This window comes from Algoriphagus aestuariicola (assembly GCF_017254835.1).
GTDB classification, from domain to species: domain Bacteria; phylum Bacteroidota; class Bacteroidia; order Cytophagales; family Cyclobacteriaceae; genus Algoriphagus; species Algoriphagus aestuariicola.
On the sequence record NZ_JAFKCW010000001.1, the window covers coordinates 288,358 to 346,028 of the forward strand.

49 protein-coding genes (2 of these 49 only partly in view) are annotated in these 57,671 nt (G+C 44.9%); 24 read left to right on the plus strand and 25 right to left on the minus strand.

From position 1 onward, the window contains the following. Positions 1-1,535, minus strand: the 5' portion of a protein-coding gene (locus J0A67_RS01245; RefSeq protein WP_241265032.1) for a translocation/assembly module TamB domain-containing protein. Its footprint begins 3,037 nt before the window's first position; only the first 1,535 of its 4,572 coding nucleotides appear in the window; the start codon lies at positions 1,533-1,535; its stop codon lies off the left edge, out of view. A 29-nt stretch (positions 1,536-1,564) separates the two neighbouring features. Here J0A67_RS01245 and tsaD point away from each other — a divergent pair, with 29 nt between their 5' ends. The 6 genes from tsaD (at position 1,565) to J0A67_RS01275 (ending at position 6,195) form a co-directional block, all read left to right on the plus strand. Continuing rightward, complete coding sequence (tsaD, locus tag J0A67_RS01250; RefSeq protein ID WP_206567454.1) at positions 1,565-2,578, plus strand: tRNA (adenosine(37)-N6)-threonylcarbamoyltransferase complex transferase subunit TsaD; 1,014 nt, start codon at positions 1,565-1,567, stop codon at positions 2,576-2,578. A 1-nt stretch (position 2,579) separates the two neighbouring features. Further along, complete coding sequence (smpB, locus tag J0A67_RS01255; protein ID WP_206567455.1) at positions 2,580-3,047, plus strand: SsrA-binding protein; 468 nt, start codon at positions 2,580-2,582, stop codon at positions 3,045-3,047. Further along, on the plus strand, positions 3,010-3,807 hold the full coding sequence (locus J0A67_RS01260) for a hypothetical protein (protein ID WP_206567456.1): 798 nt from the start codon (positions 3,010-3,012) through the stop codon (positions 3,805-3,807). The genes smpB and J0A67_RS01260 overlap by 38 nt, the downstream gene beginning before the upstream one ends. Before the next feature lie 3 nt (positions 3,808-3,810). Next, positions 3,811-4,326: an HNH endonuclease gene (locus J0A67_RS01265; protein WP_206567457.1), complete on the plus strand. Its 516-nt coding sequence runs from the start codon at positions 3,811-3,813 to the stop codon at positions 4,324-4,326. 484 nt (positions 4,327-4,810) lie between these two features. Beyond that, positions 4,811-5,176: an ion channel gene (locus tag J0A67_RS23265; protein WP_369075093.1), complete on the plus strand. Its 366-nt coding sequence runs from the start codon at positions 4,811-4,813 to the stop codon at positions 5,174-5,176. A 32-nt stretch (positions 5,177-5,208) separates the two neighbouring features. Next, entirely contained in the window at positions 5,209-6,195 is a 987-nt protein-coding gene (locus J0A67_RS01275; protein WP_206567459.1) for a bestrophin family protein, read from the plus strand. Positions 6,196-6,261: 66 nt separating this feature from the next. Here J0A67_RS01275 and J0A67_RS01280 read toward each other — a convergent pair whose 3' ends face one another. Beyond that, positions 6,262-7,233 carry a tetratricopeptide repeat protein gene (locus J0A67_RS01280; RefSeq protein WP_206567460.1) on the minus strand — a complete coding sequence of 324 codons (972 nt, stop codon included), beginning with the start codon at positions 7,231-7,233 and terminating at the stop codon, positions 6,262-6,264. Positions 7,234-7,479: 246 nt separating this feature from the next. On the opposite strand from J0A67_RS01280, the gene J0A67_RS01285 reads away from it, so the two are divergent. Further along, complete coding sequence (locus J0A67_RS01285; protein ID WP_206567461.1) at positions 7,480-8,901, plus strand: carbohydrate porin; 1,422 nt, start codon at positions 7,480-7,482, stop codon at positions 8,899-8,901. A 292-nt stretch (positions 8,902-9,193) separates the two neighbouring features. Here the strand turns inward: J0A67_RS01285 and J0A67_RS01290 are convergent, their stop codons facing one another. Continuing rightward, positions 9,194-10,804: an amidohydrolase family protein gene (locus J0A67_RS01290; protein WP_206567462.1), complete on the minus strand. Its 1,611-nt coding sequence runs from the start codon at positions 10,802-10,804 to the stop codon at positions 9,194-9,196. 378 nt (positions 10,805-11,182) lie between these two features. Between J0A67_RS01290 and J0A67_RS01295 the strand changes: the two genes are divergently transcribed. Beyond that, positions 11,183-12,685 (plus strand): calcineurin-like phosphoesterase C-terminal domain-containing protein, encoded by a 1,503-nt coding sequence (locus tag J0A67_RS01295; protein WP_206567463.1) that lies wholly within the window; start codon positions 11,183-11,185, stop codon positions 12,683-12,685. 223 nt (positions 12,686-12,908) lie between these two features. Continuing rightward, on the plus strand, positions 12,909-14,009 hold the full coding sequence (locus J0A67_RS01300) for a hypothetical protein (protein ID WP_206567464.1): 1,101 nt from the start codon (positions 12,909-12,911) through the stop codon (positions 14,007-14,009). Between the two features lie 18 nt (positions 14,010-14,027). Here J0A67_RS01300 and J0A67_RS01305 read toward each other — a convergent pair whose 3' ends face one another. Beyond that, complete coding sequence (locus J0A67_RS01305; RefSeq protein WP_206567465.1) at positions 14,028-14,972, minus strand: toll/interleukin-1 receptor domain-containing protein; 945 nt, start codon at positions 14,970-14,972, stop codon at positions 14,028-14,030. A 137-nt stretch (positions 14,973-15,109) separates the two neighbouring features. Here J0A67_RS01305 and J0A67_RS01310 point away from each other — a divergent pair, with 137 nt between their 5' ends. Further along, positions 15,110-16,045 (plus strand): SH3 domain-containing protein, encoded by a 936-nt coding sequence (locus J0A67_RS01310; RefSeq protein WP_206567466.1) that lies wholly within the window; start codon positions 15,110-15,112, stop codon positions 16,043-16,045. Positions 16,046-16,184: 139 nt separating this feature from the next. Here J0A67_RS01310 and J0A67_RS01315 read toward each other — a convergent pair whose 3' ends face one another. Beyond that, complete coding sequence (locus J0A67_RS01315; protein WP_206567467.1) at positions 16,185-17,318, minus strand: hypothetical protein; 1,134 nt, start codon at positions 17,316-17,318, stop codon at positions 16,185-16,187. A gap of 3 nt (positions 17,319-17,321) precedes the next feature. Further along, positions 17,322-18,770, minus strand: a complete 1,449-nt coding sequence (locus J0A67_RS01320; protein ID WP_206567468.1) for an MBOAT family O-acyltransferase — start codon at positions 18,768-18,770, stop codon at positions 17,322-17,324. Between the two features lie 458 nt (positions 18,771-19,228). On the opposite strand from J0A67_RS01320, the gene J0A67_RS01325 reads away from it, so the two are divergent. The 3 genes from J0A67_RS01325 to J0A67_RS01335 all read left to right on the plus strand — a co-directional run bounded on the left by J0A67_RS01325 (position 19,229) and on the right by J0A67_RS01335 (position 21,484). Then, positions 19,229-19,453, plus strand: coding sequence for a hypothetical protein (locus tag J0A67_RS01325; RefSeq protein WP_206567469.1), 225 nt, complete (start codon positions 19,229-19,231; stop codon positions 19,451-19,453). Between the two features lie 92 nt (positions 19,454-19,545). Next, complete coding sequence (locus tag J0A67_RS01330) at positions 19,546-20,193, plus strand: hypothetical protein (protein ID WP_206567470.1); 648 nt, start codon at positions 19,546-19,548, stop codon at positions 20,191-20,193. 94 nt (positions 20,194-20,287) lie between these two features. Beyond that, positions 20,288-21,484, plus strand: a complete 1,197-nt coding sequence (locus J0A67_RS01335; protein WP_206567471.1) for a glucuronyl esterase domain-containing protein — start codon at positions 20,288-20,290, stop codon at positions 21,482-21,484. Positions 21,485-21,675: 191 nt separating this feature from the next. Here J0A67_RS01335 and J0A67_RS01340 read toward each other — a convergent pair whose 3' ends face one another. From J0A67_RS01340 to J0A67_RS01350, 3 genes are all read right to left on the minus strand, one after another. After that, positions 21,676-22,287, minus strand: a complete 612-nt coding sequence (locus J0A67_RS01340; protein WP_206567472.1) for a DUF4142 domain-containing protein — start codon at positions 22,285-22,287, stop codon at positions 21,676-21,678. A 73-nt stretch (positions 22,288-22,360) separates the two neighbouring features. Continuing rightward, positions 22,361-22,855 carry a hypothetical protein gene (locus J0A67_RS01345; RefSeq protein WP_241265033.1) on the minus strand — a complete coding sequence of 165 codons (495 nt, stop codon included), beginning with the start codon at positions 22,853-22,855 and terminating at the stop codon, positions 22,361-22,363. 331 nt (positions 22,856-23,186) lie between these two features. Continuing rightward, on the minus strand, positions 23,187-23,762 hold the full coding sequence (locus J0A67_RS01350; RefSeq protein ID WP_206567474.1) for a YciE/YciF ferroxidase family protein: 576 nt from the start codon (positions 23,760-23,762) through the stop codon (positions 23,187-23,189). An 886-nt stretch (positions 23,763-24,648) separates the two neighbouring features. Here J0A67_RS01350 and J0A67_RS01355 point away from each other — a divergent pair. Next, a complete protein-coding gene (locus J0A67_RS01355; RefSeq protein ID WP_206567475.1) occupies positions 24,649-26,784 on the plus strand; it encodes a chemotaxis protein CheB in 2,136 nt (711 codons plus the stop codon). 20 nt (positions 26,785-26,804) lie between these two features. Next, a complete protein-coding gene (locus J0A67_RS01360) occupies positions 26,805-27,848 on the plus strand; it encodes a sensor histidine kinase (RefSeq protein WP_206567476.1) in 1,044 nt (347 codons plus the stop codon). A 155-nt stretch (positions 27,849-28,003) separates the two neighbouring features. On the opposite strand, the gene J0A67_RS01365 is transcribed toward J0A67_RS01360, so the two are convergent. Continuing rightward, entirely contained in the window at positions 28,004-28,936 is a 933-nt protein-coding gene (locus J0A67_RS01365; protein WP_206567477.1) for an alpha/beta hydrolase, read from the minus strand. Positions 28,937-29,158: 222 nt separating this feature from the next. On the opposite strand from J0A67_RS01365, the gene J0A67_RS01370 reads away from it, so the two are divergent. The 4 genes from J0A67_RS01370 (at position 29,159) to J0A67_RS01385 (ending at position 32,173) form a co-directional block, all read left to right on the plus strand. After that, a complete protein-coding gene (locus J0A67_RS01370) occupies positions 29,159-29,725 on the plus strand; it encodes a Crp/Fnr family transcriptional regulator (protein WP_206567478.1) in 567 nt (188 codons plus the stop codon). An 82-nt stretch (positions 29,726-29,807) separates the two neighbouring features. Further along, a complete protein-coding gene (locus tag J0A67_RS01375) occupies positions 29,808-30,386 on the plus strand; it encodes an SRPBCC family protein (protein WP_206567479.1) in 579 nt (192 codons plus the stop codon). Further along, a complete protein-coding gene (locus J0A67_RS01380) occupies positions 30,383-31,189 on the plus strand; it encodes an SDR family NAD(P)-dependent oxidoreductase (protein ID WP_206567480.1) in 807 nt (268 codons plus the stop codon). The genes J0A67_RS01375 and J0A67_RS01380 overlap by 4 nt, the downstream gene beginning before the upstream one ends. Positions 31,190-31,354: 165 nt before the next feature. Further along, on the plus strand, positions 31,355-32,173 hold the full coding sequence (locus J0A67_RS01385; RefSeq protein ID WP_206567481.1) for a helix-turn-helix domain-containing protein: 819 nt from the start codon (positions 31,355-31,357) through the stop codon (positions 32,171-32,173). 200 nt (positions 32,174-32,373) lie between these two features. Here J0A67_RS01385 and J0A67_RS01390 read toward each other — a convergent pair whose 3' ends face one another. Then, positions 32,374-33,477: a serine hydrolase domain-containing protein gene (locus J0A67_RS01390; protein ID WP_206567482.1), complete on the minus strand. Its 1,104-nt coding sequence runs from the start codon at positions 33,475-33,477 to the stop codon at positions 32,374-32,376. A 289-nt stretch (positions 33,478-33,766) separates the two neighbouring features. Between J0A67_RS01390 and J0A67_RS01395 the strand changes: the two genes are divergently transcribed. Beyond that, positions 33,767-33,961, plus strand: coding sequence for a zinc-binding dehydrogenase (locus J0A67_RS01395; RefSeq protein WP_262897483.1), 195 nt, complete (start codon positions 33,767-33,769; stop codon positions 33,959-33,961). Between the two features lie 68 nt (positions 33,962-34,029). On the opposite strand, the gene J0A67_RS01400 is transcribed toward J0A67_RS01395, so the two are convergent. Beyond that, on the minus strand, positions 34,030-34,485 hold the full coding sequence (locus tag J0A67_RS01400) for a hypothetical protein (protein WP_206567483.1): 456 nt from the start codon (positions 34,483-34,485) through the stop codon (positions 34,030-34,032). Positions 34,486-34,829: 344 nt separating this feature from the next. On the opposite strand from J0A67_RS01400, the gene J0A67_RS01405 reads away from it, so the two are divergent. After that, on the plus strand, positions 34,830-35,210 hold the full coding sequence (locus J0A67_RS01405) for a DUF2784 domain-containing protein (RefSeq protein ID WP_206567484.1): 381 nt from the start codon (positions 34,830-34,832) through the stop codon (positions 35,208-35,210). Between the two features lie 207 nt (positions 35,211-35,417). Here the strand turns inward: J0A67_RS01405 and J0A67_RS01410 are convergent, their stop codons facing one another. The 8 genes from J0A67_RS01410 to J0A67_RS01445 all read right to left on the minus strand — a co-directional run bounded on the left by J0A67_RS01410 (position 35,418) and on the right by J0A67_RS01445 (position 45,693). Then, positions 35,418-36,992, minus strand: a complete 1,575-nt coding sequence (locus tag J0A67_RS01410) for an SUMF1/EgtB/PvdO family nonheme iron enzyme (RefSeq protein WP_206567485.1) — start codon at positions 36,990-36,992, stop codon at positions 35,418-35,420. 6 nt (positions 36,993-36,998) lie between these two features. Then, positions 36,999-39,815 carry a PQQ-dependent sugar dehydrogenase gene (locus J0A67_RS01415; RefSeq protein WP_206567486.1) on the minus strand — a complete coding sequence of 939 codons (2,817 nt, stop codon included), beginning with the start codon at positions 39,813-39,815 and terminating at the stop codon, positions 36,999-37,001. 424 nt (positions 39,816-40,239) lie between these two features. Further along, positions 40,240-41,721: a phytoene desaturase family protein gene (locus tag J0A67_RS01420; RefSeq protein WP_206567487.1), complete on the minus strand. Its 1,482-nt coding sequence runs from the start codon at positions 41,719-41,721 to the stop codon at positions 40,240-40,242. Continuing rightward, complete coding sequence (locus J0A67_RS01425) at positions 41,676-42,791, minus strand: HTTM domain-containing protein (protein WP_206567488.1); 1,116 nt, start codon at positions 42,789-42,791, stop codon at positions 41,676-41,678. The genes J0A67_RS01420 and J0A67_RS01425 overlap by 46 nt, the downstream gene beginning before the upstream one ends. A gap of 1,104 nt (positions 42,792-43,895) precedes the next feature. After that, positions 43,896-44,351, minus strand: coding sequence for an SRPBCC domain-containing protein (locus J0A67_RS01430; RefSeq protein ID WP_206567489.1), 456 nt, complete (start codon positions 44,349-44,351; stop codon positions 43,896-43,898). 19 nt (positions 44,352-44,370) lie between these two features. After that, positions 44,371-45,021 (minus strand): DUF6266 family protein, encoded by a 651-nt coding sequence (locus tag J0A67_RS01435; protein WP_206567490.1) that lies wholly within the window; start codon positions 45,019-45,021, stop codon positions 44,371-44,373. 199 nt (positions 45,022-45,220) lie between these two features. Continuing rightward, a complete protein-coding gene (locus J0A67_RS01440; RefSeq protein ID WP_206567491.1) occupies positions 45,221-45,436 on the minus strand; it encodes a hypothetical protein in 216 nt (71 codons plus the stop codon). After that, positions 45,433-45,693 (minus strand): hypothetical protein, encoded by a 261-nt coding sequence (locus J0A67_RS01445; protein ID WP_206567492.1) that lies wholly within the window; start codon positions 45,691-45,693, stop codon positions 45,433-45,435. The genes J0A67_RS01440 and J0A67_RS01445 overlap by 4 nt, the downstream gene beginning before the upstream one ends. Before the next feature lie 896 nt (positions 45,694-46,589). On the opposite strand from J0A67_RS01445, the gene tnpA reads away from it, so the two are divergent. From tnpA to J0A67_RS01460, 3 genes are all read left to right on the plus strand, one after another. Continuing rightward, a complete protein-coding gene (gene tnpA / locus J0A67_RS01450; protein WP_206567493.1) occupies positions 46,590-47,051 on the plus strand; it encodes an IS200/IS605 family transposase in 462 nt (153 codons plus the stop codon). 1,680 nt (positions 47,052-48,731) lie between these two features. Beyond that, positions 48,732-49,136 (plus strand): helix-turn-helix domain-containing protein, encoded by a 405-nt coding sequence (locus tag J0A67_RS01455; protein WP_206567494.1) that lies wholly within the window; start codon positions 48,732-48,734, stop codon positions 49,134-49,136. 167 nt (positions 49,137-49,303) lie between these two features. After that, entirely contained in the window at positions 49,304-50,209 is a 906-nt protein-coding gene (locus J0A67_RS01460) for a restriction endonuclease (RefSeq protein WP_206567495.1), read from the plus strand. 287 nt (positions 50,210-50,496) lie between these two features. Here J0A67_RS01460 and J0A67_RS01465 read toward each other — a convergent pair whose 3' ends face one another. The 5 genes from J0A67_RS01465 to J0A67_RS01485 all read right to left on the minus strand — a co-directional run. Then, positions 50,497-51,450 carry a hypothetical protein gene (locus J0A67_RS01465; RefSeq protein ID WP_206567496.1) on the minus strand — a complete coding sequence of 318 codons (954 nt, stop codon included), beginning with the start codon at positions 51,448-51,450 and terminating at the stop codon, positions 50,497-50,499. A gap of 349 nt (positions 51,451-51,799) precedes the next feature. Further along, positions 51,800-52,516: a nucleotidyl cyclase domain-containing protein gene (locus J0A67_RS01470; protein WP_206567497.1), complete on the minus strand. Its 717-nt coding sequence runs from the start codon at positions 52,514-52,516 to the stop codon at positions 51,800-51,802. A gap of 107 nt (positions 52,517-52,623) precedes the next feature. Next, positions 52,624-55,629, minus strand: coding sequence for a PVC-type heme-binding CxxCH protein (locus J0A67_RS01475; RefSeq protein WP_206567498.1), 3,006 nt, complete (start codon positions 55,627-55,629; stop codon positions 52,624-52,626). Between the two features lie 227 nt (positions 55,630-55,856). Then, positions 55,857-56,543 carry an anti-sigma factor gene (locus J0A67_RS01480; protein WP_206567499.1) on the minus strand — a complete coding sequence of 229 codons (687 nt, stop codon included), beginning with the start codon at positions 56,541-56,543 and terminating at the stop codon, positions 55,857-55,859. A 250-nt stretch (positions 56,544-56,793) separates the two neighbouring features. Beyond that, on the minus strand, positions 56,794-57,671 hold the 3' portion of the coding sequence (locus J0A67_RS01485; protein ID WP_206567500.1) for an ABC transporter ATP-binding protein. 106 nt of this gene lie beyond the right edge of the window; the window shows 878 of its 984 coding nt (coding positions 107-984); its start codon lies off the right edge, out of view; its stop codon occupies positions 56,794-56,796.

Below are 57,671 nucleotides of genomic sequence, written 5' to 3' on the forward strand. Positions count from 1 at the left end.
GAGTCGACTGATTTTTCGAGATTGAGATAGCCGCTGGCCTGCGCTTTGAGATTGGGGTCGTTGATGGCAAGATTGCCGCGGAAGAGATTCAATCCGTACGTGGCGTCGGTTTGGATATCGGTGTAGGTGTAGTTTTTGATTCCAAATTTGGAAATATAGGCATCCAGATCTACGATGGCATTTTCTATGGAATTGCCCTTGAGGTCGACCCTACCATCCAGGCTGATTTTCTGGAGCAATTCCCTGTTTTCCGCCAGGATACCCAAGTCAAGATTGTCCACTTTAAGCCGGGAAACCACGGAAGGTGTTCCATTGACAAGATCAAAATTGACGCGCCCCTCTACGTCGCCGATGCTCGTTTTGAATTTTCCGTTGGTGATGAATCGATGAAGCAAACCCGTGAAATCCGCGTCCATCCGCACGAGGTTAAACTTGTTGACTTGCTTCTCCAGCTCCGGGCTCAGGTAAGGAGCGAGATCCCGCGCGGACACCACGGAGTTTTTCAGGGAAAGGTTGAGGTAGGTATTTTCGATGTCGGGCAGTCCGTCCATTTCAAATGAGCCAAAAAGTGCCGTCTTTTCCCCAATCCGGATCAGAAATTCCTCTGACTTCATGTCCGAGACTGGTCCTTTGACTTCACCGCTCAGGTAGATCTGGTCTTCAAAGACGGGCAGGGATGGGGCAAACAGGCGAAGGTCACGCAGGTCGATTTTGGTCTCATCCATGCGGGCGGTAAGCTGTACCTCATTGACAAAATCCGAATAGCCCTTTGGTCCGGTGAGATCTAGTCGGATGTAGTCTTTGATTTGGCTTCGCGCCGACTTGAGGTTGAGCTTGTCCAGTTCGATGAATTTTGGCGAGTAGGTCAGGCTGGTTTTGAGCTCTTGGATATCCAGTCCCGAGGTAGCCTCCACTCCGGACAGACGCTGGATGTCAATTCCTATTTCCGTGCCTTCCAGTCGAAAACTGGCAGCGCTGCCGGTGAGACCTTCGAATACCATCCTGTTGTAATCAAATCCCTCTATGATGGGCTCCTTGTTGGAGTTAACCAGGGAAAATTGGGTCTGGCGCAGCTCCACTTGGGTGATATAGAACTTCGCCTTGGTCGCAGTGGTACTCTTGGCGGTGAATAGGTCGCTGATCTCATCTACCCACCGGTTGATGTTCAGCACGGAGTCTCCCTTATGGACGAGCAGGTTGACTTGGGCGCGCTCCAGCCTGACCGCGTCGATGGTTGGATCTCCAGGGGGAATGAGGGACAGCAGGGCAAAGTCCGCGTAGAGCGTCTCGGCTCCGAGCATTACACTGTCCTGTGGGTCGCGGATGGTGACGTTTTGGAGCTCCAGCGCATCCCACCAGGTGAGCTTGATACGGCCGATTTCCGTGGTAAAGTTGGAGTTGGCGTTGAGATAACCGGTCAGACGGTCGACCATCCAATTTTGGACCGCTGTGATCTGCAGGGCTAGCGCCATCGTGATGACGAAAAGCATCAGGCTAAACACCACCCAGAGCAGCACTCGGAAAGCTTTATACAAAAAATCCGTAACTTTCGAGTTCTTTTCCAATGGGTACCAACGATATCTCTATACTAGCAATCGAATCCTCGTGTGACGAGACTTCTGCCTCCATTATAGTAAATGGCAAAGTACTCAATAATATTGTGGCCACACAATCAGTCCACGAAAAATATGGGGGTGTGGTTCCCGAGCTTGCCTCGCGCGCGCACCAGGAAAACCTCATTCCCGTCGTCCAGGAGGCCATTTCTTCTTCAGGCATCGCCAAGACACAGCTTTCGGCTGTGGCTTTTACCCGAGGTCCGGGACTCATGGGATCCCTACTGGTGGGCGTAAGTTTTGCCAAGGCATTTGCCCGCTCCTTGGACATCCCGCTCATCGACGTGAACCATATGCAGGCACACGTCTTGGCGCATTTCATCGAGGATCCCAAACCCGCTTTCCCATTTATTTGCCTCACGGTAAGCGGTGGGCATACGCAGTTGGTTTTGGTGAAAAGCCACCTCGAAATGGAGGTAGTCGGCGAAACCCAGGACGACGCAGTGGGGGAGGCTTTTGACAAGACTGCCAAGCTGCTTGGCCTACCCTACCCGGGAGGGCCGCTGGTGGACAAGTATGCCAAAGAAGGCAACCCAAAAGCATTCAAGTTTCCAGTGACCCGCATGCCGGGGCTGAATTATTCTTTCTCGGGAATCAAAACCGCGGTGCTGTACTTTCTTAGGGATCAGCTCCAGGAAAACCCGAAATTCATCGAGGAAAACCTGCCTGACCTGTGCGCCAGCATCCAATACACGCTGATTGAGATGCTGCTGATCAAGCTGAAGGAGGCCGTGAAACAATTTGCGGTCAAAGAGATCGCCATCGCCGGTGGAGTCTCCGCCAACTCGGGCCTGCGCAATACGCTGGCTGAGCTGGCCCGCCGAAAAGGCTGGAACCTCTACGTGCCAAAATTCGAATACTGCACTGACAACGCCGCCATGATCGCCATGGCGGCCCATTATAAGTACCTCAAGGGGGAGTTCGTCGGGCTCGACGTCACACCCTTGGCCAAAATGAAACTCTGATATGTCCAAGCCCAACCGCTTCGAGAAAATAGTCAACATCAAAAACAAGAAGGCTAGCTTTGAATTTGAGTTCATCGATACCTATGTGACTGGGGTGATGCTGACCGGCACCGAGATCAAATCCATCCGGGAAAGCAAAGTGTCGCTGACTGAGGCGTTTTGCATTTTTATGGACGGGGAGCTTTACATCCGGCAGATGCACATCTCGCCCTATAGTATGGCTGCCAGCTATAACCACGTGGCGGTGCGGGATCGTAAGCTCCTTTTGAAGAAAAAAGAATTGGAAAAGCTCGAAACTAAGTCGGCAGAGAAAGGTCTGGCAATCATTCCGGTTCGTATATTTATCAATGACCGTGGCTTGGCAAAAATGGAGATCGCGCTGGCCCGGGGAAAGAAAATCCACGATAAACGTCAGGACCTGAAGGAAAAAGATGCAAAAAGAGAGCTCCAGCGAATGGCCTTTGATTGATGCTTTTGGGATATGTCGTCAGACTGTCCTTCCTGTTTACCGCCAACCCACTTTTGATTCCGCCCTGGTTACCCAGCTGCTTTTCGGGGAATGCTACCAGATTAATGGCCTAACCTCAGACCGGCAATGGTTCCGAATCTACCACGAAGATACCGGTATAGGAGGTTGGGTTTGGGCCACACTCATCAAGGAGATAACGGGAGACGAATACCAAAAATTCCTCAGCAGGGATTTCCAAGTCGTCACCAGTCCCATTGCGGCGATCGAGTATCTTGGAGCCGCCCTCTACCTGCTTCCCGGCAGCCGTCTTCATTTTTCCGAGCTCGAGCTCTTCAACTGGCAGGATCACGTCGGCTTTACGGGCAATTCCCGCCCGGCGGTGGTCAAAGCCGAGAGGGAGACGCTGGTCGAGATTGGCCTCTGTTTTTTGAATGCGCCCTTTCAGGCGGGAGGCCGCAGTATCTTTGGGATCGACGAGGACCACGCCTTTGCCTTGATATTTTCAATCGGCGGCTACACTTGGAGATCGGGCAAAATTCCCGGCAAAAGTGTGGAGCCCGAAGCTGCACTTCCGGGTGATTTGTTTATTTTCAGGGACTTGGAAAAACAAAAGTCCCACTTTGGATTGTTTCTAGGTTCGGAGGAAATCCTCTGGCTCGACAATCGGATGAAGGTCTCCGACGTAGATGAGTGGGAGGATTTTTTGAGAAACAATACCGGGGATCGTGTCAGCATTGATACCCGGGCAATCATCACATAAACTATGGAAAAGCGCGTTTTGGTACTCAACTTGGATCACTCTCCGGTAGCTGTCGTGCCTGTCAACAAGGCCATTGTGCTCTGTCTCTTGGAAAAGGCCAACGTGCTCACGACTTATGAGCTACTCCGGATCCGTACCGTTAACCGCAGCTTCGAATACCCTGCCGTCATCCGCCTTAACCACTACAAAAACATCCCTTTTCGAGGTGTGCTGCTCAACCGCGTGAACCTTTTCCGTCGGGATAACGGCGAGTGCCAGTACTGCGGCAGCAAGCGGCACCTGACCATAGATCATATCGTGCCCAAATCCAAGGGTGGCAAGACCATCTGGACCAACCTGGTCACCGCCTGCAACCGCTGCAATGTGAACAAGGGAGACAAGACCCCAGAGCAGGCAGGGCTGGTATTGCGCTCAGAGCCTTTTAAGCCTTCCCTTTCCTATTTTCTTGCCGAATACGCCGAGCGCCAGGCTGAGGAGTGGCTGCCCTTTCTGCCCAGTCGGGTGAGGACGGATTGTTGAGGATGGGACGGTAGAAAAACCGTTGACATCATTTTCTGATGGCTTGCAAAAATCTCCGAAACGATTAATTTGAGACGGTTGTGGCCGGCATATGATATTCATCCTGAATGAATATACACGAAACTCAGCAAGAGAGAGGCTTATATAGATCTTATCGACGACCTTAAACAAACGTCAAACGTTCAAAAAATGGCAAAATCCAGAAAATATAATGAGCATTAAAAGCTTCTTAAATAAACGAAAGTATGAGCTTTTACTCATTATCCTAATCCAACGCCTATACACTGGAATCGTAGTTAGTGATATGCTTTTTTATCTAGAATTCTTTGGCCTATCAATATGGTAATCCTTGATTAGCCAAGTGTTGGAGTATTTATTGTGTAAGGTAAACTGAAAAATATAGTTAAATAATGTATTGATGGTTACTGTTATTGCTTTTCCTGTATTGCTTCCTTTTTTCAAAGATGTTTCAGAATTTATGCTTATGCTTAATTTACGCTTTTTGGTTTTCTTTTCCTTCATTTTTATAGAAGTTTTCAAATTCTTGATCAAACCCAGTTACATCGATATCTACATCATTTCAGCAGCAGGGTGTGGTCTTTTTCTATTGATTGAAACTTTTGTTTTTCTTTTTCAAATTTGGATTTATGCAGATCAAAGTTCTTTCAAAGGAATTGACTATTCAAGTCCGACGCATACTTTTATTGACTTGGTTTATTATTGCTCCATCATATTAACAACGATAGCCTATGGCGACATTACGCCCAGTGATCACTACAAAAGTGGTAGATTCACTGATTGTAATTACAGGTTGATTTTATTATGTTGTTTTGGTTGGTGTATTAATTAGTAAGTTTTCCAATCACTCAAATTCAAAAAATTATGCACATAGGAAATCATTATAAAATTTCAGAATTTTTACTGTGGACAAGACGAGATATTTATGTGTTATTGATAATAGCCGCTGTCCCAACTGTTTTATTTCAAGTGTTTGATTTAAAATGGATAGCTATTCCGTGGGTACCTGTCGCGTTAGTTGGAACGGCAGCAGCTTTTATTGTCGGTTTCAAAAACACCCAAACATACAATCGTTTATGGGAAGCAAGGCAAATTTGGGGAGCAATCGTAAACACTAGTCGGACTTGGGGCATCATGAGTAGAGATTTTGTAAAAGCAGATAAAGCTGATATAGAACAACTCATATACAGACATTGTGCATGGCTTACTGCCTTAAGACATCAATTACGAAAACCACAGGCTTGGGAAAATTCCAATAAGAAGCACAATATAGAATACCGAAACTATTACAAAGTGCCTGAATGGGAAAGTAAATTGGAAGACGATTTGAAAAAATATCTTTCAGATGAAGAACATAATTATACGGTTGTCAAAAAAAACAGAGCTACTCAATTGATTGCTTTGCAATCCAAACATCTTAGACAATTGAGAGAAGAGAGAAAAATTGAACATTACGAATATGTCGAAATGGAAAGACGTTTGGCAGACTTATACGACCATCAAGGAAAATGCGAACGAATTAAAAACTTTCCATACCCAAGGCAATTTGCAAGTATCAATCTATTTTTCGTTTGGCTTTTAGTTTTAATGCTCCCTTTTGGAATGCTCAATGAATTTCAAAAATTAGGAGAACATTTTGTTTGGCTTACCATTCCGTTTACAGTTGTCGTATCTTGGGTTTTTACATCTATGGAGAAAGTAGGTGAAGCAACCGAAAATCCGTTTGAAGGCGGTGCTAATGACATACCAATGGCTGCATTAAGCAGAACCATAGAAATTGATTTGAGAGAAATGATTGATGAGATAGAGTTGCCTGACCCTATTACAGCCAACAACAATATTTTAATGTAGTTTTGTAAGCCCCCCATAAAATTGCACCAGCCCAACTTGCTGGATGCTCTCAGATAGAATCAAAGCCTACTTTAACCTATCCAATTCCACCTCAGAGGCGATAAAGCCGAAGGCTGAGAAGTTTTTGCCTGCGACTACTTGCTGGAAAATCTCCTTGGCGCGGGTAGTGTCCCCCTGTATCAGATACCAGTTACCCACTCCATAGCCTTGGGTAGCCAATGCCAAGTCGGCATCGGCGCTTTCCGCATCGACGCTTAGCAATTCTTCGGCAGGCAAAAGACCTTTGTACATCTGAAGACGAAGGTAGTATGATTCGTTTTCGATGATTTCCATCCCTTCCGGAGAGATGAGTTCCAGCACTTGTTGGGCGTCCGCTTTCTTTCCGAGCTTTTGGTAGGACATGTAGAGCCAGTCGGCCGTGGCGCAGATCAGGTCGTCATTGTCCGACACGAGCATACACTGTTCGTAGGCCTTTGCGGCGCTTTCGAAGTTTCCCTGCAGGTAGTGGGCAAGGCCCAGATGATACCAGACGTTGAATTGGGTGGTGGAAAGAGGGATGTTAAGCTTGTTGGGAATGCCGTCGGGTTCGATTTCTAAGGGTTGTTGCGGCATCAGCGCCGCGGCTTTTTCGAAGTCAGCCGTAGCCTTTGCAAAATCCCGTGTGGTGAGGTAGCGATGGCCGCGGTGTCGGTATAGTTTGTAGGAATCCGGGAAATGCGTGAGTCCCTCCGTGAAAGTCTTGATTGCTTCGGCATAGTGATAGGCGTAGGCCTGCCGTCGCCCCAGCCAGATGTAATTTTCTTCCGTGGGATTGGATTCGAAGTTTGCCCTTGCGACTTGCAGGTTGCTGTCGAGCCTCGCCTGACTTTTTTCGCTGAGTTGGGGGATGGAAAAAAGCCGTCCGTCCAAGCCTCTAACAGTTGGTTCCGTGGCCACAGCTTCGCTGGTTTTTTCGGAAGTACATCCGGCCAAGATTAGTACAGCTAGCAGGAGAGAAGCTCGCAAGGCCGAGAGTAGAGTTGTATTCAAAAGATTCATCGCAGGAGAGCTTGATTGGACAGATTGTTTTGGAGATTGGTAAGATCGGATTTTTCGGAAAACTTCCGAGCATCTCGGTTCACGACGAGCCTCGGAGTAGACTTTCATCCCCTTTTCGCTCATTTTTTAAGAGGTCTTAGAATGCAAAAACGCTGGTTTCACCTAACGGATTTGGGCTGCATTCTTTTGGCTATCTGTTGAGTCTTATTTGGATATCGGTTATTTTTAATCATACTCCAGCCCAAGATGACTAGATTTTTTGCGTTTTGCCTTCGCATGTTGATTTTTCAAATGCTGGGCACGTTTTGCCAGGCACAAATTGCCTATCAGCGGGCGACCTATAAAAACTTCTACATCGGTACCTATGGGCGGGTGGGCGTTGACTGGTCCTTTGTAAACGAAGGCTCTATCGGTCGCCGTCTTAATCTAAACAACATGGGTAGCATAGGCGGCAGGATGGAGGAGCAGGACTATCTGGAGCTGGCCACGGGTATTGACTTTTCTCCGATGGTAAAGGGCGACAGCATGAACGTAACCGTGAATACCCGCTTTGCAGTCTGGTCCAACAGCCTTTCGCTCTTCGGCAACAGCACCACAAGCAGCCAAGGTGGGCTTACTTTTGCCATTCCGGAGCTCTATGTGGAGGCGAATGGCGTGGGAAAGAGGAACAATTTAAGTCTATGGGTAGGAAGCCGACTCTACCGGGGTGCGGATGTACATATAGCTGATCATTTTTATTTCAATGACCATTCGGGCCAGGGTTTTGGGGTGGAGTGGAAGAGTACCCGCTTTGCGACCCTCTTTGTATCTTCGACGGACACCTCGTCCACTGTACCGCCGTACTTTTACCTGAATATCAAAACGGGTACTCCCGCGCTGGCTTTGCGGCAAAGGACAGTGTTCGTGGCAGAGCAGGATAGAGTGCTCTCCGAAAATTCCAAACTTACCTTCCTAGGCGAATATCACCGAATGGGGAATCCAGATGCTAACGATTCCGTGCCCGACCTGGCTTACCCTGGCGATCATGGCTATGTGCTGGGCGCGAGATTTAACAGGATTTTGCCCAAGTTTCGCGTTGGTTCCTTCAATGATTTCACTCTCCGCTACGGCCGTGGTATCGCCAACGGAGGCGATGGAGGGGTGTCACGAACTTGGCTTACCTTTGGAGCGCCGGATCTGGCAAGCCAAAGCTTCCGCAATGCCTACAGTTGGTCGCTGGTAAACCACATCCTCTTGAATTTATCTGACCGCTTTTCGCTCAATGGATACCTGATCTACAACCGAAGCAAAGGCGCTGCCGACTCCGACGATATGGCGGAGACCTTCTTCGAAAAGGAAGTGTTTAACCGAAAGGAAGATTTCACCATCGGTAGCCGTGGCACTTGGTATATCAGCGATAATTTCCACCTGCTGTCAGAGCTACACTACTCACAAAGACGGGACGGCGAGCAGCCGCTAAATGCAATGGGTAAGCTCTCCATCGCTCCAGCCTTGTCCACTTCCGGCGAGCGCAGCGTCTGGGCACGTCCTCACCTTCGCTTTGTGTTTAGTCTGGCCCGCTACAACGAAAATGCTTCCAAGCAGCTATACAGTCCCTACCTGGAATTTGTTGGTGCCGAGCGCTGGGGATATTACATGGGGGTGAAGGGCGAGTGGTGGATTTTTTAGGGTTGGGTGTTCGAATTCTTCGGAGAAAGACCTTCGGAGCACAAAATATAAATAGGATAGGTGCGGTGGGCCGACGCAGCAGCGGGCCAGCGTTCGGCCTTGCGCGTGGAAGCTTTGCTGCGTCTTGACCTTTTGGTTCTTTTGGGTCAAGCCAAAAGAACGGAGAAAATGGTTGTTATTTAAAACGACACTTCGTCTATCTTATTCAGCCCGATTTAGCCAGCCCGGCGTTCACTTTGACGCGATATCGCATCGTTACTGTGAATATCAAAAATTCAAATTCCGAGCTCCGCTAAACCGGATAGTTTTCGATGACAAAAGCCTCTGCATTGTTGTAGCAGAAGTCGTCTACAAGTTTTTCCGCATCTTCCCTCGATTTGATGTGGGCGAGGTGTTTTGCCCCAGGGTTCTGGCGGGCTTTGTCGATCACTTCTACTAAGTCGTTTCCGAATTTCTCATATTCCAGTGCTGTCGGGTAAGCATTGACAGGATCGATCAATCCTTCAAAATCTGTCCCAAGAGTCAACGACTTCCAAATTTGGGGTTTTTGTATTTCTGTCAGATTTGGATTTTCATAGGCACTAAGCACGATTCCTTCGATGTTTTCCCAAATCAGCTGGATGCCATTGCGGGTGCTTGCCTTGTCTTTCCTGTCTTTTTTTGTGATTCCCAAGATCCGCTGGTCAAAGGAGATCCCAAACATGCCCCGTGTCTTGACGATCATCTCAATGTCCTCATCGCACATGTTGATATTCCAGGCATTGAATTTTCCGCTTTTCTTATCGCTGTAGTCGTCCTTTTCCTCTTTTTCGCAGCGGATGTGCTCTTCGAGAGACTCAATGCCGGAGTAGCCGCAATGGGAGGCAATGACGGGAATCCGGTCTCCTTTTTCCAGACATTCGTTGACCAGTTGGTAGTATTCCACTCTGGATTTGGCAGCCATATGCTTTACATCGATTAGGATACGATAGCCCAGCGCAGGATCTCGTTCATTTCGGGAATCCAATCCGAGAAACTCGCGAATGATGCGCTGTCCGTTTTCACTAAATCCGCCATTTATATTCTTACTCTGTTTCATCAGTATCTTTCCTTTGTCAGGAAGTGAGTGCGCATGGCCACAGAGGAGGTTGTCAAAGTGGTGGGAAAACGTAATGAAGAATATAGGCACTTCCCATTCTTGCTTAATCGATCTAACCCGGTTTGAGATCTCCTCGACCGTTTCGCAGCGGTCTGTCCCTACGGCATGAGCTCCCTCGATGGTGAGGACCATCGTGATTTCACTGTCATCTGCCAAAGAGGAGAGAAGTTCGGACCTGTTTCTTGGCACCCGGTAGCAGGCATTTTCGGCGACGTAGGATTTCGGGTCTGCTTTGGCTCTTTTTTCGGCCGCTTTATCATCCCCAAAAAGCGCCGAGGGCACGTGGATTTCATTTTTTTCGATCCTCTTGCCCGAGTCAAGTAAAACAAAATCTTTTTCACTGGTCAGTGCTTCCCAGTAGTCGTATTCTTCGGATTGGAAAAAGTCTATGATTTTGTCAGGAATCCGCATGAAGGCGGTTTGCAGGAGGTCTCTTCTCAGGCCGGAATGCCCCAACACTCCGCGTGCGGCAAAATGATACCACTTATCCTCCTTCACATTTGGGTCCATGCCGACGACAAACTGGCGTTCGAGCGGGTAGAGGGAATTGAAGGTCAGGCGTAGATTACCGTTCCAGCACTTGACCAGATCGATCTGGCTGTAGCTGGCACCCATCTTTCCCTTTTTCCTGTTCCTGGAGTTAGAGGCGATGACGGTCCAAGGACTGAATTCGCCTTTACGTTCGAATTTCTTCTGTTTTTCCTGCATATGGAAGTGTGCCCTCATGTGATTGTGGCAGTGCAGGTCTGAGAATTTCCGCTTCATGGGTTTTTTGTTGAAAATCAGTGAGACAAAGGTTAAAGACAGCCCGCTAAAAAACACGGCGGGTTTGGTGTTTTTGCCTGATGGTCAGTCGGTAAACACATTATAATTTCTAAATAAATCTCCTTAATATCAAAAAGCCAAAAATGCATTTTGCCGAGCAGTATGGATTAAGAAATTGAGAAGTTTGACGAATGGGCTTTTTGGTGTCGGCAGGCCCAGCGATTTTGGGGTGTAGGAAGCAGGATCTTTTGCTTTGCTTTCAAACCACAGCATATCGAAAGTCCAATGGGCAGCAGGAGAGACTTGCATCTCGTCAAGCCTCCAGCATGTCAAAACAGTATCGCAATTTTTAAACAACCAATAATCAATAACCAACCTATGTTCAAAAGAAGAGATTTTATCAAGAGTTTGGGCTTGAGCTCCGTAGCCTGGCTTGGGATGGGAGACGCTGTTTTAGCAGGAATCCAGAAGGAATTGCCGGTTTTGGATTTGCCATCCATGTTCAATCCGCTTCGGGTGCGGGGAAAGGTAAGTTCCGCTGGAAAGGGGATAGCGGGAGTGGCCGTATCCGACGGACGCATTGTCGCCAAAACGGACGCAAATGGTGACTTTGAGCTGATTTCAGGCAACGATAGGGATTTTGTCTTTGTGTCTATGCCGGCCGGATTCGAGCTTGCGAAGCAGGCCAATGGTTCGGCTTCTTTTTTTCAAAAAATTGACAAATCCAAAGCCGAGCAAACCTTTCAGTTTGATCTGAGAAAGTCCGCCAATCCGGACGAGAACCATCATTTTCTTCTCCTGTCAGACACCCAAATCCAGGATGATTACGATGCTGGCCAACTCCTGAACGTGGCTGCGCCGGACGTCCAAAAGACCATCGCCTCGCTCAATGATCCCAATCTCTTCGGAATAGGCTGCGGGGATTTGGTCTACGACAGACTGGAGTTGTTCAAGGAATACAACGAGTCGGTACAAAGCTACAACACGCCTTTCTTTCAGGTGGTGGGCAATCACGACCTGGACTTTGGCGGTAGATCCGATGCGACCACGACGGGTACTTTCAAGGGGCACTTTGGTCCGACTTATTACTCTTGGAACAGGGGAGAAGTCCACTACGTCGTATTGGACGATGTATTTTACCTCGGCCGGATAGGTGACGGGGCGAAGTACATCGGCCACATTCCAGAGGAGCAATTGGCTTGGCTGGAACAGGATTTGGCTTTGGTAGAAAAAGGCAAGACGGTGGTGATCTCTCTTCACATCCCCACCTATACAGGGGCGGTGACGCGCTATCCGGACCGGGACACGCTCGGCGGGACGGTTAGCAATCGAGAACATCTCTATCGCATGCTGGAAGGATATCAAGCGCATATCCTGTCAGGCCACACGCATTTCAACGACAACATGATCAGCGGCCATGTCTACGAACATTGCCATGGGACTGTCTGTGGAGCTTGGTGGTCAGGGCCGATCTGCTATGACGGCACGCCCAACGGCTATGCGATCTACGAGGCCAAAGGCTCCGAGCTGCGATGGCAATACAAGGGCACCGGCCTAGATATCAATGAGCAGTTTCGCGTTTACAAGACCGGATATCACAAAGACTTTCCAGACCAGATGGCCTTGAATTGTTGGAACTTCGATCCTGCATGGGAGCTCAGCTGGTATGAAGGTGGGATCAAAAAAGGAGCTCCGGAGAAAAGAGTCGCGTTTGATCCCTGGAGTGTGGAGCTGCACTCGGGGCCAAATCTCCCTTCGCGTAGAAGCTGGGTGGAACCGCAGTTGAACGACCACATGTTTTTTTTCAAACCAGAGTCTACGGACAATCTGGTCGTAGAGGCCAAAGACCGCTTTGGCAAGGTCTATTCCAAGCGGGTTTGAGGGACAGATGCCAAAATAGAAAGGGGATTGGGCTAAAGCTTGATCCCTTTTTGGCGAAAAAGCGAAAGGATTCGAGTGATAGCAAGTTGGGTTTTCGATCAGATGGGAGTTGATAGGCTTCGACGTTATTTTTGGTGAAAGCCAGTGTCCAAAATGTTTTCCGGCAACAACAAGCAGAGCTAAACTAAGGCCTCAAATCCTCAATTTTTCCTATATTCCTCGAATGAGGACTCTGTTAGTTTTCTTTTTTTGTATTTCCTTTTTGGCTCAGGAAGTTGCCGCACAAAGGGTGTTGCTACGACTGATTCCAGGGCAGAAAGCCGCTCTGGAGACGGAGTACCGCTACAAAGAGGTCTTTGACCACCGCATCAAAAAGTCTTCAATAGGGGAGGTTTTCGAGCGGGCTGGACACAAGCTGCCGGTGGTGATAGACGGAGATCTGGAGCAATCTGCCGCTCGGTTTTTCGAAGAGAGTATCCAGCCCAAGGACTCTGCCGAAAAAGAAATACAGGTTCGCATCTATAACATAGACTTATCCGAGGTCTTTAATCCGGAGACGAAGCTTTATGAAGGCCAATTGGAATTGGAGATCGGTTTTTTTGTCGTCGGCAGCTTCGATCCTGTCCATTTGCTGGACTACTCCGGCGCCATCCAGTACCAGCGATCCGGCTTCAGGATGAATAGAGTGGAGGAGGTGCTCAACCGTCTATTTTACAATTCTTTGGTTTATTTTGATGCCTGGATCAAGGGCCAGGCCCTCAGCAACCGCGCCTTGGCCAAGTCCTTTCGGTTGGATATAGTAGAGCCAGATCGAGTTTCCAAGGTGGACAAAGTATACTATGATCCCGATCGACCTTTGGTATGGAATGATTTCAAAGCTAGGCCCAACCCGGGCAGTAAAAACAATGCCACCATCTTTACCAGTTTTTCGCTGGGGGGCGTCTCGCTGATGGATTCAGGTTCGGTGGTTCAGACTTTGGAGATCAATGTGTACATGCTTCCCATGCAGTCTTGGGTCAAAGAGCCCAGTGCTTATGGGCTCAACCATGAGCAGCGTCACTTTGATGTCGTGCGCATTGTGGCGGATCGCCTGATCCACCGATTGGAAAATATGGATCTGAGTCTGGATTTCTATCAAGCCCAGATCAACGAAGCGTATTTGGATGCCTATCGCGAGATGAACCGGCTGCAGGAGCTGTACGAGCAGGGAGTCAACCATGGCCTTGACCTTGAAGGCCAAGCGCAATGGAATCAATGGATTGACGAGGCCTTGGCAGGGGATTGGAAGAGAATAGAAGGGCTATTGGCGGGTGTAAAACGGTGAGTTTGGCAAGCTGCAAAATCACCTAGCCCCTAGAAACCTACTTAGGTTTTCATTTAACTCGGACAGCTGGTAGATCTCGGCGTAGCAAGTAAGCAGGCGTGGAAGCTGTGCAGGCCCGGTAAAGTATGCACATTCTCCAAAGCTTTCTTTCGCCTGCGCAAAGTCTTCGATGCGCAGACTGTACAAAAACAGACGGAATTGGTAGTCGGGGAAGTTTTTGAAGTAAATCGCTTGCTCAAAAAGGCTCCTAGCTTCCTCCCAGCGCCTTTGTGCGAGAAGCACGTCGAAGCTATCCAATACATCAGTTAATATGGCCCTGTGCTCCGTGCTCAAATTGAATCGAACCGGATAGAATACATCTTCAAGCTTCTTGAAATCATATCGGTTCTCAATTAGACTGATGGTATTCTCTTTTTTGAAAAAATCCGTTACCCCTCCTTCTTCCACCAATACCGGCACCAGACACATTCTTCCCTTATTCACCAGTGAAATGGCCTGTTGGTATTCGTCAAAAATCCAACTTGTTTTGCCGGTTCGCGCTGTGATGTAGTCGGCAGTCTTTTCGGTGAGAACCAGAAGGTAGTACTGACAGTTGGCAACATTGGAAATGAACTCTGGCACCTCAGTACAGGTGTCCGCATCCTCTGGAAGCTCATTTCTGTCAAAGAAAACAAAGTACCCCAGAGCGCTCAGGTAATCGTGTATCTCCTGAACATAATCCCTCGAGTCGGGGCCGTTCCATTTATAGGAAAGGAACACACCGGGCGGACAGCCTACCCAATAGGGGTTGAATAGCTTTTTGAGACTTGCGTTGGCCAGCAAGGCAATCTTTACCGAAAGACTGCCGTAGAGCTTGATCATCTCCGTAATATAGGATCGATCAGACTCTCTGCCTTCAAGTTTCTTTCTGATTTCCTCATAGCTGAACATATAAAAGGGGAATATCTCAAAAAAGATAGTCAACTTTTTTGGAGCGAAGCCAATGGCTTGTTCGCAAAATGTTGAAATATAGTCTGTTAGTTGAAGTAAAAAGTAAAGTTTGCCATCAGAATAGCGGATAAAAATGGTATTTTCATTTGAATTTTTTAACAACACAAGCAATGTCAAAACACAAGGTTACCGCCGATGCGCTTCGAATGAGGAGCAGTCCAAATTCCGATACCAACCGCAATGTTATTGCGGTACTTTCCAATGGTCAACTAGTCGAAAAAATTGCCGATTCGGAACCGGGTTGGTGGGTAGTGAGGCTTTTGTCGGGAGGGGACTCATCTACAACGGGATTCGTCGCAAGTCGCTTTTTGCAGGCAGTTCAGCCTGATGCGGCTCCAAATGCTCCATCCATTGCGGCTTCAGTCCTAGCCAGTCTGGTGACGGCCGTACATCTCCAGGAAAATCGGACGAGCGTCACTCGGAAAGTGGAAACCGGCAGGGCTTATCCACTCGGGGAGCCCAGTCGTCCTACGCGTGACCGCAGTTCCGAGGCGGCCGCAGCCGCTTCGATCCATCAGATTGTAGATTGGCTCAATGTGGAGCAAAGCGCCCGATATGCCCCCAACTCCACCAGCACCTATTGCAATATCTACGCACACGACTACTGCTACCTTAACGGCGTTTATTTGCCCCGTATTTGGTGGTCGGGCAGAGCACTGATCGAATTGAGCAATAGAGTTTCGGTGCCGGTACAGTACGGTCAAACCGTCAATGAATTGAATGCGAACAACCTGCTTCGCTGGTTTTTTGAATGGGGGGATGATTTTGGCTGGAGGAGGGTTTTCGATCTCAATGAACTTCAGGCAGAAGCGAATCGCGGAAAGGTGTGCATTATATGCGCCCGCAATGTGAACGAAAACAGGTCAGGCCATATCTGTGCGGTGGTGCCTGAGAGCAATTCACAAAAAGCCACCCGCAATCCCGACGGAAGCGTCAAGATTCCACTCCAGTCCCAAGCGGGACGAGTAAACAAGAAATACTCCAGCAACAGCCTTTGGTGGCTGGGCGCTACCTTCGTTGACTTCGGGTATTTTGTACATGAATGAGTATTGATGTCCAGCGGGTTGTAAGTTGGTTCATTTAAAGGGTTTTCAAACGCTGTACTTAAAAAGATTACTATGATAGATTTTTTGGGTATTTGCAACATTGCATAGCACTTTCCTAGCAAGTTGAAATAGTTGAGGTCTAAGGATTTGGATAGACTGAATAGCGGTTTTCTTTGTTGATCAGATCGTTTTCGAGTCGCTGTAAATTTGTATAGTTCTTAAGTTTAGAATCTTTTTTGATCATATGCATCAACATTTTAACGTGTGAGACTTCGCTTCCATGGAAGCCATCTAGAGTTTCATCGTCATTAGAGTTGTATTTGGTCAAATCTGACATATCCCACAATTCAAAATCATAAAACGAAATTACTTCGTTGGCTTTGTGGTAGACGCTGTCCATATAGGTGTATTTTTCTGATTGTCGTAGTCTTGAATTTACACTATTAGCAAAAGGTGGTAAGATTGCAACTACATAAATGTCATTTTCTTTGCAGAATAGGAGCAAGTCATTTAGGGCCTTCAAAGACTTTTCATTTACTTTTTTGCCATATTCAAAAAATCTATCCCCATCTTCTATTCTTGAGTAAGTTCCTCGATAACCGAAGTCGTCAGCTAAGCTGTCCTTTTCAATCAATTTGGTTATTTGATCACCGTAAAACATACTCCCGTCTTTTCTAAATCCCCTATTCTTGACTATAGCATTCAGTCCAAATTTGGATTTGTTGGATTTATAATTTGAAAGAATGGTTTCAATCCCGTATTTCCTTTTGAGTAAGTCAGTCCAAACGTTGGATAATGTTTGCATTGACGCGTTTTTAGTGTATTCGGCGCGCCATTGCCTTTCTGTTTTATCATAATTTTCTAGATTGTCCCAATTTTCATTAAACATCCATTGATCCAAGCCGATAAGTAGTACATCCGGTTTTTTGCTTTTAAAGTTTGTTTCAATAAAAGGAATGAAATCGGAAATGCTTGAAATGGTGAATCCGGCGTTGTAAAAGGAGCTTGTGAACATTTTATCTCTAAACTGCAATACCCTGGAAGATCCCAAGGCTATCACAGTAGGGGTGTTTCGACTAGAAAGTTCTTTCTGTTTTAGGTATCGATAATTTTCTTCGCTGTAGGCGTAGCCGATCAAATAGTTCTGCCTGTTGATGATGTCATCTAAGTTTCTGAAACTTTCTCCGGAAATATACAAGAATAGCCAAGGAATTAAAAAGACGGGCAATAGTGATGCGCAAAATGCAGTTGTCTTTGTTATAAATCTCTTCATGGCTTAAAACTGAAAATAGATAAATTCTTGTTTGTTGCCGCCAAACCAAAATATGGCAATAGCTATTGCATAGTACGCTGCGTATCTCAGAGGCCTCTTCCATCTCAAGACTATATCAGCAATTGCATATTGACTTTCTCTTCCCTTCCACTCAATCAGTATAAACAATACAATAAGGAATATCTTTGCTAAGTTCTTGGTTGTTGTCGGGAAGATTGGTGTTTCAAAAATAGATGTTGAAAAAATTTCTGATATATAGCTGAATGCGTGTTGCATGTTTTCCGCTCTAAAGAAGATCCAAGCAAAAACAGTTAATGCAAATGTAAAGAGTATTTGGAAAAATTCTTTAAGAGACGGCAGTAAACGTCCCTGTGCTACAATATCCAAATTATTTCTGTTGTTGTTGGTTAGTAAAAGGGGTAAGAAATAAATAGCGTTTAATGCTCCCCAAACGATAAATGTCCAGTTTGCCCCGTGCCAGAATCCACTAACAATAAAAATTATAAAAATGTTTCTTATTTTCATTAGAGTTCCGCCGTGACTTCCTCCCAAAGGAACATAAAGATAGTCCCTAAACCAAGTTGAAAGGGAAATATGCCATCGCCTCCAGAATTCTGCAATGTCTCGGGAAAAATATGGAAAAGCAAAGTTTCTCATTAAACTAAAACCAAATAATCTCGCCGTTCCTATTGCAATGTCGGAATAGCCGGAAAAATCACCATAAATCTGGAATGCAAAAAATAATGCGCCCAAGAGTAAAGTGCTTCCATTCATGTCAGCTGAATTATTGAATATTTGGTTGGCAAATTCAGCGCAATTATCTGCAATGACTATCTTCTTAAATAGTCCCCACAGTATTTGACGCATTCCATCTACCGCTTTTGAATAATCAAAAACTCGCTTGTTATAAAATTGCGGGAGAAAATTTGTTGCCCTTTCGATCGGCCCAGCGACTAATTGTGGAAAGAAACTTACAAATGCCGAAAATGCAATAAAGTCATTTGCTGGTTCAAGTTTTCTTCTATAGACATCAATCGAATAGCTCAATGTTTGAAAAGTATAGAAACTAATTCCAACTGGCAGAATGATGTTCAATGTATTTGCTTTGATAGGCAATCCAAAAAAGGAAAATGCGGTAATAAAGTTGTCAATAAAAAAATTATAGTATTTGAAGAAGCCTAAAAACCCAATATTAATTAAAATGCTAGTCCATAAAAGCGCCTTTCTTTTGATTTTGTTTTCCTCGCTTTTTAGTGCCAAGCCAATAGAATAGTCAACTACTGTGCTGAAAATAATAAGGGAAAGAAATCTCCAGTCCCACCAGCCATAAAAGAAATAGCTCGCGGCTACAACTAGTAGATTTTGAAGTTTTAAATTGTTATTTGTGACGAACCAATATAGTATAAAAACTATTGGTAGGAAAATTGCAAAATCAAGTGAGTTAAAAAGCATTAAGTCAATCTGTTACTTTAAGTTTTTTTTACGAACGGTTCTAGTGTGAGGCATAACTGAGGTGTTTTTCAAAATACCCGTGTATTTGGATGCTCTTAGGTAGCTTCAGGTGTTTTTGGAAAGGTTTTCATCTTGATCCTCCTAAGTGTTTCCTTAGATTCGTCAATTTGGGTCTTGTCTTTGACATGTTTCTGGTGCGAGCTTAAAAAAGCGGCTGCTTAATTCTTGATTAAAAAACCTATAGTTGAAATCATTTTATAAGGGAGTCAGGTGTGGATTCGGAAGCGTGAAATTGTTGGCTAGGGACTTAACTTTCTCTTTCATAGTTTGGAGTTACTATTGTTTATTGGGAATACCTAAATAATGTTTCTTTTACGTAGTCAGTTAATTGCCGTTTGCCCCATTAAAATAAGTCTTTATCACGTAATTGTTTTCTTGTATGGCCATAATAATTAAAAATGATAGAAAGAGCTGTGAAATCAACACTTTTAAATCTGGTATTTTTCTATCAGGAGTGCCGTTCCGAGATTGCTTGGGGGATAATAGGTCGCTGGGCGCTACTTTCGCTGACTTTGGCTGTTTTGTGCATGAATGAGGGGGAAAAAGGAGATGCCATGGATTTGCAAGTTTCTCTTCGAACCGAGATAGAGAGCTATTCGACTTTCGCACAGGGCACTGGATGAAAAAAAAGTGGCTTTTCTAAAAAAGCACAATGTCTGGATCTCGCTGGAAATCAGAGAATGTGGTAAATTGATAGCACCCATCTTTTTCTACCATGGCAGATCTCGAAACAGGAAATGGAGCGACCGCTCAGGGAAGTCCGGAGGGCTTTCGCCTAACTGAGGCCGAGAAGGAACAGTTGCGTCAGTCCATTTCCGATCTGCTCCACAGCTTCCAGTCTGATAGTAATTTGATCTATCGATTTCTTGACTCTCCGTATCGCTATTTGCAGGAGTACCACTCGGTCAGCATTCTGACTGATATGGACATGAAAATGCCAGCTTTGGTCATCTCCTTCGATCGCGCGGTCAGACGACTAAAGCTGGAGTTGTTGAGTTTGGGTGGAAACTGCCTGGCTTGTATTCTGAGCGCTCTAGCCTTGATCTATGCGTTTCTGCTGCATGTGGGGCTAGGAGCCGAGCTTCTGAAATCCGTCATCGCGGACGTAGTGGTGGTTTTAGCCGATTTTTTTAAGGTAAATGAGAGGATTGCAGGAATTCTCGAAGTGATTGGTGGCCTTGCTACCACAATTACGCCGCTTGGCTTGGCAAGGAATTTTTGCAGGAGAATGGGCCTTTGCAAAAAGGTGCTCACCAAAATCGATGTCGATACTTTGCAGTCCCTTATTCGCGAGAAAAGCGGTTCAGAAGGCAGCCCTGACTGGATCGAAATCAATAGGAAAGGGCGTTCTTTTGATCTGTAAAGAAGAAAAGACTGACTTTTCGGGGAGACTTTTGCTAATAATCCAGTACTTTAAGAAAGGCCTTTTCATACCCCGGCGCAAAGCCCTGTCCACGATGAATTCATTCAGATACCTAATTGCCATCCTTTTTTTGTCAATTCCGCTGCTCTCGATGGCGCAGCAAGCCATTCATTATGACGAGAGCAAAGTGCCGGATTTGGTCTTGCCGGATGTCCTGGCGGGATATGCCGGAGAGCTGGTCAAAAGTACCAATCGCTGGGAGGGTAAGAGAAGGCCCGAACTGGTTGCGAAGTTTGCCGATCAGGTTTATGGGCAGCTTCCCGGTGACTTTGACGCGATTTCTTTTCGGAGCGAATTGCGGTCCGATCATCCCCACTTGGCCTATTCTAGACTGAAGGAGGTAACCATTGACATCTTAAGAAATGGCAACAAACAGACCATGCACCTAAAGCTCTATCTGCCGAAAGGTGCATCCAAGCCCATGCCGGTGTTTGTGTTGATTAGCCATAGGAATGTCGAGGAGGTGACGGCTGATATTGAAAACCGGTTTTTTCCGGTGAAGCAAATCGTGGAACGTGGCTACGCTGCGGCGATTTTTGACGTGGAATATGTCGCTCCCGATGACGCACACCGCTATACCGATGGCATCCTCGACCAGCTTTATCCAGAACAAAAATCATTTCCGAACGGCATGAAGGCTCTTTCGGCCTGGGCTTGGGGAGCGATGCGGGTGATGGATTATCTGGAAAAGGAGTCCGAAGTAGATGCCTCCCGAGCGGCGGTAGTTGGGCATAGTCGTGGAGGAAAGGCGGCTCTTTGGACCGGTGCCAATGACACTCGCTGGGCCATTACCATTTCCAATGAATCGGGCTGTGGAGGGGCGGCCTTGTCCAAGCGTATGTTTGGCGAGACGGTTAACAGAATCAATACGGGATTTCCTTACTGGTTTTGCGACAATTTTAAAAAGTACAACGATCAAGAAGACCAGCTTCCCTTGGATCAGCATCAGCTTTTGGCGAGCATAGCTCCCCGGGCGTTGTATGTGGCGAGTTCCAGAGATGACCTCTGGGCCGATCCGAAGGGAGAGTTTTTATCGCTCAGGATAGGGAGCAGGGTATATTCAGAGATCTATGGAGTCAAACTGGAGTTTCCGGAGCATTTTACACTTGAAGTGAAGACCATCCATCAAGACTATGTGGGCTATCACCTGCGGGAAGGCAAGCATGATCTGACCGCCTATGACTGGGGCAAGTTTCTGGATTTTGCGGATGGGCAATATGGGTTAAAATAAAGACGGTATAGGAGCAAAATCCCTCACTAGTTGCCTAGGATTTCTAAAGGTATGGATCTCTGTTTCAGCCTTTGAAAATTACCTGTTTGCTGTTTTTGCGAAAGTCAAACCCAACACGATGGGATTGATTTCGCAAAAACAGATGCAGGTTCCTCTCCGGAACTTCAGCTACTCAGAAGTCTGATGCGCATTTACAAGGCGTCTTTCCTCTTTTCTTTGCATGCTTTTGCATGGTCAAGATGGGTTTTTAAACCCGGAAGCTTAGAATTTGCCCAAGTTTTGATCGCTGGATCCTCTGAATCGGTCGATGCTTTCTCAAACAGGTCTATCGCATCCTCATGATGTTCGACCATCATTTCACTGTAGGTTTTGTCAAAATCATTTCCCGTCTTCTCCTCCAATTTGGTGTAGACATCTTTAGAATCTTCCGTCACCGAGGTGGGAATCGAGACCGCCTTAGATTGTGCCAAAGCCGATATTTCAGTGAAGGATTGGGTATGGTCAGCTTCCATCATTTTGCCCAGTTCTTTCACATCGGAGGCTGTACCTTTTTTTTGAGCCAATTTTCCCAGGCTAATCTCTTCCAGTTGCATTTCGGCCGCGTCCATCAGGAACTTCACGCCGCTGTCGTTATCGATCACAACGATCGTTTGATCATCCGCTGTGAGTTTGTCGACATTCTCATTCTCGGCGACTTCTTTAGAATCCACGGTCTTTTCGGAACAAGAAGAAGCTAGAATTAGGGTCCCAGTCAAACCAATGGAGAAAGCCAGGATTGATTGAATATTGATAAGATTTTTCATAGTTGTGTTGGTTTTCCTTAAATGATTGCAAGGAACCCGTTAGAGTTCCTTGCATTTGTTGAGTTTGGGGATTTTACCAGTGAATCTCCTCGCCACGGTTAGATCTCCAGTTGTTCTCCAAATATTCGGCATCGGCTTCATTTCTTGGTGTTACAGAAATGACGACATTACCTTCTTTGATCCCTGATTCATAGAGTTTTGCCCTTGCCTCCGGGATGCCAGAACCGACCAATGCACCGATAATACCACCGGCAAGTCCCCCGGCACCAGCACCTGCCAATCCGGCAACTATTGGTCCGGCGATCAACACACCCAGTCCAGGGATTGCCACGCTCGTACCAATCGCAGCTATTACACCGGCGATAGCTCCTACCGTGCCGCCGATCGCGGATCCCTTGCCAGCATGTTCTGCGGCCTTGGTTCCGATCTCGGTAGCCTCAGCAGCATCTTCAGTGTAGTGAGCTTTCCGGGTGTCATTAGACATGACCAAGTTGATCTCGTCCGACGTATAACCTCTTTCGTGCAATGCGTTGTAAGCGTTTTCAGTACTTTGACGGTCGCGAAACATGCCAGTCAGTACTCTTTTTTCAGAACCGGTGTTCGCCAGTCCTTCATTTTTATCTCTTGGAGTTTCCATTTTTTAGTTAGTTAGTTATGGTTTTGGCAATGGCCGCTACGCGCATTGAGTGAGCAGCGTATAGATGATGATAAAGACAAGTATTGTCCCAACACATCCGCCTCCCAGTTTTTTTGCACCGTACCCAGCTATCAGCCCTTTGAAAATATTATTCATGTCTTAAAAATTGTTTTTGTTTCTAAGTCTACATGGTACCCCATGATCCGGTCGCTATAGTGGCTAATAGCTGGGCCACGGGAATATCGGGAATATGTCGTTTGAATTATGCGGTTTCTTCAGCAGCATCCACGTTGATCGCATCCATTGCGACCTCAGACAATTTTAAGTCGGCTTCTTTCTCTTCTTGAAGGGTAGTTGCCAACAATTTCTCAACCTCCGTTAAGTTCATTGTTTCGGCAAACTGGCGAAGTGTGCCGTAGGTGGCAATTTCATAGTGCTCAATCTTTTGAGCAGCAGAGATAATGCCTGCATCACGCATGGATCCTTCTTCCGAAGACTCCATGATCTCAATACCTTCTTTGATCAGTCCGTCCATTGCATCACATTTTTTCCCCTCAGCCTTTACATTGATCAAGCCGAAGACTTGTTCCAACCGGGCGATTTGCTCTTTGGTTTCGTCCAAATGTGAAGCCAAGGCCTGATTCAGATCTTCTGAAGTTGCATTTTTGATCATCTTTGGGATTGCCTTTAGCAGGGCGTTTTCTGCCCAATAGATGTCCTTCAATCCATCTTCGAACAATTGCATGAGTTGCGAAGACTTCATGGAAGCTTTTTTGCCCGAGCTGGATTTCTCTGATCCTGATTGGGGCTTCTGGGAAGTGTTTTTTTGGTTTTGCATATTAATATGAATAGTTGTTAATGGTTAAACTGTAATATTATTTCCCATCCTACACTTTCAAATAGTCATGGTCTTTCACCCCACTATTGGATGTATGACTGTATTGTGTAGCTATATTTATTGAGTTGTCTATTGAAAACATCAATAGTGGCTATATGTGTCTTGTGTTGAATTCTAGTTTGCTGAATACCTTGCTTTTATTTGATAAAAATGAGATACAAGGTTTGAGATAAATGACAGATTTTGTTTTAGGTAGTTATTGGAATCGTTGCCATTATTTCTGTCTTGTGTTAATCATACTGGCTAAATCCATGCCATCGCTCCAGCGGCTTCTTAAGCTATAAAGCGCAAAAAAAATGATAATCCTTGAGAAGAATAATCCTCAATATGGGGTATAAAAATGAACGGCCTGCAAGAGTGGCCTAGAGGAGTCTGAAGAGTAGGCGACTGGTTTTTTTGCATCCGCAGAAGACTACCGCGGGCACTGATCCTTGAGTTGGCCGATACACGTCTGAAAAATGCGGACTGGTCTCTGGGGCAATTTTTTGGGATTGCGACGATTTGAGAAGCGGCCGGTCTTGGTCCGGATAAATTTTTTTGAGGTGGACTCGAACTCGGTCCTAGAAAAACAAAGGAAGGTATTCTTCTGAAATCCAGCTTTTTAAACAGTCAGAGAGAATCGGCCGCTATTGTTATTATTTAGCGTACCTTCAGACGTTTGCTTTTCAAGCCTGAAAGACTGAATTCTGAGAGGATCACCTTGGAGATTGAAATTTAAAGAAGTTGTAGAGGCACCGGAAACGGCAATAAACAGCCGGCAAGGGCAATTATTTGACTTGAGCGTCAAATAAGAGAGTATTATCCTGCATTTCAACTCCTCGACACCATGAAAAAAAAACTAAGGCAAACTGTAGACAGCCCTTTCATTATCGCTATCGGGGCCTCAGCAGGTGGAATGGAAGCCATTCATTTGCTTTTTGACCACACTCCTGAGGATGGGGTTGCTTATGTTATCATCCAGCACCTCTCCCCCGATCACAAGAGTTTCATGGCCGAACTTCTTGAGAAACACAGCAAACTGAAGATATCGATTGCTGAAAATGAAATGTTTGTGGAGGTAAATCAGGTTTATCTGATGCCTCAGGGGAAGAACATGACCATCAAAAACAGAAGGCTGTTTCTGAGCGATATCAAACCGCTGCAGCGCAACACGTCCATTGACATATTTTTTGACTCTTTGGCAGAAAGCCATAAAGGAAAAAGCATAGGAATTATCCTTTCTGGCACTGGATCGGACGGCACCAAAGGAATTGCTGCCATCAAAAGAAACGGCGGATTTGTAATCGTTCAGGACCCCGTAAGTGCAAAGTTTGATGGGATGCCTAGCAGCGCGATCGATTCGGGCAATGTGGATGTTATCCTTCGTCCCGACTTAATTCCAGAGGAAATTATTACTCATTTAAAAGGAGACATATTGAAAAATCGTTTTTCAGACCAAATTGACGACAAAAACGAGGAAGTACTACTAAAAATACTCGGGCTAGTAGAGAAGCGTACTCCTCTGGATTTTTCAGATTATAAACGTCCCACGATCATCAGAAGGATTACTTTGAGAATGGCTAAAAACAAAGTAGCTACATTGGAAGACTATGTTGATTTTTTAGAAACCAATCCCGCTGAAATCGGTATTCTTTCCAAAGAATTTCTGATCAGTGTCACGAAATTTTTTAGAGATACGGAGGCCTTTGAAGTAATAAAAGATAAAGTCATCCCGGAGATTGTCGATAACAAACTGCAGGTGGATGCTTTGAAAGTATGGGTGGTCGGATGCGCGACAGGAGAAGAGGCGTATTCACTTGCTATACTTATCCTGGAGCGTCTTACGGAGCTCAAGAAGAATCTGGAAGTAAAGATCTTTGCAAGTGATATTGACAAAACAGCGCTGCTGCAGGCTTCAAAAGGCTTGTATCCTAAAAGTATAGCAAATGATGTTTGTGCCGATAGGCTAAATAAATTCTTTGTTAAACAGGGGGATCATTATAAGATAAAGGACAACATCAGAAAGATGCTCATCTTTGCCGACCATGACATAGTAAAGCAGCCTCCTTACGGGAGAATTGATTTGATAAGCTGTCGTAATTTACTCATCTACATCAACACCATCTTACAGAGGAAAATCCTCACTTCCCTGCATTTCTGCCTCAATTTAGGAGGCTATTTAGTTTTGGGCCCCAGCGAGAGTTTGGGAGATCTGAGGAAATCGTTTGACGAGGTAAATAAGAAGTGGAGAATATTTAGAAGCAATGAGGTAGTTCGGAATTTCAGGGATACCACGTACAGTACTCCCGGCTTAGAGAGGCAATTGGTAAATCAAAGTCAGAATCCTGCTCCCCAAAAAAACACCCAAAAAAGCAACCTTGGCGAGCTCACCAAACGCTCGCTTCTGGAAGTATCCGGCTATGAAGCTGCAATCTGGGTAGATACAGACTTCAAGATCTTACAGGCTTTCGGAGACTTCGAAAAGTACCTCCTTCCGAAAATATTCAATTACAATTTGATTGAAATGCTGCCCGAGGAGCTCTCCATCGCTGCTTCCACCACCATACGGAAATCGGTCAAGAATAAGAAAGAGGCGACAATCCTGGAAGTCAGATTCAAGAGAAACGACGCCATTCACTCGGTCAATGTCCTTGCCCGTCCTTTTTTGGCAGAGCCTGGTTTTGGACAAACCATCATCCTCATTTTGTTCTGTGACAGCAAAGTGAAAACCGTCAAAGGGAGAGAAATCGAAAACTTCGGGATGGAAACGCATACTTCCCAGCATCTTGAAGATTTGAAAGGCGAGTTGGCAGAAGCAAAGCAAAAGCTGAACGAGGCAAACGAAGCCTTGGAAGTGTCCAACGACAACATTTCTTCCTACAATGAAGAACTGATTTCCAGCAACGAGGAAATGCAGAGTGTCAATGAAGAACTGCAATCCGTCAACGAAGAGTTGCAAACTGTAAATAATGAATATAGCTGAAAATTAAAGAGCTAGCTGAATTGAATGACGATCTGAACAATTACTTCAATTCGACAATCAACGCGCAGCTTTATGTGGACAAGAATCTTATTCTCAGGAAATTCACCCACTCCGCCATCAAGCAGGTCAACATCAAAGATTCCGATATAGGGAGAGCTGTGAGCGATATATCTAACAATATTCGGTTTTCGACTTTGATGGATGATATCGGGAAGGTCATTGCCAGTTCCGTTACGATTGAAAAAGAGATTCAGACTCTGGATGGCAGATGGTATCAAATGATGGCTTTACCCTATGTCAGGCAACAGGACAACCGCAACGATGGAGTCATTATTACCTTTAATGATATTACAGAAATCAAGAAGGTGCAGGAAAAACTGTCGCAGATAAACGCTGACCATACTACCTTTATATATGCGGTCTCCCATGATTTGAAAGGTCCTATAGGCAATTTGAGTATCATTATTTCTCTTCTGAAAGATGCGATCGATCTCCAGAACGACGAGGTCGCAGAGCTCATAGGTTTGATTGATCGATCCACCAGGAGTATCGATAAGATCATAGAGGAATTGTCAGATATTGCCAAGATAGAGGGCGAAATTGACGAGCAGGACAGGGTTGATGTGAAAGAGCTATTAGCCGAAGTTGAAATGAGTATGACGGATAGACTCGTTCTAACAAATGCGAAAATCAGCTATGATTTAATTGAAACGGAGATCCAATTTTCAAAAAAGAACCTTAGAAGCATCCTGTTTAATATTTTGAGCAATGCCATAAAGTACAAGTCTCCTGACCGGGCTCCTCAAGTAAACATTAGGACGGAGAAATCTGGAAATTTCATCCTTCTTACAATTCAGGACAATGGGTTGGGAATCCCTGAAAATGAAAAACACAGGATATTTGGAGCGTTCAAACGTGCCCATGAGCATGTGGAAGGAAGTGGAGTAGGCCTCTACCTGGTAAAAAAAACAATCACCAATGCCGGAGGCGATATAGAGGTCGAGAGTGAAGTTGGCAAAGGGTCGGTTTTCAAAGTCTATTTTAAAAACCATGAGGTTTCTTGAAAAGCCATTGAGTGGGTCAGGCGGGGAGAGCAGTATAGACAGAAATCCTGGTCTCCCCTTTGATTCAGAAGGCAATCCTCTAACCGCCAGAGGGAATTAACCTACTGGCCTGGTGAGGGGGCAATTTTGCTGAGCTCAGCTTTCAGTCACTCCACCTATTTGGATGCAAGGAACTTGTTTACATCCAGCCAGTGGATAAAGGCATCAAACCAGCGGTTGCTTGTACGGTTGGGATTGCCAAGGCCGAATCCGTGTCCACCATTTTGGTATAAATGGAACTCGACAGGCCGGCCTGCTTTATACCAAGATTCTATGATGCCGGATTGGCCATTGAATAGAAAGTCATCCGTAGCGATCACATTGAACATCGGGGGAGCATCCTTTGGGACTTCTACCGGGCCCATGCCTCCGTAGATTGGGCCGATGAAGGCCAGCTTCATGGTTTTGGAGTGGAGGGTAGAGTGCATTGTCAGCCCGGCCCCGGCTGAAAAGCCGATCATGCCGATTCGGTTGGTGTCCACTCCCCATTCTTTTGCCCGACTCACAATCATGGCATAGGCAGCTTCAGCATCTTCCAACTGGTTGGAAAGGTCGCGCTGGGGTGGTCGTGGAGCAGGAGCGGCATTGCCAGAAGCCTCAGAAGAAGGTGCAGGCGCTGTGCGGGGACGGTTCATCCAGGCGGAAAAATCTTCGAGCGAAGGCGGAGTAGGGTTGAGGCGGTATTTGAGTACGAAAGCGGCGATACCCTGCTTGGCAAGCGCTTCTGCTACTTCCCAGCCTTCATTTCCCATAGACAGCCAACTAAAGCCGCCTCCGGGTGCCACGATCACTGCGGTGCCATTCCCTTTTCCGGGTTCGGGAAGAAAGGGTGTCAAAGTAGCCGTGGAGATGTTTCTCGCCATGGGGTCGCCCCATTGGCGAAACCAAGTCTCCGGTGCGGGTTGATTGTCCACCCCTCCTGTATTGAGCAGGATGGCATTGGGTTCTGCTGGTGCCTCAAGTGGGTAGATGGTGCCGTCTTGGGCAAAGGTCTGTGCAGAAAGAGCCAGAAAAAAGGTAAAAATGGCGAAACGGGATAGTTTAGTCATGGGTTAAGGTTTTTTGGGTTTGAAGAATGGTTAATTTATTGGTTTTCTGGAGAAATGTAATGTGTTTTTTTTGAGATGGATAAGGGAATTTTTGGAATTCGGCAATACTCAATTCAACTTTCAAAAACCTGTGCTTAACGATAAAACACAGGAAGTGCCATCCTTCATTTTTCAGATTGCAGCTAGTATTGAGTAAATTATGCAGAGGTAATAGATGGAAAGATGGATGAATTTAAAACGGCGGTATTAGCCCTTATTGAATCAGATGAGAGTGAGTTGAACCAGTTGGTCTCTTTCTGCAAAACCAAAAATTTCAAGAAAAATGAAGTCCTGAGTCAGCCGGGTAAAGTGCCGCAAGAGGTGTTTTTTATCGTAAAAGGAATTTTGAGGGTGGTGGTAACAGATGCCAAAGGGGTGGATCATACCATTCATTTTGCTTCCGAAAATCAATTTGTAGCCGACTATTCGAGCTTCATGCTTCAGCAGCCTGGGATGTATACCCTTCAGGCTTTGGAACCGATGGAAGTGGTCTCCATGTCCCGACAAGCCATTGATTGGGGTTATCAGTTCATGAGGCAGGGAGATAAATTTGGGAGAAAAGTGGCGGAATTTTACTTTTTATATCAAGACAACAGGGTGAAAAATTACTATTCCAGAAGTCCATTAGAGCGGTATGAGCTTATGGAGACCATCTTTCCCCAGATCCATCAGCGGGTACCCCAGCATATGATCGCCTCCTATCTAGGAATTACCCCTGTTCACCTGAGTCGTTTGAGAAAAGAGCACTAGCAGCTTGACCTAAAGTCTAAACAAATGTTATCGTGCTGAGGCTGAGGTCAAGGATACCTTTGAAGGGTAAACTTATCCTTCTATGAAGACTCTCCTTCTCACCTTTTTTCTTGCTTTGGCTCTTGAGCCATTGTTGGTAAGGGCTCAAACTCAGCCCAATTTAAACTGGCCCTCCGGATTTTCTCCCGAGGAATCCTCCTTTTATGTCGAAAATCAAATCGGAATATTCGGCTCTCCCGCTGAGGTTTGGAGAGAGCTTATCCGGGCAGAGGACTGGTCAAGTTGGTATTCCGGAGCCAGTGACGTTCAAATTCAGGGAGAATCAAAGGAAGAAAGCTTGCAGGCCGAATCCTCTTTTTTCTGGAAAACTATGGGATTGGAATTTATTTCTGAGGTTAGGGAATTTGTGCCTGAGTCAAGGCTGAGTTGGATTTCCTGCAAGAAAAGCATCCAAGGCTATCACACTTGGCTGATTATCCCGACTAGAACTGGCTGTAGGGTAATCACTGCTGAAAGCCAAAATGGCTGGCTTACCACAATGGAAAAGCTATTTCAGCCTAAAAAACTCTACCGTCAGCACGAAGACTGGCTTCAGCAACTAAAGGCTCGCGTTGAGAATCAACAGGAATTAACCGTGTCCGAAGTCCCAAAATTCAAATGAATTTAGTAGAGAGAAATTCCTTTTTAGGAAAATATGGGCCTGTCGCTGTAGTTACAGGGGCAAGTTCGGGAATCGGAAAGGCCATCGCCCTTGAGCTTGGCAAAACCGGATTTGAAGTGATTCTGGTGGGAAGAAATGAATCCTCGCTTTCGAAAGTAAGTAAGGAAATCGAGACCAAGTTTCAGTCGAAAACCAAAATTCTGGTAGCGGATTTGGGTCAATTGGAGGGCAATCAGCGCGTCTTGGATCAGACAATAAATTTGCAAGTTGGGCTGATAGTCCTTTCGGCAGGTTTTGGTACTTCGGGCTGCTTTACAGACAGCGATTTGGAGGAAGAGACGGAGCTGGTACAGGTCAATTGCCTTTCTCCATTGCGGTTAAGTCACGAATTTTCCAAGCGCTTTTCCGATCAGAAAAGAGGCGGGATAATCTTTTTGAGTTCAATTGTGGCATTCCAAGGGGTTCCTTTTGCTTCCCACTATGCCGCCACCAAGGCCTATGTGCAATCCTTCGCAGAGGGGTTAAATCGGGAACTGAAATCAAACAAGATGGATGTGCTAGCCGCAAGCCCCGGACCGGTAGCAAGCGGATTTGCAAGCCGGGCCAAAATGGTGATGGGAAAAACCCTGAAGCCAGAAGATATAGCGTTGCCGATTTTGGCAGCATTGGGAAAAAAAACCACCGTCTTTCCCGGGTTTCTCACCAAATTTTTGACCGGAGCTCTTATGATTTTGCCCCGCTGGGGGAAAGTTCGAGTAATGGAATTGGTGATGGGTGGATTCACCAAACATCAAAGAGTCTAGGTCAATCTCCATGTCCCTGAAAAACCCGGAAAAAAATCCGCAACCTTTTCCGAAGGGTGGTTAAAGCTTGAAACAATCGAGACTCCTAATCGGTAATGTAAGATGTCGCCTAGATGTCGTATCCGAGTCGTTTTAAGTCCTGTCTGTAAACCTCAATTTTGACCAGTGAATTACGGAGCACAAATTAAATCCCAAAGAATCTCCCAAGGATGGACCCAAAGCGAACTTGCCGATCGCTGTGGCGTAACCCTGAGGACTATTCAGCGACTGGAAAAAGGGGAGGTCAGGCCAAGTCTGTTTACCCAAACCAGGCTTCAGGATGTCCTTGGAGTTGGATTTGAGGAGGAGGAAAAAGATCCGGAATTCATGGTAAATGATTCCGTTCAACAAAACTTCTTCAAACGTATGCAGACAGCAATTCCATTCCTTACTTCAAATCGCCGGGTATGGGCAGGCCTTTTACTCCTTGGGCTTGGTTCCTTTTTCTGGAAAAGCCAATTTCAAAACTCCTTCCTCGAAAATGAATCTTACAAATCCATTTCCAAGGGTTTTGAAATCCAGACGGTAAACTGCGGGTCGGAAACCGAGTGTGATATTCAGGTAACCCGAAAAAACGAAAATGGGGAAATCCTTTGGCAAAAGGCTTTTGGTGGGAGTAGCTATGACAAGGCTACAATGGTGCTTGCTACTGCCGACCAAGGGGTCTTGATTTTAGGCTCGACCAGTTCCTTTGGTCAGGGGAATTATGACATTCTGTTGATCAAAGTGAATCAAAATGGCGAGTTTCTTTGGCAAGAAACCTTCGGGGGCTTTTTCAATGAATACGCCAAAAACATTTCCTACCTGGAGTCTGATGCGCAGTACAGGATCGAAGGGAGTCAGCAAACCTGTACCACCCCCAATGTATCGGAGGATTGCGAAATGACTAGATGGAGCTTTCTGATTGACATGAGTGGGAAAGAAGTGGGTAAAATTGCCGGGTAGCCCATGGCAAAAGGAGAAGGATTCTTTTGGTCAAATTGTAAGTTCGACCTAGTTCAGGAATTTTACTCGTCACAGTTGTGCAAAGGTACTTTTCGAATAGCTTAGCCAAGTTGTAGTAGGATTGTTGCCCCTGACAGGATGCTGTATTCCCCATCGGCATAAACATATTTTGGTGGGTGTCATTTTTGTGCGATCAAAAACTACTGAGAATCAAACAAATCATGGTCTGGCCAAGTAGGTCTTGAGTTTATTTCGTCGAAAACAGCTTTCCTTAATTCCACAATTGTGGCGTCGAAGTTTATGGCATTTCCATTGGCAAGAATAGAAAAGCTGAAATTGTCATCTGCTCTCTCCAAAATTGCGGATGTTCCAGCCATTCCACCGGTGTGAAACCAATTGGTAAATCCAAAATACATTTGGGTCAGGTAATATTCATTCAGTAAATCCTCTTTTTGGCCCAATCTGTCGATTCTAGCCATGAACCTGAGTAAGTCTGTCGCTTTAGCTATCCAACCACCTCCTGCATCCATTCGCTTTACATCGATTTCATAAGGAGAGAATTCAGAAGCAGGATTGTAATAGTTCACTTCATTCTCATGTTTTTCTGACATGAACTTTCTTCCAACCTGCATGGAGGTGATGCCGCATGGTTCCAGGATATTTTTCTTGATATAGGCTTCATAGCTTTCCCCACTCACAGCCTCGATTACCCTTCCTAAAATGCAATATCCAAAGTTCGAATAGATCACTGTTGTCCCCGGTTGCTGACTTGGTGGTTTGGTGTCAAGAATATGGCCTATAAGCTGATCCTGTGGATAGTAGATTGGTAGGAACATCGGATCACTCCCGTCGTTAGGCCAGCCGCCAGCCTTGTGCTCCAGCAAATGTCTGACAGTGATGGACTTTATTTCATCCGAATATGGTTTGGTGCCAAAAGTTGTTCCCAAGATCGCTCCTTCCCCAAAAACCTTGCTGTCCAAGTCTAAAAGCTTGTCTTGGGCAAGTTTGTATATTCCGATTGCAGTTATTGGCTTGGAAATACTGGCTATGCGGAAAAGGCTATTGTTTGATACAGGCGTAGAAGATTCAACATCAGCTAACCCATAAGATGCCCGATAGACCAAACGTTCCTCTTTCATTATAGCCAATTGAGCTCCAGGAAGACTATACCTGGTAATGATTTCCTCGATTTTTTTATCTAGTTTTTGAAATTCATTTTCTGATTTGGGCTCAGTTTCTTCTTCGCATCCCCAAAGAATGGCTAGGGAGAGCAACGCAAACGAGAGCTTGAAAAATTTCATCATGATGATCGATTTCTTGTGTAAGGATTTGCACTGAAAAACTGAAATCATTTGAAAAGAAACCGGCATAGTTGAAATCCGGTTTTACCTTGAAAAGCCAATGCGTCATTCAAATTATTGATATTCAATAGATTAATTTACAATATTTACTTCTTGTTATTTGAGTTTTTGCAAATATTATCATCTTGGCTACAATCTAAGACGAAGCCAAAGGGAATTTGGCGCCTACCAAAGCGTTTACAGTGGAGAGGGACCTCTCCTGGTTTTCTAAAGTAGCGACTGGGCTTTTAAGCTGGAGGATTTTGAAAAAGGTAAAGAAACTGGGCTTGGATCGTTTCTTTTCATGAGATCAAGCGGGCAGCAATTGGGCGAATTGACCAAGTTGATCGAAGCCGGAATTATCCTTCCGGTGATGGACCAAGTGTTTCCCTTGAGCGAAATCAACGAGGCAATGAGCTATATCGAGAGTGGTAGAGCCAAAGGCTAAGTGGTGGTGAAGGTGAAGTAGGGACACCCAAAAATGGCAAGGTGAATTTTAAAAATCAGCTCAGAATTTCACCAATCCGCTTCGTCTGAGAACAATTCAGCAGGTTGTTCCCCGGTTTTCATTGGCCAAACACTAGTCAGGATAACGTCCTTATCCACCACTTCGTAGCCCATAATCACTGTCCCCGAACTGCAAAATTCATATTTCAGAAAAAGGTTTTTCTGGTCGTTGTCTCCTAATTTTCTGTACGTTTTAAGAAGCTTGAAATCTTTGGAATCGTCACATTGCCCCTTAAAATATTCCTGAAGGTTTTTTATGAACTTAGCTTTGTTTTGTTCTACGATTTCTTCAGGCAAATTAGTGGGCAAACTCACCAGGTGGGCGGATAATTTTTCGAAACTATCCAGATTGCTGAAAAAGGCTTTTGAATCATTCTCGGCCAGTTCTTCATAGCTTTTCGTCTGACAGCCAATGCTGGCGATAATCAAGCATGCGCAGATCAATTTTCCAAAGGCGATTTTCATGTTCAGATGTTTTAGAATTTAAAAGCAAAAATGGCAAGCAGACTAAGTTAATAATTCAGCTGGGTATAGTCTGCATCTGCACCAAATTATTGCAATCAATTTCTAATTAGTTTTACAAAAAGGATCTTTGATAATCAAGGAGCTCTATTTGTAGCTGGTTTGTTGTAGCCGGAACCTGTCGGGGCAGTCAAAAAAATCTGTCTTCGACCTTTTCCGAAGAATTGAACCAAAGTAAGTAGTGAGGAGTGTAAAAACACTTCTCGTGGGTTTTGATAGGCAGCTAAATTGACGAAACCAATTGCAGGAAAAGATTGTGTTTTAGTTTAGGGCTGAGACAATGAGACATGTGGCTGAATTTACTTGATTACTTTTTGACGGTGCTTCACCTGCTGATAATCGGGTTAAATCTTTTGGGATGGATTTGGCCCACTACGAGGCGATTGCATCTTTGGTGTGTCTTGATGACTGCCGCTTCCTGGCTCGGCTTGGGAATCTGGTTTGGTATAGGATATTGTCCCCTTACCGATTGGCAGTGGCAGGTAAAGTCCAAACTGGGAGAAACAGATTTGCCCAATTCATTCATCAAATATTGGATAGATAGGATGGCTGGCATAGATGCCGATCCGGTGACGATTGACGTGGCGACAGCTATCTCCTTTGCGCTTGTATTCCTGATTGCTATCTATCACAACATCTTGAAAAAACGGAAGCCGAAATCCAGCTAATTCCTTTCCTTCTTAATTATTCCCGGAAGACCCGAAAATAAACTGACTGATGGTGTGACCGAGGCGTTTGGCAAACTAAATCTAGTTAAATGCCAAACCATGGTCAGGCTGGAAATCAAACAGTAGAGGAGTCAATACTTAGACTACGCCTAGGTGGGAGACCTAAGCAAATCTAATGTTAGGCAATGCAAAGGGCTATAAAGATTCCTACCTTAATTCCCTTACCAGCCGAAATCCGACATCATATCCGTTTCCCGGGCCTGCCCCATGAAATAGGTAAGTCGCATTGGTGACGTCTGAGGTAATACTACCGCCTTTTAAAACATGAACCTCGCCTTTAGCGGGTGGGACGGGGCCAGCAAAAATCTCGTTGTTGTAAAAATCTTCCACCCATTCCCAGACATTGCCCAGCATATCATGTACTCCCCAAAGGTTGGGTTCTTTGGTGCCCACAGGCTTTGTGGTTCCTTTATCGGTCTGTTGAATCCAGGCTTTCTCGCGGGTTTCCGTCCAAGATAGCAATTCCTCATTTCCTGCTCTGGCCGCATATTCCCACTCAAATTCTGAGGGTAATCGGTATTTGTAGAGGGTATCCATCGAATTCAGCTTTTTCAAAAAATCCTGGACCATCTCCCAAGTGACATTGTCTACCGGGTAGGATTCCGTAGGCTCTCCCAATTTTTCCTCGTTGAAAAGAGAAGGATTGAAACCCATGACCTTTTCCCATTGCTCTTGAGTCACCTCATATTTTCCAATGAAATAGGGCTGATCCAGACTTACCAAAAAACCTGGTCTGGAGTCCCGTTCAGCCATTTCCTGGCAAAGCTTAAATTCATTTTCAGTCCATTTGCTTTCTTCAGGAATATCCCGGGTATCGGGGAAGCTTGGACATTCAATTTCGATTTTCCCTACCAGCATTTTACCGGGTTCGATCCGGACGAATTCCATCTCGATGCTATCCGGTGCTGAAGGCACGGTCTTTTCGGAAGGAGAAGAACCTGAGGAAATCACCCCCGTTTCCGGTTTGAGTTCTTTGATCAGGATATTCCTAAACTGGTGCGATGCCTCGGGCCGCCAGGAAAAATCACAGCACCGTCCACCCGGAACAGGCTGCAAAGTGGCACTCCAATGCAATTGAAAGGCTATCATTCCTTCCTTCGCATCCCCAATCAAATCGTTCCGCTCCCCTTCTGCATCCCACATTTTTTGGCTGTTTATCCAAAGGGATATTTTGGGTGTATCTCCAGTGAATCGGATCCGAAAACTATTCCAGTCTCCCTTTTTCCAAACTTCTTCGAGATTTTCTATCCGGGCATTGGCAGTCGTTCTTTGCAGTTCCCCGATTAGATTTCCGGTTCCCCGCTCTCCATCTCCGGCCAATTCCAACTGATAGGCCGTCCCACTTTCACTGGATCTGAGGAATATTCCCCCGTTCGTGCCGGGATAGCCTTTAAACTCAAGGGATAACTCAAAGTCCCGGTATTTTTTATCCGTCAGGATAATCCCACCCTGTCCGTAAGGATATTGCTTCATAACCAATGCCCCATTCTCGACAAAGAAATTGCCCATGGTGCCATGATGGTTGGTTTTGCTGATGTGCCAACCGGCTAGATCTTTCCCGTTGAAAATGGGGCCAAATTCTTGGGGATTGGGTACCTGTTGCGCAAAACAGAAATTGCAGACCAACAACAAGCATAACACCACTGACATTCTCCCGATCAAATTCGGGCTAGGAAGGGAAATAGGAAGCTTGATTTGCAAGGGTAGAGTAGTTTTCGCCATTAGGATTTATTTGATAAACTCGATTCCCGTCATCATAACCAAGGCATCGCTTCCCTTTGCCGCGGGATTTTTTACTACGATGTATAGGTCATGGATTCCTTCTGCCTCTGACACATCGATAATGGCAGGAGCGCCCATTGCTTCCCCAAAGAAAGGGCCTTTTTCACCTTTTGGTGCTGCAGGTATGGTAAATGGCTCACCAACCAAACGTCCATCGGGACTTCCCAATCTGATCTCTATGGTGGCCCCCACAAAATGGGACCAGTGCCAAAACCTGTTCGGAGCACCGATTTTTACCTGATTGATTCCCGTCAGGTCAATCTTGTTAAATCCAATGTAACCGCCTTTTCCTGTAAATATGAATCCCGGATCATTGGTGGAAGGCGTATAGGATATCCCGGTTTCTGAGAAGAGATCTGCATCTTCGGGCGCCAAAATAGGAAACCTAAGCAGAAAGTAGTCGGCGCCGGATAGCTCCAGGCCTTCTGTCTCATTTGAACCTCCGTCCGTATAGCTTGCCAAAAATACATAGGAGCCCATCTCCAAAGGAGTGCGGAAATAAGAATCCAGCCTTCCTCCGCGTCCCTTCTTTTCATAGGCTTGGGTCTGGTATTTTCCCGAGCTTCCCAAACGAATGCTGGTCGCGTCTTCAATATTGATCTCCAATATATAATCGATGATTTGAGAGATTTCAGGGCTACTTAGGGTTGGCTGGGGAGGCATTGCGATATCGCCCCATTTGCCCGATCCACCTTCTGCAATGCTTTTGGTCAGTATTTCATAGGCCTTTGGATTTCCTCGATACTTCAGGGCAACATCCTGAAAAGCTGGACCGACCAATTTTTTGGTCTCAGTATGGCAGGAGACGCAATTGTACTTTTGTACCAAGGCTTTTGCATTTAGGTGTTTTAATTGGGTGTCAGTATTCAGCTCACCTTGCTTGTTCAGGCGCTCCAATTGCGGATAACCCATGCCGGAGGGAATGTATTGGGCCGTGACTAGGACTTTGTCTTTTTCGATGCTGCCATCGGGATCTGTGACAGAAACTTCATAGCGGATGATGGCATCCGGGAAGTAAAAACTTTGGTTTCCTTCCACTAGCTTGAATTTTACCTGGGGTTTGCTGTTACCGACAGTGACAACGAAGGAATCCGAGGAAGTAAGCCCGCTGGGATCAGCTATTTCCAGTTTGACCTCATACTTCCCTTCCTCTTCCAGTTTTGATGTAGGGTTGGCTGTTTCGAAAGTCTGTTGAGTATTACCATCGATCTTTTTGACAGTCCATTGATATGTCAGAGGATCACCGTCCAAATCAAGGCTTCCTTCTGATGACAGTTGTAATTCCAGGGGAGCCTTTCCATCCATTGCAGATGAACTGGCTGCTGCGATGGGTGCTCTATTTCCGGCATTGTATTCAATTCTGGATATTTTCCCCGATCCTCCTATCCCATATTCTACCAAATACAAATCCCCGTTTGGACTGAAATCCATATCCAAAGGCTGGCTGTGGGTGTGCATTTCCGCAGGAAGAAACCGCTCAAGGGAAGTTACCTTGGAGCGATCTTCATCCATTTCTATCACCATGATAAAATTGCGGACGTAATCGGTGACAAACCACTTGCCTTCAAAGTACTTAGGAAATACCCTTTCGGCCGTTTCAGAAAAATCAGCCTTCCTAAATATTGGTCCACCCACCGCTGAACGTGCTGCACTTCCAAGAATTGGCCACTCTTCTGACACCTGATAAGGATAGGCGATCAGTGCCGGCTGAGCAGGAGGGAGGATTTTGAGTCCAGTATTGTTGGGGGAATCGTTATAGCTGGAGTCGGGATCATAGGCTTTTCCATAATTCCCGGTGCTGTAGTCATAACTCTTGTAAGCTCTGTTGTAGCCAATAAAGTAGGGCCAACCAAAATTTCCGGCTCTTTTGGCGACGTTGAACTCATCATAGCCCATCGGCCCTAATTCCTCCGAATCCACTCCTGCATCCGGTCCAACCTCCCCCCAGTGCAGGTATTGGGTTTTGGAGTCAATGGATACCCGCCATGGGTTTCGGTTGCCCATGATATAGATCTCAGGCAATGTATTTGGGCTACCCTGGGCAAACAAATTGCCTTCGGGAATGCTGTAGCTGCCATCGGATTGAGGCTTTATCCGAATGATGGTTCCCCTCAGATCATTCGTATTCCCGGCGGTACGTGCTTCATCTTGCCCTCTTCCACCTTCATTAGTAAATGGAAGTGGGGAATATTGGGTAGCATGCGAGTCTGCTCCGATGCTGAGGTATAGATTTCCCCCATTATCCCAAGTCATTCCGCCCCCGAAATGCGAACCATCCGGCTGTTCCCAGGGAATTGTCAGGATGATCTTTTCAGTGGCTATATCCAGCTTGCCATCATTTTCCAATTCAAATCTGGAAAGTCGCATGGCCTCTCCCTTGTCCGCTTCCGCCGAATAGAAAAGATACAGCAGTTTACTTTTTTCAAATTCCCTGTCCAACAATATCCCGATCAATCCGGGCGCAGGCGCTTTGGCAAGATTCAGTTTTCCCAAGAGTTCAACAGATCCGGTGTTTTCATTGAACCTTTTGACCTGACCAATTCGCTCAATCCAATACACCTGTCCACTTTTGTCAAATTCCAGTTGCAGGGGTTCTTCCAAGCCTTCCACCACCACTTTCTGGGTGAATCGACTCTCCTCAGGCCGAATAGCTTCCTCGTTCGTGGGTGTTTCTTTACAGGCAATTCCCAGTCCCAAAATCAGGATCAACACCAACTTCAATCCTGGATACGAATGGGGCGACGGTGACTTGGACATATTCATTGAGGAAACCTTGGCAAATGGGAATAGGTGTCAAAGGTCGAATTTGTGATTGGAATAGAAAAAGGATAACTGATAGCCGGCAATTTGTTGAACCTGCTTCTATATCAGTGCTTGTGATATTTCGACGCACCCAATTTTTGTTTGGCTAATTTTTTATCTCTAGCGAAAAGCAAATTCGTTTTGAAATAATAAAGGCAGCATCGAGCATCAGAGTAACTTTAATAAAGCTTTTTAACCAAAGGCAAGCTTGCAGCACGGACAAACCACGATCAGACACGTGTCCTTTTATCTCCCCTATGCCTGTTTTTTCAAAGATCTGGGGGATAGGAGCCCCAAAGATGCTTCGTCGCGATTACCTCACTTTTCCAAGTATTATGATTCAACAGGATTGGATTTCGATTTTATTAATCTCTGGCTTTCAAAATCACCCTAGATATTTCAATACTGCCTGAGCGGCATGATAGCCACACATCCCATGAACCCCACCACCTGGAGGGGATGATGAACTGCATATAAAAAAGGAGGTATCAGGAATTCTATAAGGGTCAAAAAGATTAGCCGGTCGAGTAAAGAGTTGTCGAAGATCTTGTATGCCACCGTTTATATCACCTCCAATATAATTGGGGTTATAAGCCTGCATCTCTACAGAATTCATCTTTTTACGGAAAAGAATCAGATCCTTAAAACCTGGTGCAAATCGCTCGATTTGGTCTTCAATAGGCTGGGTCATATCCCTAGTTGAACCGTTGGGGACGTGGCAATATGCCCAAACCGTATGCTTCCCGTTAGGTGCTCGAGTTTGGTCGAAGAGGCTCTGCTGTGCCAGCAGCACAAATGGTTTTTCGCAATGCTTACCTTCAAATACCTGTCGTTCAGCCTGGGCGATTTCTTCAAATGTCCCGCCAATATGGACGGTGCCTGCTTTTTTACAATTTTCATCTTTCCAAGGAATGGGTCCATCAAGGGCTATATCAAGCTTAAATATTCCTGGACCATAGCGGTAACGCTTTAATTTTTTCACATAAAAATCAGGTATTTTACTTTCGGCAATGGCTAGGATTTGCTTTGGCGTAATGTCAAAGAGAACAGTGGTGGCATCTGTCAATTGCTCCACAGATGTGACCATATTCCCTGTTTCTATTTCACCTCCCAAAAATGTAAAATGGTCAGCTAAAGCATTGGAGAGTGCTTGGGAACCACCTTCTGGTAATGGCCAGCCTACCACATGACCTGCGGCTCCCAAAATCAATGTTATGGCTGATGTAGCTATGTTGTCAAGCGGCTGTATGGAGTGGGCTGCGAGACCTGCCAAAAGTGCGCGGCTTTGCTTTTCTTTAAATTTTGAATTTATAAGTGACTCTGCGGACCTAATGGCATTCAAACCAAATTTTGCCACCTTAAGTGGATTTTTAGGCACTGGATTAAAGGGGCCTAGTAAGTCCGGCAGTAAGGCGTTGAAATCCTTAATGATCGGCTTGAATAGCTTTAGATATGCGTCTCCATCTATGCCTAGTCCGTTTGCAGTCTTATGAATGTCAAGATCCATAATGACGGCAGGTAGATCATCTAGAGGATGAGCAACTGGAAAGGGAGGCGTAATCCATTTGAGGCCGTATTGGTGTAAAGGCAGGGAAGCGAAAAAAGGCGATGCTAGAGCCATGGGATGAATGGCAGAGCACACGTCATGTTTGTATTCCGGCAGTGTCAGAAATTTTGTTCGGGCACCCCCACCAACGCTATCGCTACCCTCGATAATTTTAACCTTTTTCCCTTTTTGAGCGAGAACAATTCCAGCAGCAAGCCCATTTGGACCCGATCCTACGATTACTGCGTCGTATTTCTTTGTTTTATTTACAGCTATCAAATGCTTTTTATTTCTACTGTTGTTGGGATTTTTTTTGACCATTCAGTTCTAAGCTGTCTGAAAATAGCATACACATACCAAATAAAAATGCATACCATAATTACTAAGCTAGTGATGTTTGAGTCAATATTTAGGATGTAAGCGAGACCAACTATATTTAGAGGAATCTCATAAAAAAACCATAGTATGAAATATAGTCCGAAACTTCCTATTAAAATCATCAGCCAATTCGGATAAGTCCATTTAAGGTTGATCTTTTTCTCAAAAATATAATCATAGGGCAAGAACAATAGGTAAATCGGCAGATTGCCAGAAAAATTAATGTTCATGATTAGCAGATTCATAATGTGAAAGAATAATGCGAGAACGATGTACCAAGAGAGAAATCTCTTTTTAAAGAGCAGGAGCAAGAACGCTAGCTCAAATAGAACGCCCACGTAATCGAATAATTCCCAAATGAATACAGATTCGATTTCTAAAAACAAAGGAGCTAGGAGCTCTTGACGCTCGCTTATGAAATAGTCACTTATAAAACGAGCTCTCACCGCTTGTGTGTCTAAAGAAAGCCAATCACTAGTCAACTTTGGCATGCCAGCAGCGAACATGCCAAATACCAGAATACTTGCTAAAATAAAAATGGGCCATCCTGCTAGATTGATTTTCCTTTTTTTAAGGGCTTTATCAATGGAATATTCAGAACCCCAGCCGGCTATTCCCAAGAGCAGGGGGATCCAAAGCGTCACCATCCAAGAATGGTCTATTTTGCCAAACGAAAACTTTAATGTAAAAAGGATAAGGTATAAAATAGTCAATCCTATTGAGCAGAACCTTGTAAATAGGCCGAAAAGAACACAGAAATGAAAGAGAACAAGCAAGGATGAAAAAATACCAAAAATATAGGCGGGCGGTAGGCCATCAAGCAATTGCGCATAGCTTAAAGCTGGTGGCTGAAAGATCAGATCAGGATACTGTCCAAGATATCTAAAATCAGGAATGCCGAGTACAAAAATTATCAGTATGCTGAATACTATTCTGTAAATCCCCAAGGCTTTTGGATCCATTCGATATTCATCGAAAATCAAATGATCAATATGATAAAGTATTTTATTCATTGGGATTCAATTCTATGTTGAAATAGTTGATCAAAGTCCTATCATTTTTTAATTCGTTCGTCTCCAGATTATAGCTGTGTTGAACCTCTAATATTGAGATTCTTGAGAATTCTTTGTCTGGGATGTTTTTGGCCAAGTTTTTTGAAAGCCATTCTTCAAAATCTTTTTTTTCAGGCGTTCGTGCTTGATCATTTTGGTACTTATCCGCTATTAAATCGAGTGTTGGCTTTTTGAAACTGATATCTGGGAGGAATTGGTCTAGTGGATACATGACGCTATCCCCTTTTCCACTACTGTGAAGATAAATTTCGTACTGGTCGAAATTTTTTATTCCCCCTGTTTGAACTTTTCCTCCGAAGCCGGGAAATCGAAAAGTCGGATAGGGCTCGATTTTAAAGTGAAACATGAGCCCGGCCTGAACAAAAAGTGCGGCCCAAAAAAGTAGAACTATGGATCTTATCGTCGCCTTTTTCATTACGTGGAAATTTGAGACTTATAGGACTTTATTTATGGTTTATTAGTCTACCTCTACCTAAATTAACCGCTGTTGTCTGATGAAAAAAAGTAGCTGCAGGGGAGTGGTTAGTTTGAAAATGAATTAATGGCGATGCAGCCAATAATTGTTTGGGTGATATTTGAACGATAAATCCCCTTGGTTCACAAGTCGTTGAGAGAAACTGAGCGGGCTTGTAAGCCATGACTGGGTTCTATCGGAGATGATGTCGGAAACGCGTTTAACAATTGTTTAATCAGACAAAAAGACAGGTCAAAGAGCTAAAGCTTAGTTTGAAACGAATATACTAACGAAAATTCAAAATCCATCAAAAAAAACGTATTTCATACTATCTTTTTTGAATGAAACTCTTTTCAGAATCCCCAGCCCCTTGCCTCAGCCTACTTGGGCGCGGGACGAAGTATACCTTAGCTCTTTTTTTGGTTTGATTTAAATATATGGGGTGCTGTCTTTCTAAGCAATAGATCATACGGATTTTTCGCCTCTGAAATATTACTGTAGAATGCTCGAACTCTGGGGTTTTTGAGGGGGCCGACATTAAACTACGCTCGGATGGGGGAGCAGTGCTCAATCATCTTTTTGTTTTTCATTCAGTGCTCAGCAAAGGACTTAATCTGCCCCAAGATATTCACCAGGGAATTTTCTGAGCTCGATCTGCTTTGCTCGTCTACAAAGCCTGTTTGGCTCCAAGTGAGTTTCGAGGCCTTGCTGTCAATTTTTTCGATGTGATAGCTGACGATGGAATAGTTTTCGGGTTTGTCTTCCAATCCACAGAAGCCACTCCAATAGCGGTATTTCAGGGATTCCGGCTCATTGCATTCGACGACAATACCCTTGTCAATGAATACCTGGTTATCAAATTTGATCCTAAAAAGGATAGCGCTGCCGGGTTTCCAGTCTGTGATCGTTTCTGCGCCAAATAAGTACTGACTTATCCAGGTCGGATCTGTAAGTATCCCCCAAACTATCTCAGGACCAGCATTGATGGCTATGGATTTTGAGGAAATCAGGTTATTGTCAAGTTTCAAATCGTTCAATTGAATCATTGTTTATTGAAAACCAAAATCACACCCTACCAAGATACACTGAATCGGAAAGGATGGAAGTCTGGGTCTTTCCATTCGTTTGACTGAAAGCAAGATAGACGTGCCAGGACTTAACCGATTGCTCCGAAGTCAATTCGAGTACTGCCCGGCCGTCATTTCTGCGGAATTTACTTTTCGGCCAGATATGTGTTTTTTCCTCTGGGCAATAGCACAAAATAAATGTCTCGTCTGATGCCCGGGCTTTTCCTTCGGTGGAGTTGTCCGACCAGGTGATTTCAATCGAATTTCCGTTTCTATGGACTTGGGGGTTTTCAGGCCCAAGCAAGTTTCCCTTGCTAACCCTCAGAAATGCCGGATCGATTCCGGGATCCCGCGTGTGATTATAGCCCTTGTTGTTAATTTCAGAATAGGCCCAGTGCATTCCTTTTTTGCTTTGGGTAAGGAATTCCTGATAGCCAAAGTCCAGCGCCTGTTTGATGGGTTTGAGGAAGGCGTTGATAGTTTTGAGTTTTTCCCGCTGAATCAACTGAAGAGGACTTGGATGATTCTTGTTTTTGTGATTTGAAGCTGGTCTGCTGCGAACCACCGTTTTGCCATTAAGGGTGTAAAAAACCAGATTTCCGATTTTGCCCTTGGGCAGGATCACGTTGGAGTTGGGTAGAGTAGCCATAGGCTTAAAAATCTATAGGTTAAACAAATCCAGAATCAAACTAAAGAAAACAATCAAAAAAACAAAATACCTCACATTATAATGAATAGATATACAAGGTGTTAGCCTAGTGTTTGTTTAGGTTATTAGCCTAGGTAACACCTATCAGAAACCTAAAAGAAAACTATCGTAACCCTAAATAAACCAACTGGACTTAAATTCACTTTTCGGGCTTTGTAGTTGATGGGATGTTTTCCGAAAACCAGTTCCAAAGTAGCTCAAAAAAGAATAGTCGGATGGCAGGATCTTCGCCTTCCATGTGCTCACTTAAGTAGCAAATCCAACCTTTATGCATTTCCCACAGATACTTCTGGATAGTTTCGGGATCGTGAAGTTCAAAGAGCTCCTTGCCGGGAGTAGGTGTCAAAGGCTTCATGGCAAGTGGGATTTGAGATTTTGGGTTGCAGAGAGTTCCAGTTTTTTGTTCTCCTGGATCAGAAGGGTAACATGATCTATACACTGTTCTTCCGTTTCCCATTCCTTACTTATTGCTTCCACCAATTTTCTGTTCATTTCCAGGGCCTGAAGAAGCAGTTCGGTGATCACTTTTGATTCAGAGGAGTATGTGACATTCACCTCGCCGCCAAAGGACATCACAGAATTGTTGATATTAGAGATGTGGATGAAACTCATGGTGTTTTTTAATTGGTTCGCCCGAAAATTGGGCGGACAAGGACTTCTATCCCATTCTGTGCGGGGATGAATTAGAAAAAAGGCGGAATAAAATATTCGGTTTGGTTCCTACGTCATTGCGAGGGATCGTTTTTGACTAGCAAGTTATTTTTGAGCCTTTCGATCCCGAAGCAATCTTTTGGTAGGCATGGGATTGCTTTCAAAAAAAGGGATTGGAAGCCGTACCTCTCGAGGATATTGGGTTATGCTGATGAAATAATATCCTCCCTACGGGACTTTCCCCAATTTATCGTCAAACTTGTCTCCAGAGGTTAAAACCTCTGGCTAGGAGATGGGTCGTCCCTACGGGAGGGGCGAGCGTTAAGGATTTGTCCGGTGGACAAATCTAGCGAGCAGCTAGCTTGCAGGGTGGGGGATTTACTGTAGAACAATGCCGTAGGCATTACCGATCAGGTAGCCAGCCATGGGTGGTGAGCGGAGTCGAACCATTAATGGCTGGTTTAATGGATGTTTTGTGTTTTGCCAAAATGCCGTAGGCATGGCCGATATAGGATTTAAAATATCAGGATTTGTTTAATAGCGTTTGAATGGATATCGGCCGTCCCGATGGGACTTTCCCCAATTTATTGTCAAACTTGTCTCCAGAGGTTAAAACCTCTGGCTAGGAGATGGGTCGTCCCTACGGGACTGTAAAGGATTATTTTTTAGTGGACAAATCTGGCGAGCAGCCAGCTTGCAGGGCGGGATAGGTCAATTCAGAATTAATGCCGTAGGCATGACCGATTATCTAGCCAACCATTTCAATGGCTGGTAAAAAGGAATGAGGAGTTCATAAAAATGCCGTAGGCATGGCCGATATTGGTTAAATTAGTTTTAGAATTAACGATTAAACTACCATGCCGAATACCTATTCAAAGATGTATTGCCAGGCAGTCTTTGCGGTTAAATACAGAAAAGCAGTTATTGAAGATTCCTTCAAAAGCGAGCTGTACGGAGTAATTGGAAATCTGATCAACGAGACTGGGGCAAAGACGCTAATCGTCAACGGACATTTTGACCATGTTCATTGTCTTTTCCGGTTTTTCCCGAAACATTCTGTTTCCGAAATAATGAAGAATGCCAAATCCAAATCATCCAAGTGGTTAAACGAATCAAAGTTGCTTGAACACAGATTTGAATGGCAATCGGCTTTTGGTTCCTTTACCTACAGTGAAAAAGAGATTGCTACTGTTTTTGACTATGCGAAAAATCAGGAAACCCATCATCAGAAAATGACCTTCAAAGAGGAATATCTTATGATGTTGAAGGCCCATAATGTGGAGTTTTTGCCAGAATATCTCTTTAAAGAATTGGAATAGAATATCGTCCGTCCCAATGGGAATGGCGAGCGTTAAGGATTTGTCCGGTGGAGAAATCCGGCGAGCAGCCAGATTGTAGGGTGAGATGTGTCTATTTAGATATAATGCGGATAAAATTATTTCGTCCGTCCCTACGGGACTTTGCCAGACTCTATTGTCATTTCAAATTCCAGAGGTTGAAACCTCTGGCTAGGATATCGGCCGTCCCTACGGGACTCTGTCTGGATATATGGCCAACCTAAATCCAACCGTTAAAACCTCTGGCTAGGAGATGGGTCGTCCCTACGGGAGGGGCGAACGTTATGGATTTTTCTACTGGACAAATCCAGCGAGTAACTGCTTTCAGGGCGGGGTATTATCCGGAAAAAATGCCGTAGGCATGACCGATACTTTAGCCAGCCATTTTAATGGCTGGTTTAATGGATGTTTTTGTGGTTTTCCAAAATGCCGTAGGCATGGCCGGTATAGGATTTAAAAAATCAGGATTTGTTTAATAGCGTTTGAATGGACATCGGCCGTCCCGATGGGACTTTTCCAGAGGTTAAAACCTCTGGCGAGGAGATGGGTCGTCCCAATGGGAATGGCGAGCGTTAAGGATTTGTCCGGTGGAGAAATCCGGCGAGCAGCCAGATTGTAGGGTGAGATGTGTCTATTTAGATATAATGCGGATAAAATTATTTCGTCCGTCCCTACGGGACTTTGCCAGACTCTATTGTCATTTCAAATTCCAGAGGTTGAAACCTCTGGCTAGGATATCGGCCGTCCCTACGGGACTCTGTCTGGATATATGGCCAACCTAAATGCAACCGTTAAAACCTCTGGCTAGGAGATGGGTCGTCCCTACGGGAGGGGCGAACGTTATGGATTTTTCTACTGGACAAATCCAGCGAGCAGCCAGGCTGTAGGGTAGGGAATATTTCTCGGTGGACAAATCCAACGAGTAACTGCTTTCAGGACGGGATATTATCCGGAAAAAATGCCGTAGGCATGACCGATACTTTAGCCAGCCATTTTAATGGCTGGATTTAAAAGATGATTGAATGTTTTTGGAAAATGCCGTAGGCATGGCCGATATCAAGAATTTAGAATTCAGAAATGGCTGTCAAACTAAGCAGTAAAGACGAAACCCAGCGTCATTGCGAGGGACCATTCTGATTATCAAGTCATTTTTTCGGATTTTGATCCCGAAGCGATCTTTTGAGGCTTTTCATTTCTTTGTTCTTTTTTCTTGATAAAAAAGAACGAAAAAATCAAGATTTGCCCTGCCCTGCAAGCTGGCCCCTCGCTAAATCAGTTCACTGAACTGATTCTTAACGCTCGGTCCTTACCGCACGAGGCCGGTCGCCGGCGCTCCCCTTCAAGCTGGCCCAAGCCTAAAAATGTCCACTGGACATTTTATTGACGGCTTGTCCCATCAGGCCACCGCGCCCTTCTTATCAATAGTTTGTGCTAGGAGGGCGAACTCAGACGTAATTTCGGAACTTGGCGGCTAATCAATGGCAAAATCCTGCCATCTCTAAATTATTACTAACAGCAATGACGCATCACTCTTCCCGACACTTTTTTCCTGAAAAAATGACGCATCCCGGCCATTCCCTTGCCGTTCTCTGTCCTAAGGAATAAATTAGTCCAAAGACTTTGGGGAGATTTTCCTAATTTCCCTTTCTAATACTTCAGACTATGAACGAAAAGATCCACCACGGCCGGAATATCAAGCGATTCAGAGAGATGATGGGCATCAAGCAGGAAGCCTTGGCACACGAACTCGGAGAAGACTGGTCCCAGAAGAAGGTCAGCCTGCTGGAGCAAAAGGAAGAAGTGGAGGAGGAGCTCTTGCGTCAGGTCGCCGAGATCCTGAAAGTTCCGACGGAGGCGATTAAAAGTTTTAATGAGGAAACCGCCATCAATTTTTTTAATTCGTCATTTAATGGTCAATTCAGCGGTGTTAATTATCATACCACATTCAATGTGAATCCGATTGAAAAATGGGTTGAGGCACTTGAAGAAAATAAAAAGCTTTACGAGCGACTGCTTGAATCTGAAAAAGAGAAGATGGAATTGTTGAAGAGGATGTTGGAGAAATAAAGACCAATAATCTTGGGGAAAATGGCCTTTCTGTTATTCAGGTAGGCTTTTTTGTTTGAAAAGGGTTTGATCCCCTTTAGGGTATATACTACAACACTACATCCAATCTGAATGAAATCATATTTTCTTAGTTTAGATGTATGATCCCCACAAGCCAAACAATCGAAATGATAATAGATTTTAAAGAAATACCAAAGGCAAATTCATTTGATGGTAATCAAGATGTTTTTGAAAATTTTGCAAGAGATTTTTTTGAAGCAATTGGTTATCAAATTATTGAGTCACCTTCTAGAGGGGCTGATCGTGGTGTGGATCTGAAAATTAGAGAGTTAAGGAAAGGAATAAGTGGTGTGACAGAAATTGTCTGGCTAGTAAGTTGCAAACATTATGCTTACTCAGGAGCTTCAATCAGCCCAAGGATAGAACAGAATATTTTAGACAGAGTTAAATCTAATTCATGTCATGGATTTATTGGGTTTTATTCCACTATAGCATCAACTGGTCTTAATCAGAATTTAAAAGGCCTAGCTTCACAGATTGAGTATCAGGTGTTTGATAGGGAAAAAATTGAAAGGGAAATTGTAGGAATACGATGTATGGAAAATTTATTTTTAAGATATTTTCCAAAATCATATAAAGAATGGAAAAGTGTTTATTATTATACTGAACCTGTTGGTTTACTCGACTACTTTTTAGATAAAGAATTCTCAAGCGAGAAAGAATTATTTTTAGAAATTTGTGGTTCAACTGGGAATATTTTGAAAGATTTCCGAAGTAGTAATTCTTTAACAGAGTTTGTTCAGAAAAAAAGTATTTCTATTATAAATATTGATAATCTTACAGGGATTCTATTTAATTCTACCATTCCATTCGGACAAGTTGTGGATTTTGTTTTGCCAGATTTAGTTAAAAGAGCCCATGAAATTGACGTAATTGGAAAGCCTTTATTATTAAGTATTATGCTTAATGATAAAGGTTCCTATATTCTTTATCCTAGCTATTTAATGTTGGATGAAAATAAATTGAAAATTCTAAATAGACTCTTTTCTAGAGTTAAGGAATTAATGGGTTAGTCTTATTTCAAATCTCACGAAGGTTAAATGAATTTTATTTAATTCTCAGGTTTCACCTCAGCACTGCAAAAGCTGTAAAAAGTAGTGCCGATCTAGTCGGCACTACACAAGGTAAACATCCAAGTGAACGATCACTGTATGCTTCCTCTCCGGTATCGTAAAGGTAAAAATTTTCAGAAAACTCTTGGTTTGAAAGATAGTACCTACGCCTAGGCAATCGCTCAAGTGGTCACTCAACGAGAAAGTAATAGACTACGCCGAGGTGGGGATTTAATAGAGTTTCTATGTCAAACGATTCCATTATAATGTTTCCAGAAATTATAAAAATAAATAGCGCTTTCTTTATTCTTCCAAATTTCGATTTGTGGAAGGGTTTGGAATTTAAAATCCAAATTCCCTTGTTTCTTTATAAGTTCTAATGCGCTAAAGCCTCTCGAATCGGGTGCAGGGAGCATAACACTTACATAATCAGTTATTCCGTTTAATGTAAGAGGATAGCTGACAATTATTGATGCAAATTCTTTCGGGTCTGTAATTATAGCAACTCCATCAAACTTTTTAACTCTTGATATTTCAAAGACAATTGGTATGATTTCTTTATCAGAGTTTAAGATTTGTTCTCTTACCTTCTTATAGTTTTTATTATAAATTTCTTTCGGGCCAAAACACAAAATATAACCAATGCTCTTAAATGCATGAAGGTATGCAATTTTTAACAGAATGTTTTTTATAGCTTGATTGATTTCCTGAAGTTTGAACTCAAATTTAAATTGATAATCATTTTTCAAATCTGATTCACCTATATGGTCTTTTAAAGTAATATTATTAAAAATAAAGTTTAGTCGATTTTCTGAATCAATATGAAACTTAGCTTTTGGTGATTTTAACCTAGGTAAATTGAGATTCATCCTAGTCATTATGGTGGATTCTCCTCGTTTAAACTGTGTTGTTTCAATATATCTAATCAGAGCTTTGTCATTTTCATGTCCTGATTTATTATTCAGGTCTTTTCTCACAAGACAGATGGCTTTCCCTCCCAATGACCTTGGAGGTGCGTGTTCAATGGAAAGCTGATCTGAATAGGTTTCGTTAAGGCCTTCAATGGAATGATTGGTAAATCCAATTGGGCAAATATAATTTCCTTCAGTATGTTTATTGACTAATCTTACTGGTTTATTAAAGCTTGATAACACTAACTCAAGGTTTTTAGAATACTTTAAAAATTGATCTTTTTTGTTCATTTTTAAAAATTTTATTTTTTTTATCAAAATATTTTTTGCGTGGTTAGAATCCAATCTTATATAACACCAATTTTTATGCTGAGTAATATTTCTTAGATGTTCGTTTTTTAGCGAATTATAAATTAGTTTAGATGGTCGAGCGTAGTTACAATCTACGCTCAGTCCAACGTCAATTTGGTAAACAGTCGAGAAACTAGATGACTACGCTCAGAGCAGCAAGCTCTCATTTGATCACAGAATGAGAAATAACTAGACACCGCCTAGAGGGGTCAAACTTTTGGATAGCGGCTATATATGGTTTGTTCCCCGGACCGGAAACGAATAGTGAGTGCTTTGGTGAGGGTGATTTTCACAGCTCTCTAAATAGTCTTTTTTTGTCAGCCAGGTTGACGTTTTCATAATCATTCTTGTCAATAATTACAATCTCATTCTCAAAACTTCTTAATTCTTTAGCAATTATTCTAAAGTAGCCATTTTCTTCAAGTTTTTGTTTTGGTAAGTTTAAACGAGCAGAGGCTATGAAATTAATTTCGTGACTATACTTTACAAGTCTCGATGCTAAATTTATACAGGGTCCGATGCAGTCAATAGTGCCATTTACTTCTGTTAACTTAAAAATAGTTCCCTGTGCAATTCCAAACTTTATGGAATTTGGCAAATCACCAATTGGGATTGTTTCATTAAGTCGCTTATTGATTTTATCAAATTTCAATTGAATATTCCATAGCCGATTAATAAGGTCTATCTTTATATCTGGAACGGAGAGAATTCCCTCATCATTATCTTCCCAGACATACAGCATGCCATCACCTAAAAATTTTCTTAGTATTGGTTTAGCATCAAGTGCATCAATTTCGTCTTCCTCTTCGTTAGACCAAAAATCTAACCCTCCAAAAATATTTGTCTCAACACAATTTATGATTTGATTAATATAATCCGTCACATAATAGTGAATATCGGGCTTGTTAAAAAAGTTTGTGAACCCAGAAATATCAAAAACTAATGCTAAACCAATTGTTGGTCTTTCTGCACTTTTAAAACCCTCAAATTTTTCCTTTATCTCCATATAGCACTTTTTAATACGATTAATGTCTGCGGTGACGAATTTTGTTTGATATGGCATCCCTATCGAAATAAATTCGAAAATATTTTTTAGCACTTTTCAATTTATCCTCACTTCCTCAACCCCGCCAGATAACTCACTAGATCCACCAATTCTTCTTCGGTTAAGGGGAACATAGGCATGAGGGATTCGTCGAGCTGGGTGATGGATTCGATGTCGGCGAGTTTGTAGATGGTTTGTTCGCCCATGCCGACGAGCTTCACGATCAGGTCGTTTTCAGTTTTGGAGTTGACGATGCAGCGAATTTCCTTACCGTCTTTGAATTTGACCAGTTGGGTTTCGTAGCCGAAGCCCATGCCTTCGGATGGATTGATGATCGAGTTGATCAGGGCTTCCTTGCTCAGCTTGTCTCCGATCTCACTTAGGCCCGGACCGAAGTCGATGCCTTCCGTTCCGATCTTATGGCAAGCCACGCAGTAGGTGGCGGCGATGGTCTTTCCTTTCTCGATGTCTCCGGTTGCGGCCAGCATCTTGGGGATGTCATAGTTGGTATTCAGGCTGCTGCCATATTTCTCGGTGGCAAGTTGGCGGAGGTTGGAGTTCCAGGTAGACATCAGGATCTTCTGAGCGATGGGAAGTAGCTCTGCAGGGATTTGATCTTTCTCGGCATATTCCCATAGTGTCGCCTCAGACTGATAGCCTTTCATCTCCTCCATGGCTGCTGTGCGGACTTCGGCCGGGGCATTTGGATTGTTCCAGAACTTGCTCAGGAGCGTGGCCATCTCTTTGTTGTCCACCACGCCAAACTTGCGGATGGTAGCTACAGCTTTGCTTTCGTCCTGATCTTTCATGGCTTTTTCCACTTCTCCCAAACCGTACAGGTTGGTGAAGATATTTGCTGCGGCACCAGCCATTCGGCCGTCTTTATCTTGATAGACGATGCTTAGCACCCGATCCTTTTGGTCTTTGAGTTGGTATTTACGGACGATATCGAGGAAGTCCTGATCGTCGGCGATTTCACCGGACTTGGCTTTGGCCAGGTTGAGTAGGGTAGCATCCGGCTTTTGGGTATCGAAAGCCGCTTGGCGAAGGATAATGACCTGATCTTCGTTTTGACCTTTGGCCAAGAGATTTTTGAGGGTTTGGTTTTTTAGATCCGCATTCTGGAAGTCCAGCGCACGGTAGTAGCGGTGATCGGCAGGGCTATTTTCCGCCAGGATCATTTGCTCGAGCAGTTCGGGAGTTTGCGTTGATCTGGATCTCCACACAAGGTCTTTGGCTTCAGGGGATGCGGTCCAGTTTGCGCCAGCTTTCTCCAGATAGGCCGGCAAATAGCTGTCCCATCGGTATTCCGCCGCGATGCCAAGCGCCTCCAAGTACCAGCGGTCCCCAGATTGGTAGGACTCGGCCAGTTTTTGCCAGACCGCAGGCTGATCCTCGTAGCGGATCGCTACCGCCACTTCTCTTCGCACTTGGGCCGAAGCATCTCCAGCTAGGGTCAGCAAGAAGTTGGTGTCCTTCATTCCGTTGATTCGGGAAGCACGGACAGCAGCCACACGGATATTTTCATCCGAGTCGGTCGCGGCTTTTTGGATGTAATCGTTGCCATTTGGCAGCTTGCTCAGCAACCAAAACGCACGGGCTTTCATGCGGGGATCCTCGGATTCGTAAAGTTTTTCCAAGGCTTCGGTTGCCTCAGCTCCTTTTTCCCTAAGGGCCATAAAAGCCTTGAAATGAATCGCTCGGTTGGGATTTTGCACCAGCTCGATCAGGGATTCGATGGAGGAATAGTCAGGAGCGGAAACCTGATATTTTGACTTTTTGGGAGCAAGTCGGTAGACACGGCCTTTGTCCTGATCGCCTACAGCATGTCCACCCACGCCCGGATCGTACCAGTCGGAGATAAAGATCGAGCCGTCAGGTGCCACGGTCACATCGGAAGGGCGAAACCAGTTGTCGCGGGTATTGCCATCGAGAATCGGTGTGACCGAACCGGTAAAGCCCGCGCCGGAAGTTTCCACCGGATACATGCGGATCACATTGGGGCCGGCATCGGCATGGATGACCTGGTTTTGGTATTCGGCAGGGAGGAGTTTGCCCTCGTAGACGAGGATGCCGGTGGGCGAACCTGCATAGTTTTGGATCAGGTTTGGCACTACGCCGGGATCGTTGAGGTGCCAGTGCTGCTGCCAGACGGAGTCTTCCATATTGATGCGGCGGGTTCTCCAGTCACTTTTGGTCATTTCGTCCTTGAAGCCGTAGTTGCCATAGTCCATCACAAAGTTGATCCGGGTGGAGCGGTTGCCGTCGTCGTCGTTGTCACTTTGCCACATGCGTCCGTAGCTATCGACGGCCACTTCGTAGTTGTTTCGGAAGTTCCAACCGAGGATTTCCACGTTGCTGCCATCCGGATCGCAGCGGAAAACCATTCCTTCCTGATAGGGTGCGGTTTCGGAGTTGACCGGTCGTCCCATCGGGTCGAGGATCGGCGAACCGTCACCTTTGTGCAAGCCTTTGCCTTCATTTCCATAGTTGAAATAGAGCTTGCCATCCGGCGCAAAGGTGAAGGCGTGCATGCCGTGATCGTGCTGCACTCCACCCACTCCTGTGAAAAGGACTTCCTTGCTGTCCGGCACGTCGTCCCCGTTTTCGTCCGTGAAGACAAAGACATTCGGGCTGACGGAGACGAAGATTTTATTGCCAAAAACGGCGATGCCCAAAGCGGCATTGATGTCAGTTCCCTGATAGAAAACTGTGGATTTATCGGCTTTGCCGTCTCCGTCCGTGTCTTCGAGAATCAAAATCCGATCCCCTTCGGCTTTGGTTGGGTTTTTCGGATTGAGTTGCGTGCGGTAGTTGTAGGCTTCGGTAATCCAAATCCTGCCCCGGTCGTCGATGTCCATATTGGTTGGATTGGTCATCATGGGTTCGGAGGCGAAAAGTGTCAATTCCAGACGATCATCCAGTACTTTGATGCCGTCGAGGGCATGCTCCACGGAGCGTTTTTGCTCGTCGGTAAGTGCTGCATATTCCTCGTCGGAGAGTTGGGGAATGGGTTTTTCGCAGGAAAAAGTCAGGGCTGAGACAAAGAGCAGCGCAAGTAGGGGCTTGTTCATAGGTTGAGGTTTTTTGGGTTGGCAGGCAAAAAGTAAGACTGCAAAGGCAAAATAGTTGATAAGGGGCTGTTAACCAAGTGGCAGACTTGGACTTGCGCTTAAATTCTACGCACCCAGACCTTGGGGAAAAGGAAATTATACTCAGAATACTACTTAAGGGCCCAAGCTTCTTCACAAATCCCAGCGGCTTGCGGAAACATTAGCATTTGCTTAGAAAGGATCAATCCTCACTTTAGTGTTTCGAGCAAGGTCCTGGCTTGGGTTTGATAGGGGTTGGGTTTGGCAGCTGTGACCTGGAGTGCCTGTTTTCCTTTTTCTAGCATATCCAGCTTGAAGTAGGCAAGCGCTGCAAACCAGGAGGCCACTTCTTTGGAAGCGGTAGTTGAGTTGGACTTCACCAAGTTTAGCAGAGGGATTGCTTTCTCCGGCCTATCCAATTCGAGCTGACAGATGCCGTGATACAAAAACACGTATTCCGAGTCCGGCCTCGAAGGAATTCGGTCAAACAGCTGTGCAGCTTTTTCAAAATCCTTTGCCTCATAGGCTTGAAAGGCCTGTGCCTTCAGATCTGCATTGCTTTGGCCATAGCTGCTGGCAGTGATCTGATTGGGTAAAGTCTCGTAGTGTTTTTTGAAGATTTTCTCCCCGGGACTCAGCCCCAGTGTCAGCCAAAGCAATGCAGCAGCCAAGACAATGATTGCTCCGACACCTACGGAAAAAAGCCAAGACTTTAGGTTGGCGGTTTTGCTGCGGTGACTCTGTCCAGCCAAACGCAGCGCTGCCTTTCCGCTTTCCTGCTGGGCAAGCTCGGCTTGGTATCGAGGGTTTTCTTCGATCAGGTTTTCAAAAAGTCTCCTGTCCTCGGGGCTCATCCTGCCCTCTAGATAGTCATCGATTAATTGTTGCAGATCCATTGCTCCATTGTTTGACTGAATAGCCACGCCAAAATGGAAAAGGCGCGAAGCCCAGGCTTCCAACCAGGAAGATGGGATAAAGCAATATTAATGAAATTTTCCAGCCTCTTTTCTTATTTCCCACGGCCTGAAAAAGTAAGGTAAGATAGCTCCATTTTTCTTTGAAGTTTGATTTTGCGTTGGGCTTGATCAGTAGAGTAGGTGGGAAAAGGTAGATTGGCTCGAGTGGAGCAAAGTAGCTTGATTCTCTCTAGTTCTTCAAGAAGTCGATAAAGTCTGCTAAGCTATTGAATTCCATTTCCTTGTAAAAAATGGCAAACGGCTCCCGTTTGATGTGCGCCGTCTGCGTCAAATGAGCTATTCCCGCTTTTTCAAGGGCTTTTTCTACCCAAAGCCGAAGGCTGGGATCTGCCTCTATCGTCCAATTTTTGGTTGCAGTGGATTTCTGTTCCACTTTTCCCCGATCTAGGTTAAATCCGTATTTCTCTGTAGGAAGAAGCAAGTCTATCTGTCCGGAGAGGATCAGATCCTCGGGAAGTCCACTAATCAGCGCCCGATCTCTCCCCATCAGCCAAAAGCGATCTGCAGTCTCCAGTGCAATATCCAGATCGTGTGTCACGACCAAGACCGACTTCCCTTGCCTGCATGCAATATCCCTTAACAAATGCATGATTTCCAGTCTGTTTTCGAGGTCGAGATGGGCTGTAGGTTCGTCCAGGATGATGAGCTGCCCATCTTGGGCCAGCGCACGGGCGACCATTGCTTTTTGTCTTTGGCCGTCACTGATTTCGCTCAGTCGCTCGTCCCGGATTGCGTTCGTTTTGGTGTCGGACAGTGCCTTTTCGACGATTTCGCAATCCATTGAGGTCAATTTTCCGAGCCAGCCGGTATGTGGAGTTCTTCCCAAGGCGACCAGCTGCCCCACAGTCATGTTGCCGGGGAAAACCGGATCGGTCAGGACGACGGAAATCCGCTTGGCGAGCTGTTCCGGTTTTTGTCCCTGAATGAGCTCTTCGTCAATCCTGATTTCTCCCGCCCAAGGCTTGACATGTCCCAAAATCGCCTTGATCAAGGTGGATTTTCCAACCCCATTGGGTCCAAGAAGGCAGGTGAGTTCGCCTTGGAAAA

What these genes read in the sequence shown, in the direction of transcription:
- tsaD (WP_206567454.1), top strand. Translation starts at nt 1,565, where the DNA reads ATGGGTACCAACGATATCTCTATACTAGCAATCGAATCCTCGTGTGAC.
- smpB (WP_206567455.1), top strand. Translation starts at nt 2,580, where the DNA reads ATGTCCAAGCCCAACCGCTTCGAGAAAATAGTCAACATCAAAAACAAG.
- J0A67_RS01260 (WP_206567456.1), top strand. Translation starts at nt 3,010, where the DNA reads ATGCAAAAAGAGAGCTCCAGCGAATGGCCTTTGATTGATGCTTTTGGG.
- J0A67_RS01265 (WP_206567457.1), top strand. Translation starts at nt 3,811, where the DNA reads ATGGAAAAGCGCGTTTTGGTACTCAACTTGGATCACTCTCCGGTAGCT.
- J0A67_RS23265 (WP_369075093.1), top strand. Translation starts at nt 4,811, where the DNA reads ATGCTTAATTTACGCTTTTTGGTTTTCTTTTCCTTCATTTTTATAGAA.
- J0A67_RS01275 (WP_206567459.1), top strand. Translation starts at nt 5,209, where the DNA reads ATGCACATAGGAAATCATTATAAAATTTCAGAATTTTTACTGTGGACA.
- J0A67_RS01280 (WP_206567460.1), bottom strand. Translation starts at nt 7,233, where the DNA reads ATGAATCTTTTGAATACAACTCTACTCTCGGCCTTGCGAGCTTCTCTC.
- J0A67_RS01285 (WP_206567461.1), top strand. Translation starts at nt 7,480, where the DNA reads ATGACTAGATTTTTTGCGTTTTGCCTTCGCATGTTGATTTTTCAAATG.
- J0A67_RS01290 (WP_206567462.1), bottom strand. Translation starts at nt 10,804, where the DNA reads ATGAAGCGGAAATTCTCAGACCTGCACTGCCACAATCACATGAGGGCA.
- J0A67_RS01295 (WP_206567463.1), top strand. Translation starts at nt 11,183, where the DNA reads ATGTTCAAAAGAAGAGATTTTATCAAGAGTTTGGGCTTGAGCTCCGTA.
- J0A67_RS01300 (WP_206567464.1), top strand. Translation starts at nt 12,909, where the DNA reads ATGAGGACTCTGTTAGTTTTCTTTTTTTGTATTTCCTTTTTGGCTCAG.
- J0A67_RS01310 (WP_206567466.1), top strand. Translation starts at nt 15,110, where the DNA reads ATGTCAAAACACAAGGTTACCGCCGATGCGCTTCGAATGAGGAGCAGT.
- J0A67_RS01315 (WP_206567467.1), bottom strand. Translation starts at nt 17,318, where the DNA reads ATGAAGAGATTTATAACAAAGACAACTGCATTTTGCGCATCACTATTG.
- J0A67_RS01320 (WP_206567468.1), bottom strand. Translation starts at nt 18,770, where the DNA reads ATGCTTTTTAACTCACTTGATTTTGCAATTTTCCTACCAATAGTTTTT.
- J0A67_RS01325 (WP_206567469.1), top strand. Translation starts at nt 19,229, where the DNA reads ATGATAGAAAGAGCTGTGAAATCAACACTTTTAAATCTGGTATTTTTC.
- J0A67_RS01330 (WP_206567470.1), top strand. Translation starts at nt 19,546, where the DNA reads ATGGCAGATCTCGAAACAGGAAATGGAGCGACCGCTCAGGGAAGTCCG.
- J0A67_RS01335 (WP_206567471.1), top strand. Translation starts at nt 20,288, where the DNA reads ATGAATTCATTCAGATACCTAATTGCCATCCTTTTTTTGTCAATTCCG.
- J0A67_RS01340 (WP_206567472.1), bottom strand. Translation starts at nt 22,287, where the DNA reads ATGAAAAATCTTATCAATATTCAATCAATCCTGGCTTTCTCCATTGGT.
- J0A67_RS01345 (WP_241265033.1), bottom strand. Translation starts at nt 22,855, where the DNA reads ATGTTTCGCGACCGTCAAAGTACTGAAAACGCTTACAACGCATTGCAC.
- J0A67_RS01350 (WP_206567474.1), bottom strand. Translation starts at nt 23,762, where the DNA reads ATGCAAAACCAAAAAAACACTTCCCAGAAGCCCCAATCAGGATCAGAG.
- J0A67_RS01355 (WP_206567475.1), top strand. Translation starts at nt 24,649, where the DNA reads ATGAAAAAAAAACTAAGGCAAACTGTAGACAGCCCTTTCATTATCGCT.
- J0A67_RS01365 (WP_206567477.1), bottom strand. Translation starts at nt 28,936, where the DNA reads ATGACTAAACTATCCCGTTTCGCCATTTTTACCTTTTTTCTGGCTCTT.
- J0A67_RS01370 (WP_206567478.1), top strand. Translation starts at nt 29,159, where the DNA reads ATGGATGAATTTAAAACGGCGGTATTAGCCCTTATTGAATCAGATGAG.
- J0A67_RS01375 (WP_206567479.1), top strand. Translation starts at nt 29,808, where the DNA reads ATGAAGACTCTCCTTCTCACCTTTTTTCTTGCTTTGGCTCTTGAGCCA.
- J0A67_RS01380 (WP_206567480.1), top strand. Translation starts at nt 30,383, where the DNA reads ATGAATTTAGTAGAGAGAAATTCCTTTTTAGGAAAATATGGGCCTGTC.
- J0A67_RS01390 (WP_206567482.1), bottom strand. Translation starts at nt 33,477, where the DNA reads ATGATGAAATTTTTCAAGCTCTCGTTTGCGTTGCTCTCCCTAGCCATT.
- J0A67_RS01400 (WP_206567483.1), bottom strand. Translation starts at nt 34,485, where the DNA reads ATGAAAATCGCCTTTGGAAAATTGATCTGCGCATGCTTGATTATCGCC.
- J0A67_RS01405 (WP_206567484.1), top strand. Translation starts at nt 34,830, where the DNA reads ATGTGGCTGAATTTACTTGATTACTTTTTGACGGTGCTTCACCTGCTG.
- J0A67_RS01410 (WP_206567485.1), bottom strand. Translation starts at nt 36,992, where the DNA reads ATGGCGAAAACTACTCTACCCTTGCAAATCAAGCTTCCTATTTCCCTT.
- J0A67_RS01415 (WP_206567486.1), bottom strand. Translation starts at nt 39,815, where the DNA reads ATGAATATGTCCAAGTCACCGTCGCCCCATTCGTATCCAGGATTGAAG.
- J0A67_RS01420 (WP_206567487.1), bottom strand. Translation starts at nt 41,721, where the DNA reads ATGGTCAAAAAAAATCCCAACAACAGTAGAAATAAAAAGCATTTGATA.
- J0A67_RS01425 (WP_206567488.1), bottom strand. Translation starts at nt 42,791, where the DNA reads ATGAATAAAATACTTTATCATATTGATCATTTGATTTTCGATGAATAT.
- J0A67_RS01430 (WP_206567489.1), bottom strand. Translation starts at nt 44,351, where the DNA reads ATGATTCAATTGAACGATTTGAAACTTGACAATAACCTGATTTCCTCA.
- J0A67_RS01435 (WP_206567490.1), bottom strand. Translation starts at nt 45,021, where the DNA reads ATGGCTACTCTACCCAACTCCAACGTGATCCTGCCCAAGGGCAAAATC.
- J0A67_RS01440 (WP_206567491.1), bottom strand. Translation starts at nt 45,436, where the DNA reads ATGAAGCCTTTGACACCTACTCCCGGCAAGGAGCTCTTTGAACTTCAC.
- J0A67_RS01445 (WP_206567492.1), bottom strand. Translation starts at nt 45,693, where the DNA reads ATGAGTTTCATCCACATCTCTAATATCAACAATTCTGTGATGTCCTTT.
- tnpA (WP_206567493.1), top strand. Translation starts at nt 46,590, where the DNA reads ATGCCGAATACCTATTCAAAGATGTATTGCCAGGCAGTCTTTGCGGTT.
- J0A67_RS01455 (WP_206567494.1), top strand. Translation starts at nt 48,732, where the DNA reads ATGAACGAAAAGATCCACCACGGCCGGAATATCAAGCGATTCAGAGAG.
- J0A67_RS01460 (WP_206567495.1), top strand. Translation starts at nt 49,304, where the DNA reads ATGATAATAGATTTTAAAGAAATACCAAAGGCAAATTCATTTGATGGT.
- J0A67_RS01465 (WP_206567496.1), bottom strand. Translation starts at nt 51,450, where the DNA reads ATGAACAAAAAAGATCAATTTTTAAAGTATTCTAAAAACCTTGAGTTA.
- J0A67_RS01470 (WP_206567497.1), bottom strand. Translation starts at nt 52,516, where the DNA reads ATGGAGATAAAGGAAAAATTTGAGGGTTTTAAAAGTGCAGAAAGACCA.
- J0A67_RS01475 (WP_206567498.1), bottom strand. Translation starts at nt 55,629, where the DNA reads ATGAACAAGCCCCTACTTGCGCTGCTCTTTGTCTCAGCCCTGACTTTT.
- J0A67_RS01480 (WP_206567499.1), bottom strand. Translation starts at nt 56,543, where the DNA reads ATGGATCTGCAACAATTAATCGATGACTATCTAGAGGGCAGGATGAGC.